We start from the raw sequence: 55,632 nt of genomic DNA on the forward strand, positions 1-55,632 counted from the left end.
TTCCTCATCGCCAGCGCCGTCTTCCGCGACGGGCTCACGGGCGTCTTCACCTTCGGCGGCGTCCTCGCGCAGGGGACCTTCGGCTTCACCGCGGGCGAGGTCATCCTCTTCGCGATCGCCGCGAACGTGGTGGCCGGAGTCGCGACCATCTCGGTGGGAGCGCTCGACGACCGCCTCGGCCCCAAGGCCGTGATCGTCGCCTCCCTCGTCGGCCTCGTGATCTGCGGGACCGCGATCTTCGTGCTGCACGACGGCGGCCCGACGATGTTCTGGATCTTCGGGCTCCTGCTCTGCCTGTTCGTCGGTCCCGCGCAGTCGGCGAGCCGCAGCTACCTGGCCCGCCTGATCCCCGAGGGCCGGGAGGGCGAGATCTTCGGCCTCTACGCGACGACCGGACGCGCGGCGTCGTTCCTGGCCCCCGCGGCCTTCGCGGCCTTCGTGTCGATCGCGTCCGTCGCCTCCGGTGGGGACGAGGCCGACGTGCAGTACTGGGGAATCCTCGGACTCGTGCTCGTGCTCGCCGTCGGGCTCGTGCTGCTGCTCCCGGTCCCGCGCCCGCCGTCGGCGGCCGTGCCTGCCGCGCCGTCGGAGCGCGACGCCGCGCCGCTCGCCTAGAGTGTCGGAGCCGCCGCCGCGGCGAGAGGACGACCGGCCCGGCCGGACGACGGAGGAGGACGCGATGGCGCGAGGCGAGACGGCACCCCGGGGCCCCGAGCGGCACACCCGCACCTCCGACGCCGCAGTCGACTCGCCGTCGACGAGCCCCGCCTCCGAGTGGCCGATCGCGGCCGAGGCGCCGCCGGTCGCCGAGCGCCCCGCGACGATCCGCGTCAAGAAGAAGCGCAGGGCCTCGAGCACGGTCCGCGCGCGCCGCCTCGCGAAGCGCGCCGGCTCCGCGGCCCTCGTCGTGGCGCTGCTGGCGGGCCTCGCCGTCGTCGTCGTCCTGATCCTCGCCCCGCACCACCTGTTCTGACGCGGCGGCCGGCGCTCAGGTCGCGAGCCAGAAGACGATCAGCAGCAGGGTGACCAGGAAGCCGGTCAGGAAGTTCAGCGCGAGGAAGCGCTTCCAGCCCGCGTTCGCACGCTCGGCCTCGGCATCGGTCAGCGATCGGTACGGCCAGATGCTGACCGCGTAGGGGATCGCGAGGAGCGCGGCGAGCGTGCCCGGCCACGGCAGCAGGAGCAGGAGCAGCCCGCTCGCGACATAGGCGCCGATCGCGAAGCGGGTGGTGGTCCTCGCGCCGATGACGGTGGCGATCGAGCCGATGCCGCCGGCCCGGTCGGCCAGGATGTCCTGCACCGCGCCGAACGCGTGGCTGGCGATCCCCCAGAGGAAGAACGCGACGAGCAGCGCCACCAGGCCGGGAGTGACGACCGTGCCGGCCAGCGCGATGCCGTACACGGCGGGGCTGACGAAGTGCGTGGCCGAGGTCAGCGAGTCGACGAACGGGCGCTCCTTGAAGCGCAGCCCGGGCGCGCTGTAGGCGATCACCGCGAAGACGCTGATCGCCAGCACCAGCCAGGACACCGGCGAGCCGAGCAGCACCAGCGCGATCAGGAACGGCACGTTGGTGACCACCGCCGCGATCAGCGTCGCGCGGTGCTCGCCGCGGTCGAGGACCGCTCCCTCCACTCCGCCCTTGCGCGGATTGCGGAGGTCGGACTCGTAGTCGAACACGTCGTTGATCCCGTACATCGCGAGGTTGTAGGGGATCAGGAAGTACAGCGTGCCGAGCACGAAGGCGAGGTCGATCTCGCGCGTGGTCAGCAGGTAGGCGGCGGCGAACGGGTAGGCGGTGTTCACCCAGCTCAGCGGGCGGCTCGAGACGAAGAGCGCGCGCAGCCGCTTCACGACGCGCTCCGTCGCCGCGCGGGGAGGAGGGTCCAGAGCGCGGGCAGCAGCAGCGCGGCCGCGATCGCGTAGGCGAAGTCCTCGATGGGGGCCACTCCGATCCGGATGCCGGAGATCAGCTCGTCGTCGTAGGCGACCAGGAGCCCCACCCCGATCATCACGTTGTCGAAGACCGCGGTCATCACCAGCAGCACGGCGAGCGTGCCCAGCAGCGCGGCGGGGCGGAGGCGGCGCCGGGCGATCACGAGGACGACCAGCACGACCGCGAGGAACACGGCGTTGAGGAGGAGGTACGTCATGCGCGCACCTCCGCCCGCTCCGCCGCGCGGTTCGCGAGGAATCCGTGCACGTCCATGGTCAGGTAGCAGAGCAGCGTGAGGAAGAGGACCTCCTCGACCGGCAGCTCCGGGGCGAGCTGGATCCCGGTCATGTAGGGCGTCTCGCCGCGGAAGAACACCCCGAGGCCGATCCCGACCAGGTCCCAGACGAGGAAGAACGCGACGCCGACGGGCAGCACGACGGCCGCCCGGCGCGCATCCGCCCAGAAGAACAGGCGGAAGCGCCTGTCGAGCACGACCATCCCGGTGATCGAGACGGCGAGCGCCAGCAGGTAGAGGACCCCCACCGGCTACTCCCCCGCGACCGCGAGCGACTCGGCGGGCGGCGCCTGGGCCACGACCGGCGCCACCGGCGCCGACGGCGCGAGGCGCACCGGCAGGGGCTCGGTCGAGACGTCGCCACGGACGCGCTTGAGCATCACCTCGGCGCTGATCAGGCACATCGGCAGGCCGATGCCCGGGATCGTGGAGCTCCCGGCGAAGAGCAGGCCGTCGACGTGCCTGCTGATGTTGCCGGCCCGGAAGAAGGCGCTCTGCGCGAGCACGTGCGAGGGGCCGAGCATCGAGCCGCGCCATGCTCCGAGGTCGCTCTCGAAGTCGGCCGGGCCGATGGTGCGGCGGACCACGATGCGCTCGGCGAGATCGGTCGCCCCGGTCCAGGTCGCGATCTGCTCGATGACCGCGTCGGCGATGGCCTCGACGCGGTGATCGCCCGCGCCGTCGACTCCGCCGTGCCCGATCGAGGTGTCGGCCGGGATCGGCACGAGGACGAAGAGGTTCTCGTGCCCGTCCGGCGCGACGGAGGGGTCGGTCGCGCTCGGGCGGCAGACGTAGATCGACGCGGGGTCGGGAACCGACGGGTTCTCCCCGAAGATGCGCTCGAAGTTGTCGCGCCAGTCCTCCGTGAAGAGGAGGGTGTGGTGCTCGAGCTGCGGCAGCTCGCCGCGCACGCCGAGCAGCACCAGCACGGCGCTCGGACCGGGCTCGCGGTTCTCCCAGTACGACGGCGGGTAGGTGCGCAGCTCGTCGGGCAGCAGCGACTGCTCGGTCGTGAAGAGGTCGGAGGCGTTCACGACGAGGTCGGCTGCGACGCGCTCGGTCCCCTCCGGCCCCTCGAACTCGACTCCGACGACCTCGGCACCGCGACGGCTGCCGCGGGGCGCCCGCGCGGTGAGGATCCGAGTCGCGGGAGAGGAGGTGCGGATGCGCACGCCCGCCTCCTCGGCCACGTCCCGCACCGCGTCGATGAGCGTGGTGATGCCGCCCATCGGGTAGAGCACGCCGTCCGCCAGATCGAGGTGGCTCATCAGGTGGTACATGCTCGGTGCGGTGAACGGCGAGGAGCCGAGGAACACGGCCGGGTAGCCGAGGATCTGGCGGAGGCGGTTGTCGGTGACGGTCTTGCCGGCGAGGGTGTCCAGCGGCGTCAGGAGCAGGCGGCCGAGCGTGCTCGTGCGGCTGAGCACGTCGCGGCGCAGCAGCGGCAGGAACGACGAGAAGCTCGTGTAGAGGAAGCGGCGCTTGGCGACCTCGTAGGTGTCCCGGGCCGAGTCGAGGTAGGACCGGAGCCGCTCGCCCGCGCCGGGCTCGATGCTCTCGAACAGGGCCAGGTTCGACTCGAGGTCGGCGAGCACGTCGATCGGCTCGTCGATCCCCTCGCTGTAGACCCGGTAGCCGGGGTCGAGCGTGACGAGGTCGAGGCGCTCGGCGGCGCTCGTGCCCATCAGGCGGAAGAAGTGGTCGAACACCTCGGGCATCAGGTACCAGGAGGGTCCGGTGTCGAAGCGGAAGCCGTCCTTCTCCCACGAGCCGGCGCGGCCGCCGACGACGTCCTTCGCCTCGAGCAGGGTGACGTCGAAGCCGTCGCGGGCGAGCAGGGCGGCGGAGGCGAGTCCGCCGATCCCGCCGCCGATCACCACCGCGCGGTGCGGTCCGGTCTGCGAGCGGGCGGCCCTGGCCGGCCCCTGGCCCAGCCGGGGGGCGAGGGTCGAGGTCGCCGCGCGGACCGCGAGCGCCGCCTTCGTCGCCGTCGGCACGCTGACGCGGGCGCGGAGGAGCTCCTCGGCGGGCGTGTCGCGGATGCGGTCGGCCAGCGCCTGGAAGAGGGAGTGCGCGAGCCGCACGGCCCGGCGGCTCGAGCGGGGCAGCTCGGGCACGATCGCACCGGCCGCGTCGAGGTCGGCGTCGAGGTCGGCGAGGAGGATCGCCTTGTCCTGCTCGGAGAAGTTCCGCGGGTCGATGCCCGGGAAGTAGCTCCGGCCGAGCCCGTCGACGTCGGCCGCCAGATCGCGGAGGAAGTTGACCTTCTGGAACGCGGACCCGAGACGGCGGGCACCGGCGACGAGCCGCTCGCGCTGCGCGTCCGGGACGAGTCCCGCGTCGGGCGCCGCGAGGAACACCTGCAGGCACATCAGCCCGACGACCTCGGCCGAGCCGTAGACGTAGGCCTCGAACGACTCGGCGGTGTGCTCGGTCTCGCGGAGGTCGGCGCGCATGGAGGCGAAGAAGGGGGCGGTGAGCTCGGTGCCGATCCCGGTGGCCCTCGCGGTCGTCGCGAAGGCGTGGATGACGAGATTGGCGCTGTAGCCGCTCGCGAGCGCCCGCTCCGTCTCGGCCTCGAAGGAGTCCAGCGCCTCCTCGACGGCGGCGCGGTCGAGCCGGGCCTCCTCGGCGACGCCGTCGACGATCTCGTCGGCGACGCGCACCAGCGCGTAGACGTCCTCGACGCGCTCGCGCACACCAGGGCCGAGGAGCCGCGTGGCGAGCCCGAACGAGGTCGAGTAGCGGCGGATCACCTGCGCCGACGCCTCGTGGGCGACGCGGTCGTACAGTTCGCTCTGCCGGCTCATCGTGCCACCGTACGGGGGGAGTCCGCGCGGAGCGGCATCGAGGCGGCGGTCCGCGCGTGGCGGGCTCGAGCGGCGGTCATCGGGTGCGTCCCACGACGCTGGCGACGAGCGGGCGGACCTCGGCGCGGAACGCCTCCGGGACCGCGGGCACCGACAGCGCCTGCCAGGCGCGGCTCGCGAAGTCGCCGGCGAGGTTCTCGGCGTAGCTGCGCGCACCGCACTCCTCGAGGATCCCCCGCACGCGCTCGGCGGTCTCGTTGCCCAGGTGCTCGTCGCCGATGAGGTGCTCGATCTCGGGCCAGCACTCCGTCCCCGCCGCGTGGGCGATCAGGACCGTGCGCTTGCCCTCGCGGAGGTCGCCGAGCGTGGTCTTGCCGGTCTGCCCCTCCTCGCCGAAGACCCCGAGCAGGTCGTCGACGATCTGGTAGGCGATGCCGATGCAGCGGCCGAACTCCCCCAGCGCCGCGACGACCTCGTCATCGGCACCGGCCAGGATCGCGCCGGCCTGCAGCGGCGCCTCGAACGAGTAGACCGCCGTCTTCAGGCGCTCCATCTCGAGCACCTCGTCGACCGAGGGCATGCCGGGCATCAGCGAGAAGTCGACGTCGGCCAGCTCGCCCGCGGCGGAGGCGAAGACCGCCTCGTCGAGCAGGGTGAGCAGGCGGGCGCGGACGCCGTCGTCGGCGCCGACGCCCTCGACGAGGCGGTGGGCGCCGGTGAGCGCGAGATCGCCGGCGATGACGGCGACGGAGGTGCCGCGGTGCTCGGCGATCGGGATGGAGAGCCCGGCCGTGGTGGCCTCGTCGCGGTAGCTGCCCGAGACGTTGGGCCCGCCCCGCCGGACGAAGTCGCGGTCGATCACGTCGTCGTGGACGATCAGGGCGGTGTGGAGGAGCTCGAACGCGGCACCGAGGTGGGCCGCCGCCTCCGGGTCGCGGCCGCCGAGGCCCTCGTAGGCCGAGATCACCATCAGGGGGCGGAAGCGCTTGCCGCCGCGGGTGTTGGCCTCGAGCGTCTGCCAGAGGGTCAGGTAGCGCGGACCGAGCCGGCCCGCCCTGGCGCGCGCGAGCGAGAAGAAGCGGTCGAGCACAGCGTCGACGTGCTCCTGCCGCCGCTGGGAGAGAACTACGGAGTCTCGCGTATCCACGACCCGAGGCTAACAAACTCGCTTCTCTAGCAATAAGCCGGCTGAGTTACGGGAGCGTGCTTGACTTACCGTCATGACTTCGGGAGGAATCGCGGTGCTGACGGACCAGATCGAGCAGGTGGTGCTGCTCGACGAGACCGGCGGCGCCATCGGCGTCGCCGACAAGGCGACCGTCCACGACACCGCCACTCCGCTCCACCTCGCGTTCTCGTGCCACGTCTTCGCTCCGGACGGGGCACTGCTGGTGACCCGCCGCGCGCTCGAGAAGCGGACCTGGCCGGGCGTGTGGACGAACTCGTTCTGCGGGCACCCCGCCCCGGGCGAGCGCATCGAGGACGCCGTCGTGCGCCGGGCCGAGCGCGAGCTCGGAGCGCGGCTCGAGACCCTCGAGGTCGCCCTTCCGGACTTCCGCTACCGCGCGGTCGACGCCTCCGGAGTCGTCGAGAACGAGATCTGCCCCGTCTACACGGCGACGCTGTCGAGCCGCGAGGCGCTGGACCCGCAGGCCGACGAGGTCATGGACTACGAGTGGGTCGACCCCGAGGCGACGCTCGCCGCGATCCACGCGGCTCCCTGGGCGTTCTCGCCCTGGCTGGTGCTGCAGCTGCCGCGCCTGCTCGGCTGAGCCGCCCGGCTCCGCGGACCCTCAGTCGGAGTAGACGTCGGTGCGGTGGAAGCCGAGCGACGACCGCGAGGCGGTCGGGCCGCGCTGACCCTGGTAGCGCGAGCTGTACTCCGCGGAGCCGTACGGCTTCTCGGCGGGCGAGCTGAGCCGGAAGAAGCACATCTGCCCGATCTTCATGCCCGGCCAGAGCATGATCGGCAGCGTCGCGACATTGCTCAGTTCGAGCGTCACGTGCCCGGTGAAGCCGGGGTCGATGAAGCCCGCCGTCGAGTGCGTGAGGAGCCCGAGCCTCCCGAGCGAGCTCTTGCCCTCGAGGCGCGCGGCGATGTCGTCCGGCAGGGACACCTCCTCGTAGGTCGAGCCGAGCACGAACTCGCCGGGGTGCAGGATGAACGCCTCGCCCGCGCGGGTCTCGACCAGCCGGGTCAGCTCGGGCTGGTCCTCGGCCGGATCGATGTACGGATAGCGGTGGTTGTCGAACAGCCGGAAGAACCGATCCAGGCGCACATCGACGGACGACGGCTGGATCATCGCCGGGTCGTGCGGCGCCAGCCCCACGCGCCCTGAGGTCAGTTCGGACTTGATGTCGCGGTCGGAGAGCAGCACGAGGCGATCCTAGCCGCGAGGGCGTTCGGCACCTCCGGCGCGCCTTGCTACGATGGCCGAGTGCGCCTGCGACGGCGCCGCGCGAGTGTAGTTCAATGGTAGAACTTCTGCTTCCCAAGCAGATGGCGCGGGTTCGATTCCCGTCACTCGCTCCACGAACAGGGCCCTCTTCGGCCCGACACGCCGGGCGGATCGGCGCCGAGACGCGGATCCCGGGCCTCCACGGTGCAGGCTGGAGGCGTGAGCGAGCTGGTCCAGATCCCGTCGCCGGGCGTCGCCCTCGAGTACGGGCGCCCCGGACGTCCGGTGGTCGTGGTGCTGCACGACGTGTACGGCCGGCTCCCGTGGCTGGAGCCGTTCGCCGAGGCCGTCGCGAAGCACGGCTACCACGTGCTCCTCCCCGACCTCTACGACGGCTGGGCGACGCTCGCCCCCGAGGACGCCCGCGACCTGGCCGCCATGGCCGCGCAGGACCGCGCCCTCGCCTCCGTCGCCGACGCGGTGCGCGCGGGAGCGGCGGCGGGTGCCGAGCGCAGCGCGATCATCGGCTTCGGCTTCGGCGGTCGCCTCGGGCTGCTCGCCGCGGCCACCGGTCTCGTCGACGCGGTCGTCGCCTACTACGCGACCCTCGGGCACGAGGAGCACACCCTCGTCCCGTGCCCCACGCTCCTGCACTACGCCCAGCTCGACGAGTGGCCGGAGGGGGACGACCCGGAGTCGTTCGTCGGCAGGCTCAAGGAGGCGGGCACCCCCGTCACCGCGCACACCTACCCCGACGCGGCGCGGCACTTCGCGAACGGCAACCTGCGCGACGCGGTCAGCCCCGCCTCCGCGGCGCTCGCCTACGCGCGGACCCTGTCGTTCCTGAATCCGCAGCTGATCGACTACTGACCGCTCAGCCGTCGACGTCGTGCAGGTGGTGCACGACGTCGTGCAGGTAGTAGCGCGACATCGTCGCGACGGTGAACACGGCTCCGTCGCTGCGGCGGCCGGGGCGGGCCCACTGCTCGCCCGTCACGCCCTCGAAGGCGGCCGCGATCTGCTCGGCCTCCTCGACCAGCTCGTGCCCGACAGCCGCCGGCTCCTGCTCGGAGTAGCGGTCCTCGACGGCGGTGACGTCCTGGTCCCAGTTGGGGAACAGCGGGTCGTCGCCGTCGAGCATCAGCCCGAGGCGCCGGCGGTAGATGCGGTGGACGTCGCGCACGTGCGCCGCGTACTCGAGCGGCGACCACGTCTCGTCGTCGGGGCGCCCGGCGGCGCCGTCGCGCTCGAGGACGTACGGCCAGGCGGCCGCGTTCTCGCGGATGAGGTGCGGGACATCGACGGGGTCGACGAGCGAGGCGTCGAAGCCGCACTCGAGGCAGGGGCGCTCGGCCGCCCACGTCCAGTCCTTGGTGTCGGGAACGATCGGCATGGCTCCAGGGTAGGACGGCCCGGCGGGAGGCGACGGCACGGGACGGCCACGCACCGCGTCGCGCCTGCCACGTCTCAGCAGCGCGGGTAGCCGGTGAGGACGGCGTTGCGCTCGCTGTCGACCGTCCAGGGCAGACCGGGAGCACCCTCGGCGCCGGGCTGGGCGACGGCGATCGCCGCGAGTCCGCGGGCGACGTTCGCCGCGAAGTCGGCGCCCGGCGTGGAGCTGTTCAAGGAGACGGCGACGGTGAGCCCGGAGACGGGATCGGAGTACGCGGCGGTGACGAAGCCCGGCGCGACTCCGGAGAAGCCGCGCAGCGGACCGGCCTGATGACCGCCGAGCCCCGCGAGCAGCCAGTCGGGGCGACCCTGACCCTGCGGAACGGGGTCGGCCCACACGGCGTCGCCCGCGGGGTCGGAGGCGAGACCCGCGGCGAGGCGACGGAGGTCCTCGAGGTCGGTGATCGCGCCGCCCGCGGCACCGAGAGCGGAGGGTGAGGCGGCGCTCACGTCGCGGCGGACCTCGCACTGCACGGCTCCGTCGGCCGCGAGACCGGCCGAGTAGCCGCGCGGGGCGGGTGCCGGCAGATCGACGACTCCCGCCGAGGGGAGGCTCGTGCTGCGGAGTCCGTAGCGCGGCACGACGAAGTCCTGGTAGAGCGTGGCGACGCTGCGCCCCGTCGCCTCCGAGACGACGAGCCCCGCGAGCAGCGGACCGGTGGCGGAGTCGGACCAGGAGGCGCCGGGAGCGGCGATCGCGGAGCGGACCTGGGCGGCCGACAGGAGCTCGATCGTCGGCCACTCGCGGATCGGGTTCTGGATGACGGTCGGCCAGAGCACCGTCCGGAAGTCGGCGAGACCCGAGGTGTGCGCGCAGAGCTGGCGGAGGGTCAGCCCCTCGATGCCGGGGAGCGAGGTCAGCGAGTCGGCCACGTCGGCGTCGAGGTCGACGCGGCCCTCCTCGGCCAGCGCGACGACGACGTCGCAGGTCATCGCCTCCGTGCCCCCGGTGCCGAGCCGCACCCGGGCGTCGGTGGTGAGCGGAGTCGGGTCGCCGTCGCCGACGACCCCGATCGCGGTCTCCCAGCCACCCGCCCACGGCGACCAGACGCCGGCGACGGCCCCGGTCGCGCCGGCCGCGGCCTGCGCCTCGCCGAGGAAGCCGGAGAGCGCGGTCGCGAGCTCGTCGGAGACCGGTCCGTCGGGGGCGTCGGGGACGGAGGAGACGGTGCCGCCCGTGCAGGCGGCGAGCGCCAGGACCAGGGCGGGGACGAGGAGCGCCCCGAGTCGCCTGCCGGCCTTCGCGGACACGGCCTTCGATCGCACGGCCTTCGCGGACACGGCCTTCGAGTACACAGCCATGCCTTCGAATCCCCCCGGACGCCCTCTGGAACGCCCTCCACTGTACGGGCGCGGCTCGATCGCCCGGGTGCTCGGCGCGAGGCGTGATGCATTCGTGTCCGGACCGTGACGCGGATCGCGCGATCGCCAAACCGGTGGGGCGGGGGCTCCGAAGAGAGGATGTGCGGCGCGAAGCCGCCGATGCGAAAGAGGAGCGAGACCATGACCCGATCACCCAACCGTCTGATCGCCTCCGTCTTCGGCGCCGTCTACGTCGTCGTCGGACTGCTCGGCTTCGTCGTCACCGGCGGCGTGCAGTTCCTGGCCACGGACGGCGGACTGCTCCTCGGCATCTTCGAGGTGAACCCGCTCCACAACGTGGCGCACCTGCTGATCGGCGGTGCCCTGCTGATCGCCGGTCTCTCGACGGCATCGGCCGCGAAGACCGTGAACACCACGGTCGGAGGCGTCTACCTGCTCCTCGGGATCGTCGGCTTCTTCCTCGTCAACACCGGCCTGAACGTGCTCGCGCTGAACACGGCCGACCACTTCCTCCACCTCGCCAGCGCGCTGGTGCTCCTCGGAGCGGGCCTCGGGCTCGAGAAGAGCCGGGGAGCCCGCGCCGCGACCGCATGACCCGGGCGGTCCGCCGCCCCCACACACTCCGTCCGCCGTGGGCCCGCCGTTTTCCGCGGCGGACGGACCAGACGGCCCCGGACGACACGATGCGGTGTGTCGATCCGGGGCCTCCCTCTGCACTCCCTCCCGCAGCGCACCTCCTGCAGCCTCTGAAGACCGGAGCCGTGACATGACCACCGTCGCCCGCTGCAACGCCGCCTTCGCCGCTCTCGGCGCAGGGCTCGTGCACGTGTCCTCGGCCGCCGGCCGGGAGGACGCGGCCGTCGTCCCCTTCGCGCTTCTCGGCGCGGTCGAGCTCGCCTGGGCCGTCGCGGTGCTGGCGCTCGGCCGGTTCCCGCTGCCGCGCACCACGCTCGCGATCGCGGCCGCCTCGACCGCCGGCCTCGTCCTCGCGGTCGCGACCGGGCTCCTCCGGGATCCGCTGCCGACCCTGGCAGCGGGGCTCCTGCAGCTCGCCGCCGCGATGGTCGTCGCCTGGACTCTGCGGTCGCCCCGCCGCTCGGAGCGCGCTCTACCGGCCTCTCGCGCCGTGATCGGCCTGCTCGCCGGCGCTCTGACGGTCTCGGCCCTCGCGACTCCGGCGCTCGCGGCCACCTCGGGCGGCAGCGGGGACATGGGCGGGATGATGAGCGTGGTCGACAGCGGCCACGGACACTGAGATCACCCTGGCACCCACCGGTCGCCTCGGCTAAGGTTAGGCCAACCTAAGTAGCTGAGGGAGGCCGCCGTGTCGAACGTGATCCCGTTCTCGCAGGCCCTCCGCGAGCGGATCGGCCAGTCGGGAGCCGACGATGAGGGCGCGGCGTTCATGACCGCGCTGATGACCGGCTCCGGGAGCCGCGACGACTACATCGCGCTGATCTCGCAGCACTACTTCGTCTACGAGGCGCTCGAGGCGGTCGCCGACACGATGGCCGACGATCCGGTCGCCGCCGTGTTCCTCTCGCCGCAGCTGACCCGCCTCCCGGCGATCGAGGAGGACCTGCGCTTCCTCGTCGGCGAGGACTGGCGCGAACGGATCGCTCCGCTGCCCTCGACCGCGGCCTACGTCGAGCGGATCCGCACCGTGGCGAACGGCTGGAGCGGCGGCTTCATCGCGCACCACTACACCCGGTACCTCGGCGATCTGTCGGGCTGCTCCATCGTCCGCGCGCTGCTGCAGCGCCGCTTCGGCTTCGAGACCAACGGCGTCGGCTTCTTCCTCTACGGAGAGATCGCGGCGCCGTCCGCCTTCCGCGCCGTCTACCGCGAGCAGCTCGATGCGGCGGGCTGGGACGACGCGGAGCGCGATCGCGTGATCGCCGAGGTCGCGGAGGCGTACCGGCTCACCACGGAGCTGTTCCGCGAGCTCGCCCGCTCGCGCGTCGCGGCCTGAGCGCCTGCGCCCGGAGTCTCAGCCCGCGTCGGCGGTCGGCGCGGTGTCGGCGGTCGGCGCGGTGTCGGCGACCGCCGCGGGCTCGGCCCGGCGCTCGGACATGAAGCGCAGCACGTCCTTGTCGACGATGATGTCGCTCGGCCGGAGCGGCCGCGTGAGGTACAGGCCCTCGAGGCTCGTGATGCGGCTGAGCGCGACGTAGGTCTGACCCGGCGCGAAGGCGCGCTGACCGAGATCGACGACCGCGGCGTCGTAGGTCTTGCCCTGCGACTTGTGGATCGTCACCGCCCAGGCGAGGCGCAGCGGGAACTGCGCGAACTCGGCGACGATCTCGCGGGTGAGCTTCTTCGTGGCCGCCGAGTACGAGTAGCGGTAGCGCTCCCAGGTGGCGGGCTCGACCTCGTGCACCTCGCCGTCGACCTCGACCCACACCGTGCCGGCGACCTTGGTCACCCGGCCGATGGTGCCGTTGACCCAGCGCTGCTCGGCGTCGTTGCGGAGGAACATCACGTGCGCGCCGATCTTGAGCTCGAGGCTCTGATCGGCGGGGTACGAGCGGCCGCCGAAGTCGCCGCTGATCTCGGCCGTGGCGGTCTTCAGCGGACCCTTGAGCCGGGCCAGCGCCGTCTGGTTGATGCGGTTGACCGTGTCGTTGCGGGTCGCGAGCGTGATCGCGTCGTTGCCCGGCGGAGTGCGGGCCCCCGACGCGTTCAGCACGTCGGCGATCTCCTTCGTCACCATCCCGAACCGGACCGCGTTCAGCATCCACTTGAAGCGCTCGTCGCTCTGCCGGTGGATGCGGCCGAGCTCGATGATCCGCAGCGGGGCCTCCTGCCAGACCAGCGCGTCGAAGAACCAGAGCGAGCGGTAGCGGTCGGCGAAGTACGCGCGCTCCTCCGGATCGCCGGGGACGGGAGCGAGCTGGAACGGGTCGCCGAAGAGGACGACCTGGACGCCTCCGAACGGCTCGGAGCGGCGCTGCCGCGCCTGGCGGAGGCTGCGGTCGATGCCGTCGAGCAGATCGGCGTTCACCATCGAGATCTCGTCGATGACGAGAGTGTCGATCGTGTTCAGGAGCTTGCGCAGCTCGGGCGTCTGATCGAGATCGGAGTCGGCGATCACCCCGATCGGCAGCCGGAAGAGCGAGTGGATGGTCTGTCCGCCCACGTTGAGCGCGGCGACGCCGGTCGGCGCGCAGATGACGATCTGCTTCTCGGTGTTCCAGCTCAGGTGGTTCAGCAGCGTCGACTTGCCGGTGCCCGCGCGACCGGTGACGAAGAGGTGCTCACGGGTGTTCTCGATGAGGTCGAACACCCGCTGCTGCTCGTCGGACAGGGTCGGCTGGGTCACCGGTCCACTGTACCCGCGGCCTGCGGGGCACGACCGGTGCGGCTGCGGGACGCCGCCTCCGGAGACCCTGTGGAGGAGCCCCGGCTCAGGAGCGCTTCTCGAGCGCCGCCAGGCGGTCGTTGTAGGCCGAGAGCTCGGCGTCGTCCGTGCGGTCGGCCTGGCGGTCGCGGCGCTTGGTCTCGCGCTCGTCGGAGCGGCTCCACATCATCGCGACGACGATCGCGAGGGCGAGCGTCGGGATCTCGCCGATGCTCCAGGCGATGCCGCCGGCCGCCTGCTGGTCGGCCAGCGCATCCGTGCCCCAGCCCATCGCGCCGTACCAGTCGGCGAGCAGGAGGCCGGTGCCGGTCATCAGGGCGAGGCCGAAGAACGCGTGGAACGCCATCGTGCCCAGCAGCAGCAGGAGGCGCATCGGGTACGGCACGCGGTGGACGCTCGGGTCGACCCCGATCAGCACGCTCACGAAGAGGTAGCCCGTGATCAGGAAGTGCACGATCATCCACTCGTGCCCGATGTGGTCGGTCGTCGCCCAGCGGAACAGCGGCGAGTAGTAGAAGCCCCACAGCGAGCCGACGAACAGCAGCGCGGCGACGATCGGGTGCGAGATCACGGTCGCGAAGCGCGAGTGCACGGCGAGGAGGACCCACTCGCGCGGGCCGCGGGAGCCGTCGGTCCTGCGCTTCGCCGCGCGCGCGATGAGCGTCACGGGAGCGGCGGGGACGAGCAGGAGCGGCACGGCCATGGTGAGGACCATGTGCGAGAGCATGTGCGCGCTGAACAGGTACTTCTCGTAGGCGTTGACGCCGCCGTTGGTGATGTAGGCGAGCAGGAGCATGCCTGCGATCCACAGGACCGTGCGGTGCAGCGGCCAGCGATCGCCCCGGCGGTGCAGCCGGACGACGCCCGCGACGTAGAACGCGATGCCGAAGCCGCAGACGAGCAGCCAGACGAGATCGATGTTCCAGAGAGTGAGGAAGTTCAGTGCGCTCGCGGGCGGCGGCAGCGGCTCGCCCGTCAGCAGCTCCGCGGGAGTGGGGTTCTCGAGCTGCGTCGCGGCGATCTGGTCGACGGGCGTCGCGGTGCGGGCGAGGGCCGCGGCGACTCCGGAGGCGATGCCCATGAACGCGAGCTCGGCGCCGACCAGCCACCAGAAGCTCCGGCCGCCGGCACCGCCCGAGGTGCGCATCCGAGCGAGGAGGACGCGGCGCTGCAGCACGCCGAAGAGGCCGAGGGCGATGAGGACGGCGACCTTGACGAGGACGAGCACGCCGTAGCCCGTCAGCAGGTTGTCGAGCGTGGCGAGCCGGAGCTCGGCGCTGATGTAGCCGGAGGCGGCGACCACGACGAAGCTGACCAGCGCGAGGCTCGAGTAGCGCTCGATCACGGGCAGGAGGCGCCCGCCGTCGAGGAGCGGCCGCAGCACGATGATCGTGACGAGGCCGCCGAGCCAGACCGCGGCGAACACGAGGTGCAGCCCGAGCGCGGTGACGGCGGCGTCGTGCCCGCTCGCTCCGGCGGCGTGGCCCTGCTGCGCCATCGGCAGGAGGGTGAGGAGCGCGACCGCCGTCACGAAGACGAGTGCGGTGCGGTTGCGCACGGCGAAGCAGAGCACGGTGACGACCGCCGCCAGCAGCGTCGTGACGAGCCACGCCTGGCCGACGGGGATGCTGCCGATGAAGTAGCTGAGCTTGGTGCCGAAGTCGCGGTCGAGGCTCAGCGGCGTCTGCGTGACGTTGAGGAAGGTGAAGAAGCCGGTGACGGCGGCCGCGGCGGCGAAGAACGCGGCACTCGCGGCGGCGACGTCGAGCGCGACGGTGAACTCGGTGCGCGGCTCCGGAGCGGCGGTGGTCTCGGTCTCGCTGACCGGGGCTCCCGCTCCGACCAGGGCCCTCGTCCTCGTGCGGGTGAGCGCGCGGGGGCTGAGGGCGAAGAGGGTGAGCACGAGCGCGCCGATCATGCCGGCGGCGCCGAGGTTGACGGCCAGCTTCGCGAGCGGGAGGCCGTAGCGGACGACGGGGCCCGGATCGTTCAGCAGCGGTGCGTCGGCGCCCCGGCCGAACGCCAGCGCCGCCAGCAGCGCGACGAGGGCGGCGGCGATGAGGAGCAGCGCCGGCCCGAGCATCCGGACGGTTCGATTCACCCGGCAAGCCTACGTTCTCGCGCCTGATGGGGAGCCGCGACGACGAACGACGACGGCCCCGGCGAGTGCCGGGGCCGTCGTTCGTCGGCCGCGCGAGGCGACCGGGCCGCGACTACTTGGCGGCGGCCTTGAGCTTGGTGCCCGCGGAGACCTTGACCGAGTGGCCGGCGGCGATCTGGATGGTCTCACCGGTCTGCGGGTTGCGGCCGGTGCGCGCGGCGCGGGACGTGCGCTCGACGGCGATCCAGCCGGGGATGGTCACCTTCACGTCGTTGGAGACGGAGTCGGCGAGGGTGGTGAAGAGCGAGTCGAGGACGCCGTTGACGGCGGCCTGGCTCTGGCCGGAGTCCGCGGCGATCTTCGCGACGAGCTCGGTGCGGTTGAGCGACTTGTCAGCCATTGGAGTGTCCTCCCAGGACGTTCGCGCTGTTGAGAACAGCTGGTTGTTGTGGATCGTCCTCGGCCGGGGACGGACTCCCTCAACCGGTCGGACCGTCCGTAACCTACCAGCCCGATCCTCGAATGCCCGTGAATCGCGCCCCTGGAAGCCCGGAAACACGGCGATCCGCACCCGCGGGGACCCATGCGCCTCCACAGGACGCTCTTCGCGGACCCCTCCACCGAACGCCGTTCGCCCGGCCCACGGGACCCGGCCGCTCCTCAGGATCGGGGCATGTCGATCCTCTCCCCCGCCCCCGTCGCCGTCCCTCCGTCCCCTCGAGCCGCCCGGCCGCCGACCCCGGGCCGGTGGCCGCGGGAACCGGGGCTCCCGGCCCTCGCCCTCGGTCTCCTCACCCTGACCTCGGCGGTGCACCCGCTGTGGGCGCTCCCGTCCGTCGGCGTCGGAGTGGTCGGCGCGGTCCTGGCGGTGGCTGCGCTGCTGCAGCGCGGCGAGCGCCGGCAGGGGGCGCTCGGGCTCGCCAGCGCGCTTCTCGGGCTCGCGATCGCCTCCGTCACGGTGCCGGCGGCGCTCGGAGGCGCGGTCGCGATGCTGACGTGGTTCGCGGCTCTGCGACCCGGAGGAGCCTGACGTGTCCGGCGACGGGTCAGGCGGCGTCGCTACAGTATCGGCGGCGCGCGCCAGAGCACGCCGGAGAGGCGGCCTCGATGACGCAGGCGACGAACGACTGGATCTCGACGGCGATCTGGTGGCAGGTGTACCCGCTCGGCTTCACCGGAGCGGAGGCCACAGCGGCCGAGGGCCCCGGAGCGGGCGGCGAGCCGCGGCACCGGCTCCGCGCGATCCTCCCCTGGCTCGACGACCTGCTGGCCCTGGGCTGCAACGGACTCCTGCTCGGCCCGGTCTTCTCCTCGATGACGCACGGCTACGACACGGTCGACCACTTCACCGTCGACCCGCGCCTCGGCGACGACCACGACCTCGACGAGCTCATCGCGGCCTGCCGGGAGCGCGGGATCCGCGTGCTCTTCGACGGTGTCTTCAACCACGTGGGCCGCGACCACCCGTGGTGGCGGGAGGCCGTCGCCGCGGGTCCGGGCTCCGCTGCCGCCGCCCGGTTCTCGCGCGGGTCGTCGGCGCGCGAGGTCGACGGCCTCTCCGTGGACGTGTTCGAGGGGCACGAGGCTCTCGTCGAGCTCGACACCGCGAATCCGGAGGTCGCCGAGTACGTGTCCTCGGTGATGGCGCACTGGCTCGAGCGCGGGATCGACGGATGGCGGCTCGACGCGGCCTACGCCGTCGAGCCGTCGGCCTGGCGCGCGGCGATCGATCCGCTGCGCGAGCGCTTCCCCGCTGCGTGGTTCGTCGGCGAGGTCATCCACGGCGACTACTCGGAGTACGTCCGCGAATCGGGTCTGGACTCCGTCACCCAGTACGAGCTGTGGAAGTCGGTGCGCTCCTCGATCGAGCAGGGCAACCTCTTCGAGCTCGACTGGACGCTCCAGCGGCACGGCGGGTTCCTCGACGTGTTCCTCCCGCTCACCTTCATCGGCAACCACGACGTGACGCGGCTCGCGAGTGCGATCACCGATCCGCGGCACCACGGGCACGCGACGGCGATCCTCGGGTTCGTCGGCGGAGTGCCGAGCGTGTACTCGGGCGACGAGCGCGGACTGGAGGGAGTGAAGGAGGAGCGCGCGGGCGGCGACGACGCGATCCGTCCCGAGTTCCCGGCCGACCCGGGCGAGTGGCCGCGGGGCGACGCGTACCGGACGCACCAGGAGGTCATCGCGTTCCGGCGGCGGCACCCGTGGCTCGCCGAGTCGCGGACGCGGACCGTCGATCTCTCGAACACCGCCGCACTGCTGGTCGCGGACGGGCCGAGCGGCGAGACGGCGCGCCTCGCCCTCAACCTCGGCGACGAGCAGGTGACGGTCGGCGGGATCACCGTCGCCCCTCACTCGTGGGTGCTGCCGGACTGACGCGACGGCGAGCGGTCGCCTACGCTCGGGGCAGGCGTCCCGCACCGCGCCCGCTCCCCCCGGCGGACTGCGCTCGGGCGGGCGGTCAGGAGTGGACATGTCGGCGAGTCAGCAGGACAGGGCGACCGGGATCGACGAGGCGCTCGCCTCCCCCGCGGACCCGGCGGGCGACCCCGGGCCGGGCGAGCGCAGCGGGCTCTCGAGCCGCATCGCGGAGGAGATCCTCAGCGGTGCCGACGACTTCGGCGCGGAGGACTTCGGGGCGGAGCCGTCCGGGGCCGCGGAGTCCGGAGCGGCCTCGGACGGCGACGACGCGGCCGTCGGAGCTCCGCCGGCCGCCGGGGCGGCGCCGGCCGGCCTCCGCGCCGTCGAGATCGACGACCCCGCGCGGGCCGTCGGCGACGACCCGGAGAACCCGATCCACGGCTCGATGGCGGCGGAGTTCGAGGCGCGCTGACCCGGCACCGCGCAGGTCAGTCGGAGCGGGTGCCCGGCGCGAGCCCGCCGTCGACGAGCGCCGCGCCGAGGAACCGCAGCAGGCCGAGCAGCAGCAGCTCCTTCGACTCCGATCGGCGGTACTCGTGGCCCTCGCCCTCGAGCCGGAGGTATTCGACCGGGCGCCCGAGATCCTCCAGCGCCCGCACGATCTGCTCCGCCTCGCCGACCGGCACGTTCGTGTCGAGCTCGCCGTGGACGACGAGGAGCGGCACGTCGATCGCCGACGCGCTCCCCAGCGGCGAGAGCCGCTCCAGCAGCTCGACGTCGTGCTCGGGGTGGCCGTACTTAGTGACGGCGGCGGAGGCGATCCACGGCTCGGTGTCGCGGTAGAAGGTCCGGAGGTCCGACATGCCGCAGATGTCGACTCCCGCGGCGAACACCCCGGGCGAGAAGGCGAGCGAGGCCAGCGTCAGGTAGCCGCCGTACGAGCGGCCGGTCACGGCGATCCGACCGCGATCGGCGATCCCGGCGTCGACCAGGAAATCGGCGGCCGCGAGCACGTCGTCGAACGCGTCGGAGCGCTTCTCGACGTCGTCGGCGTGCACGAAGTCGCGGCCGAAGCCCGAGGATCCGCGGACGTTCGGAGCGAAGACCGTGATCCCCGACGCCGCGACGGCCTGGTGCTGCGCCGCGAAGGTCGGGCGCTCCTGCGACTCCGGCCCACCGTGCAGGCTCAGCATCGCCGGGCCGCCGGCGGGCACCCCCCGCGCGCGGTAGAGCCAGCCCGAGAGGGCGAGCCCGTCGCGGCCGGTGAAGCGCTCGAGCGTCGGCACCACGAGGGGCTCGGCCGGCAGCGACGACACCTGCGTGAGACGCGACCACTCGTGGGTGGCCGTGTCCATGCGCCACAGCTCCCGGGGACGCTCCGGCCCCTCGACACCGAGGACCACGCTCCCGCCGTCGCGCGAGAGGACCGGAGTCGTGGCGACGAGGCCCGGCAGGCCGGAGACCGGGACGCGCGCGCCCGTCGTGGTGTCGAAGAGCTCGATCTCGCTCGAGCCGGCGACGTTCCAGACGAGCAGGAGCAGGCGGCCGGAGTCGTCGGCGTCGAGGCCCTCGAGCTCGGCGTCGTCGCGGGCGGCGAGCCTCCGGATGCGGCCGCGCCAGCCGTCGGGGCCCAGCGGCATGGCGACGAGCTGCCGCCGCGGGAGGTCGACGTCGGTGGCGAGGTACGCCACGATCGGGCTCTCGTTGTCGTTGAGGGCGGAGGGGCGCAGCAGCGCCACGTCGGTCGACCCCGTCCCGGAGTCGGGCAGCAGAGCGTGGTTCTCGTTGGTGAGGCGGTCGACGACGACGCAGTACTGATGGCCGCGCTGTCCGTCGCGGACGACCACGAGGCGCTCCTCGACCGAGAGGTCGAGGACGGAGATGAGGTCGCCGTCCACCAGCGGCCGGCGCTCACCGGAGACGGGATCGACGAGGAAGGAGCGCGTCGGCTGCTCGGGCTCGGCGGAGGGGACGGTGACCACGATGTGGTGCCCGCTGCGCGTCCACGGCCCGAGCTCGGCGTGGGCGTCGCGCGAACCGGCGATGCGCCGGGCGTCGGAGCCGTCGGGCCGGACGACCCAGACCTGCGTGCGGACGCCTCCGTCGGTCGCGACGAGGCACGCGAGCCACGCGGAGTCGGCCGACCACGAGACCGAGAGCACCGGATCGTCGGTGAAGCGGATGCAGTGCGCGGCGGGCGGCTCGCCGTCGGAGGCGACGTCCTGCACCCACACCTCGGGCGAGCCGCCGCGATCGCTGATGAAGGCGGTGCGGGCGGCGTCGGGAGTCATGGTGGGGCCCCAGCTGCCCCAGGCGTGCACGAGCTCGAGACCGAGCCGCTCGGCGGCGGCGAGCCGGTCGGGTGCGAGGAGGGTCATGCGACCATCCTTCTGCACTCGCCCGGGCGCGTGTTGCGCGGCGGGCGAACGGCGCGCGACGGTTCGGGTCCGGCCCGGCGCGCCGGCTCAGCCGACGCCGTGCTCCTGGAGCCACATCTCGAGGAGCGCGAGCTGCCAGAGCTCGTTCGAGCCGAGGCGGGTGCGGGTCGCGTTCGGGTCGGCCAGGAGGGAGTCGACCGTGGCCGGGTCGAAGATCGCGCGGTCGCGGGCCGACGGATCGGTGAGCGCCGCGCGGACGCGCTCGAGGTAGGGGCCCTCGAGCTGACGGATCGCGGGCACCGGGAAGTAGCCCTTCGTGCGGTCGATCACCTCGTCCGGGACGATGCCGCGCACGGCGCGCTTCAGCACGCCCTTGCCGCCGTCGGCGAGCTTCAGCTCCGGCGGGATCCGGCCGACCAGCTCGACGAACTCGTGGTCGAGGAACGGCACGCGCGCCTCCAGCCCCCACGCCATCGTCATGTTGTCGACGCGCTTCACGGGATCGTCGACGAGCATCACGGTCGTGTCGTTCCGCAGCGCCGCATCCACCGAGGTGTCGGCGCCGGGCCGGCCGAACCGCTCGGCGATGAAGGCGGTCGCCGCATCCTCCCCCCGCCACTCCGGGGTCAGCAGCGCCTGCAGCCCCGGGAAGCGACGGTCGAAGAAGACCGACGCGTACGCCTCGGCCGCCCCCTCGCGCGGCACCCCGGACAGCGGCGGGTACCAGTCGTAGCCGCCGAGCACCTCGTCGGCGCCCTGCCCCGACTGCACCACCTTGACGTGCTGCGAGACGTCCTCGCTCAGCAGGTAGAAGGCGACCGCGTCGTGCGACACCATCGGCTCGCTCATCGCGGCGATCGCCCCGTCGATGCCGGGCAGCAGGCGCGCGGAGTCGATCGCGATGCGGTGGTGGTCGGTGCCGAATCGCTCGGCCACGAGGCCGGAGTACTCGAACTCGTTCCCCGACTCCCCGCCCGCCGAGTCGAAGCCGATCGAGAAGGTCTGCAGGCCCGACTGCCCCGCCTCGGCGAGCAGGGCCACGACGAGGCTCGAGTCGATACCGCCCGAGAGCAGCACCCCGACGGGCACATCGGCGACCATGCGGCGCTCGACCGCCGTGCGGAACGACGCGATGAGCGCCTCCTGCCAGTCCCTCTCGCTCCAGTCGGCGCGCGAGGGGTCGCGCGCGAAGACGGGCTCCCAGTAGACGTGCTCGCGGCGGGTGCCGTCCGGCTCGATCACGCGCACGGTCGCGGGCGGCAGCTTCGTGACTCCGCTGAGGATGGTGCGCGGCGCCGGCACGACCGAGTGGAAGCTCAGGTAGAACATCAGCGCGGTGCGGTCGATCGAGGTGTCGGCGACCCCGCCCGCGAGCAGCGCCTGCACGGTCGAGGCGAACCGGAGGCGCTCACGCGTCTCATCGAGGTACAGCGGCTTGATGCCGAGGCGGTCCCGCGCCATCACGACGCGGCCCGAGACGTGCTCGACGATGACGAACGCGAACATCCCGAGGAAGCGGTCGACGCAGTCGACTCCCCACTCGGCGTACGCCTTGCCGATCACCTCGGTGTCGGAGTGCGAGAAGAAGCGGTGCCCCTTGCCCTGCAGCTCGGTGCGCAGCTGCTCGTAGTTGTAGATGCAGCCGTTGAACACGATCGAGAGGCCCAGCTCCGGATCGATCATCGGCTGCGAGCCGGCGGCCGAGAGGTCGATGATCGAGAGCCGCCGGTGGCCGAGCGCGACCGGGCCGCGGGCCCACAGGCCGTCGCCGTCGGGGCCGCGGTGCACCATGCACCCGGTCATCCGCTCGACCGCGGCCGCGTCGGCGCGCCGACCGTCGAACCTGATCTCACCGCCCAGTCCGCACATGCGTCAGCGCCCCACGATCCAGGTGTCCTTGGCGCCGCCGCCGCGGGAGGAGTTGACGATCATGCTGCCCTCGGCGGCGACGCGGGTCAGCGCGAGGTCGGCGAGCCGGACGTCGCCCTCGCCCGTCCCCGTCACGAAGACGAAGGCGCGGAGGTCGACGTGCCGGGGCTGCAGCTCGGTGCCCGAGAAGGAGGGCAGGGACGAGAGGCGGACGACCTCCTGCGCGACCCACGCCTCCGGTTCGGCCGCGATGGCGGCGCGCCGCTCGGCGACGCGCGAGGCCGCGGCGGACGGGCCGATCATCACGCCGCGCCCGCCGTAGCCGTCGACGGGCTTGGTCACCAGCTCGCCGACGCGCTCGAGCACGATGCGGCGCTCCGCCTCGTCCTCGGGGCGGTAGGTGGGCACCGACTCGAGCAGCGGGCGCTCGTCGAGGTAGTAGCCGATCAGCTCGGGCACTGCGCAGTAGAGCGCCTTGTCGTCGGCGATGCCGTTGCCGGGCGCGTTGGCGAGGAACACGTGGCCGGCCGCCGCCACCTCGAGCACGCGCTGGCCGATGGCGCGATCGTCGGCGAGCAGGTCGGCCAGCTCGACGTCGAGCCGGAGGTAGAGGGCGTCGACGACGCGTCCCTGCGCCCGGACGCGACCGCCCTCGACGGTGAGGTCCTCGGCCTCGAGGAGGAGGAGCCCCGCACCCTCGGCCAGCGCGCGGTGCTCGAACCACGCCGAGCTCGACGCTCCGCTCGAGAGCAGGGCGAGCACGGGCTCCGGGACGTCGGGGGCGACGCCGTGCAGGAGGGTGCGCCGCAGCTCGGCGAACGCGCTCGACGGATCGAGCAGGCCCTCGGGCCGCGGCAGCTCGGGGAGCAGATCATCGACCAGGGAGCGGATGCCCATCGCGTAGGCGAGGCCGCTCGGGTTCCGGAGGTTGTCCTCGAGCACGCGCCAGCCGCCGAACTCGTTGCGGACGAGGTCGAAGCCCATCACCGACCCGCGGACGGTGCCGGGAGGGAGGCGGGTGCCCTCCTCGCGCCAGCCGGCGGACCCGCGGAGCGTGCGGACGATGCCGTCGCGCTCGGCCCGCTTCTCGCCGTACGCGTCCTGGAGGAAGCACTCGAGCGCGCGCGCCCGCTGCTCCAGGCCCGCCGCGAGCTCGGTCCACTCGTGCGCCTGCAGGATCCGCGGCACGAGGTCGACGGGGAAGGGCCGGTCCTCGTCCTCGAGGCGGAAGGTGATGCCGGCCGCCTCGACCAGGCGGTCGCGCGAGTCGTGCAGCTCGCCGAGGCGCTCGGGGCCGAGACCGCGGAAGTGCTCGAGGATCGGCTGGTAGGCGCTCCGGGGTCGGCCGCCGGTCGCGACCGCCTCGTCGCCGGCCCGCACGCGGTAGGTGCGCAGGCTCGGCGCAGGGAGGATCGGCCCGCTCGCCGGCCCGTGGGTCTCGGCGATGACGGAGTCGACGACGGCGTCGAGGGTGCCGCGCTCGGCGTAGACCGCGCGCTGACGATCGGCGGAGTTGCCGCGCGCGATGAGCGCCTCGGCCAGCTCGCGCACCTGCTCGAGGTCGCCGAGCTCGTGGAGCGCGGGCTGGAGGCGCGCGATCATGCTGCGCAGCGCCTCCGCCGCGGGGACGGGCCGGGGGTGCTCGGTGTGATCGAGGAGCTGGCCGGCCAGACCGCCGCGCGCGGCCTGCCAGGTGGCGGCGCGCTGGATCGGCGGCGGGGTGTGCCGGAAGGGTCGGCCCGCCTCGATGTCGAGCTCGGCCGCGCGCACGAGACCGCGGAAGAGACCGGCGACCAGCACCGCGTCGTCGACGATCGGCATCGCGTCGCAGACCCGCAGCTCGAGGGTCGGCGCGTGCGAGGAGGGGCGCACGTCGAAGTAGGCCATCTTGGAGTCGGCGATGACGCCGGTCGCGATGAGGTCGTCGAGGAGGCGGTCGTACTCGGCCGCGGAGGCGAGCGGTCCGGTCGCTCCCGCGCTCGGCCAGCGCTGCCAGATGATGGTGCGGATGCTCGAGTACCCGGTGTCCTGACCGTTCCAGTACGGGCTGCTGGCGCTCGCCGAGAGCAGCACCGGCAGGTCGCGGGCGATCCGCTGCGCGATCTGGATCGCGAGCTCGCGGTCCGAGACGCCGACGTGGATCTGGGTGCCGCAGATGAGCTGCTCGTCCACGAGCATCCGGTACTGCTCCTGCATCCGCCCGTAGCGGCCGGTGCTGGTGAGCTCGAAGTCCTTGTGCTCCGATCGCGGGGCGGTGCCGACGGCGGCGATTCCGATGCCGTCGGGAGCCGCCGCATCGATGACCGCCTTGCGGAGGGCGATGAGCTGCTCCCGGAGCCCGTCGAGCGAGTCGACGACCGGGGTGTTCGTCTCGACCGTCGTGCGCTGCAGCTCGGCCGAGAAGTTCTCTCTCGGCAACCGCGCGAGCACCTGGGGGGCGTGCGCGGAGAGCTGCTTCGTCTCGAGGTCGATCAGGTGGAGCTCTTCCTCCGCGCCGAGTGTGAGTTCTGCGCGCATGCGCCCACCGTACGACGCCCATGTTTCGGGCAGCTACGGGGTTGCCTGCGCCGGAGCAGGGTGGGTGCGCTCAGCGGGCGGTGCGCCGGCGCAGCTCGATGTCGATCTGCGAGGAGTCGAGCGCGGCGAGCACCGACTCGAGCACGTCGGCGTCGAAGGTGCCGTCGTCGCGGGCGTCGAGCAGGGCCGAGCGCTGCGCCTCGATGACCGCGAGGCGGTGCCGCCCGGCCGACTCGAACGCCTCCGTGCCCCGCTCCTCCGGCACCGGCGGCGGGGCGTCGACGGCCTCGGCGCTGGTCTTCAGGAGCGCGAGGATCCGGATGCGCTCCTCGGCCCGCGCTCTCGCGACGGCCTCCTCGTCGACCTCCGGGGCGATCAGGCGCAGGAGTGGACCGATGGTGCCGCCCTGCACGACCAGCGAGAGAGTCGCCACGGCGAAGGCGATCAGCACGAGGACGGAGCGCTGCGGAGTGTCCTCGGGCAGGGTCTGCGCAGCGGCGACGGTGACCGCTCCGCGCATCCCTGCCCAGACCACCGCGGTGCCCTCGCGCCAGCCGAGCGGCGCGCGGACGAAGTACTCCATGTCGGCGAGGATGCGCCGGAGCCGCACGGAGAAGCGGTCGAGGTCGCGCTCGGAGCGCTTCCGTCCGCGCTGCGAGTCGAGCGTCTCCTGCCGGCCCTCCGGTGTGGCCAGCTTCTCCTGCAGGCCCTCGACCCGCGGCCGCATCCGCTCGCGCAGCGTCGATCTGCTGGCCAGGACGCGCAGGAGCGGCGCCACGTAGACCGCGCGGACGAGGACGGTGAGCAGGAGCGCTCCGATCGCGACGAGGACCGCCGGCCAGACTCCGGCGTGATCCTCCTCGACACTCGTGACGATGGCCCGGATCTGCAGCCCCATCGTCAGGAACACGGCGCCCTCGAGCACCAGCTCGACCGTCCGCCAGTTCTGCGAGTCCGAGAGGCGGTTCTGCGGCGAGAGCTCCCGGGGCGCGCGGATGCCCGTGACGACTCCGGCGACCACCGCGGCGACCAGACCGGAGGCGCCCAGCAGCTCGGCCGGAACCGACGCCAGGAACGGCACGGTGAACGACAGGATCGTGTTGACGGTCGGGTCGGAGACGCGCTGCCGCACCACGAGGTTCAGCCAGCCGACGAGCGCGCCGATCGCGACGGCGATGGCGACCGAGTAGGCGAAGGAGCCGACCGCTCCCCAGAACGAGAAGCCCGCCGCCGCGGCGACGATCGCGGTGCGCAGCAGCACGAGGGCGGTCGCGTCGTTGAGCAGGCTCTCGCCGTCGAGCATCGCCACGACGCGGCGCGAGACGGTCGTGCCCTTGACGATCGAGGTCGCCACGGCGTCGGTCGGGCTGACGATCGCGCCGAGGGCGACGCCCCAGGCGAATCCGAGATCGGGGACGGCGAGGAGGAAGAACACGCCCAGCACGAGCGAGGTGCCGACCACGAGCAGCACCGACAGGCCGCTGATGGCGCCGAACTCGCGGCGGAAGTTCATCGCGGGCATCGACACCGCGCTCGAGTACAGCAGTGGCGGGAGCACCCCCTGCAGGATCCACTCGGGCTCGATGTCTATCGTTCCGACGCCGGGGAGGAGGCTCGCGCCCACTCCGATCGCCACGAGGACGAGGGGCGACGCGATGCCGAGCCGGGGGCCGACGAGCGTCGCGGCCGCGATCACGACGAGCGCGGTCACGATCACGACGAGGAGCTGGGTCACGGGACGAGCCCGAGCCCCGCGACCACCTCGGCGCCGGCGAGCCGGGCGAGCACCGCCCCCGGGAGCACGATCTTCGACCGGCGGACCCCGCTGCCGATCACGACGGCGGGCCGCTCGAGCACGCGCTCGTCGATCAGGAGGCGCCACCCGCCGGGCAGGCCGATCGGGGTGATGCCGCCGTACTCCATCCCCGACTCGTCGACCGCCCGCTCCATCGGGAGGAAGGACGCCTTGCGGACGTCGAGCAGCCGGCGGACGGCTCCGTTCACATCGGCGCGGGAGTCGGCCAGGACGACGCACGCGGCGATCCGCTCCTGACCGGTGCGCGATCCGGCGACGACCACGCAGTTGGCGAGGTCGCGGTCCTCGAGCCCGTAGCGCTCCTTCGTGACGGCCGTGTCGGAGTCGGCGGCGTCGATCTCGACGACCTCCAGCTCGTCGAGCAGGCCGTCGCGCTCGGCACCGGCGAGGACGGCCTCGGCGAGCAGGTCGAGGCGCTCCGACGCGGGGGCGGTGGTCAGCGAGCCGAGGGTCATGCGGTGCTCCGTTCGTCCGGGGTACCGCCCATCGTGGCGCACCCGGGCGCGACTCAGGAGGCGTCGCCGGCCGGAGCGGGCCCGAGGCGGCCGGCGCGCACGTCGTCGAGGAAGTCGGGGCGGAGGACGAGGCGCTCGATCTCGTGCGCGCCCGAGGTCCAGCCGTCGCCGAGCGGGTTCTGCGGATCGAGGAGGACGTGACCGGGAGTGGCCGCCCTCCCGAGCGCGGCGGCGACCGCGCGGTCGGTGTCGTAGAGCGCGTGCTCGACGAGCGGGGCGAAGACCTCGTGCGCGGCGAACGCCTCCGGGGTGCCGAGGAAGACCGGCACGAGCTCCTCCCCCTCGCGCAGCCCGTTGGGCCACCAGCGGAAGCGAGCGACCAGCTCGTGGCACGAGTGGCAGTTCGGCGAGAAGAAGACGAGGTGGGTGGGCGGCTGGGCGAACTCGGCCAGGAGGATGCGCTGCCCCGCGAAGGTGCGGAGCTCGAGGCCGGCGGTCGGGTCGACCCGGGCGGACCCCGCCGGAGCGGCGACGGCGGGCGCGGGGACGGCCGGAGCGGCGACGGCGGACGCGGGCCCGGCGGTCGCGCACCAGCACGAGGACGACCGCGATGAGCGCGGCGGCGAGACCCGAGGCGGCGGTCGCCGCCGGCACGGGGCCGAGCAGCGCGGCGGCGGCCGGACCGGCGAGCCCCGCGAGCGCGAGGGCGAGGAGCAGGGCGTTCCGCGCGACCGTCCGGCCGCTCATCCGCGACTCGCCGAGGCCGCCGAAGCACTCGCAGTCGACCGGCTCCGGTGCCCGGGAGGCGCGCATCGCGACGACCAGGAACACGGCGAAGACGAGGGCGGCGGCCGCGAGGGCGACGCGGTGGGCGGGAGCGGGCGCCAGCACGACCGCCGCGCCGAGGAGGATCTCGCCGAACGGGAGGGCACGGGCGAACAGCGGGCTCCGAGTGAGGAGCGCCGGCAGCCCGAGGACGACGAGGCTGTCGCGGAAGGCCGCGGCCCGGCCGAGCTTCAGTGCGCCGCTGACCACGAGGACCGCGCCCGCGCCCCAGCCGGCGAGCGCCGCCACTGCTTCGAGCATGCTTCTCCCTCCGCCCCGCCACCGCCGGTGAGCACCGTAGCCCAGGGCCGCGCGGCGCTTCTCGCCGCGGCGGCAAACGACGGCGGTCAGGCGCTCAGGAGGCGGTGAGGTAGACCTTCCGGAGCGTCTCGGTGACGATCCAGCGCGTGCGCGCACCCTCGGCGAGGCGGACGATCACGCCGGGCTCGAGCGGGACGACGACGTCGTCGATCTCGATGCGGCCACGACCCGAGACCACGACGAACACCTCCTCGGCCTCGATGTCGCGGGCCTCGCCCGCCGCCATCTCCCACACCCCGATCTCGAGGCCGCCGAGGGTCGCGAGCGGCTGCAGCGCGGTCGCCGGGGCGCCCTCGCCCGCATCGAACGGCTCGAGGGCGACGTCGGCGATCCGGACGGCGGTGTGGTGGGCGAGGTGCGGCACGTCTGCTTCCTTCCAGCGGGTCAGGAGTCGAAGCCGAGCCCGAGGGCGTCGAGCGACTTCAGGAGGAGGTTGCGCCGGCCGCCGTCGTGGTCGGCGCGGTCGAGCGACCAGCGGGTCGCCTGGATGCCGATCGAGGCGAGCGGCTCGGGCGGGAAGGGCAGCGGCCGGCTGCGCACCATCTCGAGCTCGGTCCGCTCGGTGCGCTCGCCCGCGAGCAGGTCGAGCATCACATCGGCGGCGAAGGCCGTCGTCCCGACTCCGAGCCCCGTGTAGCCCGCGGCGTAGGCGACCCGGCCGCCGAGCGCCGTGCCGTAGAAGGCGGCGAACTGCGTGCTGGTGTCGATCACCCCGGCCCAGCGGTGGCTGAAGCGCAGGCCCTCGAGCTGCGGGAAGGTGGTGAGGAAGTGCGAGGCCAGCGCCCGGTAGGTCTCGGGGCGGTCCTCGTAGCCGGAGCGGATGCGTCCGCCCGGGTGGTAGACGGCGTCGTAGCCGCCCCAGAGGATGCGGTCGTCGGCGGTGCGACGGTAGTAGTGGAACTGGTTGGCGACGTCGCTCAGCCCCTCGCGCCCCTCCCAGCCGATCGCGGCGAGCTGAGCCGCGTCGAGCGGCTCGGTCATCAGGACGTAGTCGTAGACGGGGACCGTCATCAGGCGGGTCCGCGCGAGGAGCGACGGGAACGCGCTGGTGCCGAGGATCACCTGCGCGGCGGTCACGGCGCCGCCTCCGGTGCGCACCCGCACGCGGTCGCCGGCGCGCTCGAGGCCGAGGACGCGGCTGTCCTCGTGGATCTCGACGCCGAGCTCCTCGGCCACCCGCGCGAGTTCGCGGGCGAGCCTGCCGGGATGCACGAGCGCGCAGTGCTCGGCGGGCGCGGACAGGCCGGCGAGGAACGTGGGCGAGTCGACCACTCCGCGGACCTCGGTCTCGTCGAGGAACCGCCCGCCCGCGACGCCGTCGCCCTCGGCGAGCCACTCGACCTGGTGCTCCTCGACCGCGACGGCGAGGGAGCCGGTGCGCTCGAAGTCGCAGTCCATGCCGTAGCGGGCGATCGTCTCCTGGATGCGGTCGAGGTTCTCGACCCCGAGGCGCTCGAGGGTGTCGTACTCGGCGGGCCAGCGGGCGAGCCCGTTCTCCCGGCCGTGGGTCAGGCTCGACTCGACGAAGCCGCCGTTGCGCCCGGAGGCGGCCCAGCCGATCGAGCGCGCCTCGAGCAGGACCACGCGCCGCCCCGGGTCGCGCTCCTTGGCGCGCAGGGCGCTCCAGAGTCCGGAGTAGCCGCCGCCGACGATCACGAGATCGGCGGTCGCCGACCCCGTGAGCGGCGCGCGGGGTGCCGGGGCGTCCTCGAGCCAGAAGACGCCGCGCCGCGAGCCGGCGAGGGAGGCGTCCACGACGGAGGGCGCCGGGGCATGACGTTCGAAAACCGTTGTCCTTGTGGGCATAGTGCCTCTATTAGGTCATCGATCGGCGCTCCAGGCAACCGGATCCGTCGAATCGGCGCGGGCGGCCCGAGGCGCTCACCGGCGCCCCAGACCGGTGTCGCCCCTCCGCTCTACACTGCGGAGGGGATCGGAGGGGTCATGAGACGACGCGCAGAGGGCGAGCGGGCCGTCGCGAGCGCGGCGCCTCCTCCGGCGCCGGCCGAGCCGGACGTCACCCCCGGTATGCGCATCGCCGCCGCGTGGAGCTGGCGGTTCCTCGCCGTCGCCGCGGTGCTCTACCTCGTCGTCCGGCTGGTGTCGCTGATCCCGGTCGTCGTCGTCCCCGTGCTGATCGCCCTCCTGCTCACTGCGCTCCTGACGCCGCTGCGCGATCGCCTCGAGCGGCTCCGCTGGCCGCGCTGGCTCTCGGTGCTCGTCTCGATCCTCGCGATGCTGCTCGCCCTCCTCGGGCTGATCGGCCTCGTCGTGGTGCAGTCGCGCTCGGGCTTCAGCGGCATCGGGCAGCGGCTGCTCGACTCGGTCGACGACGTCGAGGCGTGGCTGCAGGGCCCACCGCTCTCGTTCACCGACGTGCAGCTCGGCGACTGGGCGCAGGAGGCGGTGTCGTGGGCCGACATGCAGGCGGCGACCATCGCCTCCGGAGCACTCGCGGTCGGCTCGCAGGTCGTCGAGGTCTTCGCCGGCGCCCTGCTCACCCTGTTCTCGCTGATCTTCCTGCTGCTCGACGGGCGGCGGATCTGGGAGTGGATCCTCCGACTGCTGCCGCGGCGCGCCCGCCCGCCGCTCGAGCGGGGCGGCGCCGCCGGCTGGCGGACGCTCAGCCAGTTCGTGCGAGCGCAGCTCGGAGTCGCGGCGATCAACGCGATCGGCATCGGCATCGGCGCCCTCGCGCTGCAGCTGCCGCTCGTCGTGCCGATCGCCATCGTCGTGTTCCTCGGGTCGTTCGTGCCGATCCTCGGAGCGATCGTCACCGGAGCGCTCGCCGCGCTGGTGGCGCTGCTGTTCAGCGGTCCCGTCGCCGCGCTCGTGATGATCGGGGTGGTCGTGCTCGTGCACCTGCTCGAGGGGCACGTGCTGCAGCCGCTCATCCTCGGGACGGCGGTGAAGGTGCATCCGCTCGCCGTCGTGCTCGCCGTGGCGACCGGGCTCGAGGTGGGCGGACTCGCCGGGGCGCTGTTCGCGGTCCCGGTGATCGCGACGCTGAACGCGGCGATCACGGCGATGCGGGCTCCGTGAGCGCCTTCGACCCGGGTGCGCTGCCGGGGTCGGTGGTGCTGCCGGCGCTCGCCTGCCCGGTCTGCGGCGAGCCGCTCGCGCCCGACGCGCTCCCCCGGCCGTCGATGCTGCGCTGCCCCCGCGGACACAGCGCCGACATCGCGCGGCAGGGCTACGCGTCGCTGCTGCGCGGACGGCACGCGACCTCGGGCGACACGGCGGCGATGGTGCAGGCGCGATCCGATCTGCTCGGCTCGGGTCACTACGGGCCGATCCAGGCGGCGGTGGCGGAGGCGGTGCCCCCGGAGTCGGCGCTGGTCGTCGATCTCGGCTGCGGCACCGGGGCGTACCTCGCGGCCGTGCTCGACGCGCACCCCGGGGCGTGCGGGCTCGGGCTCGACCTCTCGGCGGCCGCGGCGCGACGGGCCGCTCGAGCGCACCCGCGGGCCGCGATCGCGACCGCGGATCTCTGGCAGCCCCTCCCCCTCGCCGACGCGAGCGCCGACGCGCTGCTCACCGTCTTCGCGCCGCGGAACGCGCCCGAGATGCTGCGGGTGCTGCGACCCGGAGGGATCGCCGTCGTCGTCACGCCGCGCGAGCGGCACCTCCACGAGATCCGCACCGACCTCGGGATGCTCGGCATCGACGCGGGCAAGGCCGAGCGGCTCGACGAGCAGCTGGCGGGGTTCGCGCTCGCGGGCCGGCGCGAGCTCGACTACCGGGTGACCATGACGCGGGACGAGCTGCGGGCGGAGGTGCTGATGGGGCCGAGCGCGCACCACGTCGACGCCGCCGCGCTCGAGGCGGCCCTGGCGGGGCGCCGGGAGGCGACCGCGGTGACGGTCGCGGTGACGGTGTCGGTCTACGCGCGGTAGGGCGTGCGAGTGCACTGCCCGCTGCCCGGGATCAGTAGCTCTCGCGGTGGCGCTCCTGGGCGACGACGGCCTCGCGGTCGGCGAGACGGCGGAGGCCGGCGAGGGGCTGCGCCATCCGGTGGTTGCCGCGGAGGACGGGCTCGACGCGGTCGAGGAACGCCCAGTAGCCGGCGGTGACCGGGCAGGCGTCCTCGCCGAGCCGCACCTTCGGGTTGAAGCGGCAGCCGCCGCAGTAGTCGGACATCTTGTTGATGTACGCGCCGCCCGAGGCGTAGGGCTTGGTCGCGACGATGCCGCCGTCGGCGTGCTGCGACATGCCGATCACGTTCGCCGGCATGACCCACTCCGTCCCGTCGACGAACACGTCGACGAACCAGTCGTTGAGCTCCACCGGATCCCAGCCGCGCTGCAGCCCCCAGTTGCCGAGCACCATCAGCCTCTGGATGTGGTGTGCCCAGCCGTGCCGGTTCACGTCGTCGAGGGTCTCGTGGAGGCAGTTCGCCTCGATGCCCGACGGGTCGAGATCGAGCAGCGCCTCCGGGAGCGGTGTCTTCGCGCCCAGCGCGGTGCTGCGCTCGCGGTAGTCGGGGCCGAGGTGCCAGTAGAGGTGCCAGACGTAGTCGCGCCAGCCCATCACCTGCCGGACGAAGCCCTCCACGCCCGAGAGCGGAGCGCCTCCCGAGGCGTACTCGGCCTCGGCCGCGTCGACGACCGTCCGCGGGTCGAGCAGGCCCAGGTTGAGCGGGGCGCTCAGCAGCGAGTGCGCCATGGTCCAGTCGCCCGAGAGCATCGCGTCCTCGTAGGTGCCGAAGTCGCCCAGGCGCGACGACACGAAGTCGGCGAGCGCCGCCTCCGCCTCCGCGGGTGTCGCGGCGAAGCGGCGCGGGCCGTCGGCACCGACGAGCCGGATCGCACCCTCGCGCTCCCAGCGCGCGAGATCGGCGCGCACCTCCTCGTCGATGTCGTCCTCCTCCGGCCACCACGGATCGGGCAGGCCGAGCCGCGAGGCGCCCTTCGGCGGCGGATTGCGGTTGTCGTGGTCGTAGTTCCACCTGCCGCCCTCCGGCTGGTCGCCGCGCATCAGGACCCCCGTGCGCTCGCGGCTCCAGCGGTAGAAGTCCTCGAGCAGGAGGCGGGAGCCGGCGCGGGAGAGCGCCCACTCGCGGAAGTCCTCCTCCTCCGTCACGAAACCCCGGCTGGGCAGCACGCTCATGCCGAGACGGCGGGCCAGACGGCGGCCGCCCCGTGTCGGCGGATCGATCACCTCGAGATCGTCGCGGCCCGCGAGCCCCTCGGCGAACGTCTCGGCGCGGACGTACTCGACCCGGTCGCCGAGCTCGCGCCCGCGGTGCCGCAGCGCCGAGAGCAGCAGCTGCGCCTTCGCCCGGTGCATCGGCCGCCGCCCGAAGGCCGAGCGGGCCTCGACCAGCAGCATCGGGCCGCCGTCGTCGAAGAGGGGGCCGAGCTGTCCGATGACACTCCAGCGGGTTCGGGTCGGTGCGCTCATCCGGGTCACGCTAGGCGGCCGAGCAGATCGTCACCAGGAGTTGCGGAGCACGGATGTGCAGCCGCAACACCTTGCACCGGCCGCCCGGATGCAGAATCGTCAGACCAGCAGAACCCCTGAAGGGGCGCCCCCGATCGGGGAGCGCGCCGCTCCGCAACGAAGCGAGGACCCCCATGGCACACGACGACGAGACCCCCGAGACCGACAGCGCCGCCCGCCGCGGCCGCCACCTCGCTGACGGGACCACCGACACCACCCACACGACCGAGACTCCCGACGGCGAGTACACCTCGACCGACGGCGTCTCGCACACCGCGAGCGAGGAGCAGGGCAGCTACATCGACACCTCCGCGCACGAGGAGGACAGCTCGGTGAAGGGCAGCTACGTCGACACCGACACGGCGGGCGCCGACTCCGACGTGGAGGGCGAGTACACCGACCGCGACGAGTGATCCCCTACGCGCCCGCCCGCCTCGGGCGGGTGCGCAGGAGGCGGTAGGCCGCTCCGATCGCGAAGACGGCGACACCTCCGAGGATCGAGCCGATCGGCAGCGTGGCCACGAGGACCACGCAGCCGATCGCCCCGGCGACCGGCACGGAGCGCGGGTAGCGGCGGAACGGCGGCTCCTGCCGGAGCGCCGAGAGATTCGCGACCAGGTAGTAGAGCAGGACCCCGAACGACGAGAAGCCGATCGCCGAGCGCAGGTCGACGGTGAGCACCAGCGCGATGACGACGACGCCCAGAGCGACCTCGGCGCGGCGCGGGACGCTGCGCACCGGATCGACGTGCGCGAGAGGTCTCGGGAGGTCGCCCTCGCGCGCCATCGCGAGAGCGGTGCGCCCGATCCCCGCGATCAGCGCGAGCAGGGCGCCGAGGCTCGCCGCCGCGGCGCCCGCGCGCACGACCGGCGCGACCCACGGCCAGGCCGCCGTCGCCTCCACGAGCGGTTCGGTCGACTCCGCCAGCCCCTCGGGGCCGAGCGCGATGAGCAGCGCCGAGCCGATCACCGCGTAGACCAGCACCGCGAGCGCGAGCGCGCCGAGGATCGCCCGCGGGATGGTGCGGGACGGATCGCGCACCTCCTCCCCCATCGTCGCGAGGCGGGCGTAGCCGGCGAACGCGAAGAAGAGCAGACCGGCCGACTGCAGCACGCCGTAGGCGTCGAACGCCACCGGCTGCGCGAGCGCCGGGGTCGCGCCGCCCGCGACGGACGCGGCGACCGCGATCGCGAGCACCACCAGGACGATCGACACGATGATCCGCGTCGCGAGCGCGGTCCGCGTGACTCCGAGCGCGTTCACCCCGACCAGGGCGGCGACGGCGAGCGCCGCGAGCGGCCGCTCCCACCCCGGAGGCGCCGCGTAGGCCGCGAAGGTCAGCGCCATCGCTGCGCAGCTGGCCGTCTTGCCGACGACGAAGCCCCAGCCGGCGAGGAATCCGGGCCACTCGCCGAGGTGCTCGCGGCCGTAGACATAGGTGCCGCCCGAGCGGGGGTGCTGCGCGGCGAGCTGCGCCGAGGAGGAGGCGTTGGCCCCGGCGACGAGCGCCGCGAGCGCCAGGCCGACGAGCAGCCACGGGCCCGCCGCGGCGGCCGCCGGGGCGAAAGCGGAGAAGAGCCCGGCACCCAGCATCGAGCCGAGCCCGATGAAGACGGCGTCGCCGGTGCCGAGGCGGCGCTGCAGATCGGTCATGCCCCGTTCCTAGCGCACTCGCGCGAACAGCGGGGGTCCGCGGCTTCAGGCGGGCTTCAGCGGGAGCGCCGCTAGCCTGGGCCGAGCCGCGCGGGGCGCGCGGGCCGAGCCTCGGGAGGCCGCCATCCGCATCCTGGTCGTCGACGACGAGATCAACCTGCTGCGCGCGCTCGAGACCGGGCTCGAGGCCGAGGGCTTCGCCGTCGACACCGCGACGACCGGCACCGACGCGCTCTGGCTCGCGAGCGAGGCCGACTACTCCGCGATCGTGCTCGACCTGATGCTGCCCGACGTCAGCGGGTTCCGGGTGTGCGAGCGGCTCCGCGCCGCCGAGGACTGGACGCCGATCCTGATGCTGACCGCGAAGGACGGCGACCTCGACCAGGTCGAGGCTCTCGACACCGGCGCCGACGACTACCTCACCAAGCCGTTCTCGTTCCCCGTGCTCGTGGCACGGCTGCGCGCGCTGATCCGCCGCGGCGCCGCCGAGCGCCCGACCGTGCAGGTCGTGGGCGACCTCGTGCTCGACCCGGCCGCGCGGCGCGTCGAGCGGGGCGGGGTGGCGATCGCGCTCACCGCGCGGGAGTTCAGCGTGCTCGAGTACCTGGTCTCCCGCGCCGGCGACGTCGTCTCGAAGCGGGACGTGCTCGGAGCCGTCTGGGACTTCGACTTCGACGGCGACCCCAACATCGTCGAGGTCTACATCCGGACCCTCCGCAACAAGATCGACCGGCCGTTCGGCGTCGACACCATCCGCACGCAGCGCGGCGCGGGCTACTCGCTGGTGGCGCCGTGAGGAGGCGGTCGCTGCGCACCAGGATCGTGCTCGCGGCCACCGCCGTGGTCGCCCTCGCGGCGGTGCTCGGCGGGGTGGCGTTCGTGCTCGTGCTCTCGTCCGTGCTCGCGACGAGCGCGGCGACGTCGGCCGAGGCCGAGGCGGAGCGGATCGGCGCGCTCGTCGAGAGCGGCGGCGCCGACGCGGTGCGCTCGTCGGAGGGCGTGGTGCAGCTGGTGGTCGACGGGCGGGTGGTGGCGGCCGGCCAGGACGCCGACGACCTGCCACCGCTCGCGACCGAGGAGGTGGACGAGCCGTTCACCGCCACCCCCGAGGACGAGGACCCGGTCGTCGTGGCCACGCAGGAGCTCGACGACGGCTCTCTCGTGGTCGTCGGCGTCCCCGACGAGGGCCGGGCGGAGGCGATCGCGACGACGAGCGCGCTTCTGGCGGTGGCGGTCCCGCTGCTCGTGCTCTTCGTCGCCGTCGTCTGCGCGGTGGTCGTCGGGCGGGCGCTGCGCCCCGTGGACCGGATGCGCGCGGAGGCCGACGCGGTCACCGCCTCCGCCCTCGACCGCCGCGTGGCCGAGCCCGGATCGGGCGACGAGATCGACCGCCTGGCGCAGACGCTCAACCGGATGCTCGAGCGGCTCGAGAGCGCGCAGTCGCGGCAGCGGAGGTTCGTGTCGGACGCGTCGCACGAGCTGCGGTCGCCGGTGGCGGCGCTGCGCCAGACCGCGGAGGTGGCGCTCGCGCACCCGGACAGGCTCGACTCCGCTCGGCTCGCCGCCACGGTGGCCGAGGAGTCGGTGCGGATGGGCGGGCTGATCGAGGGGCTGCTGCTGCTCGCGCGCGCCGACGAGGCGCGGCTGGCCGTGGTCGCCGCACCGGTCGACCTCGACGACCTGGCGCTCGGCGAGGTGCGGCGGCTGCGCGACTCCGGGGTCGCGATCGACGCGGGCGGCGTCTCGCCGGTGCAGGCGGTGGCCGACGAGGCGCTGCTCGGGCGGGCGCTGCGGAACCTGATCGACAACGCCGTGCGGCACCGGCACTCGCGGCTGGCGGTGGCGACGCGCGCCGAGGGGTCCTGGGCGGTGCTCGCGGTGGACGACGACGGGCCGGGGATCCCCGCCGAGGAGCGCGCGCGGGTGCTGGAGCGGTTCGTGCGGCTCGACGAGGGGCGGGCGCGCGACGCCGGAGGATCGGGGCTGGGGCTCGCGATCGTGGCCGAGATCGCGGCGGCGCACGGCGGCTCGGTCGAGGTCGGCACATCTCCGCTCGGGGGCGCGCGGGTGACGCTGCGGGTGCCGCGCGAACGCTGACCAGACGCGCGGCTGCACGTTCGGCTCGTCGAATCGAGTTCGGCTCGCGATATTCGGCCGATTCTGCGAGCCGAACGGATTCCGCGAGCCGAAGGTGGCGGTGGGCAGCTCCGGCTCGTCGAATCGCGCTCGGCTCGTGGAATCAGCCGGAATCTGCGAGCCGAACGGGTCTCCGCGAGCCGGAGGTGGGTGGACGGGCAGTTTCGGCTCGTCGAATCGGTTTCGGCTCGCGAGGACGTGCCGATTCTGCGAGCCGAACGGATCTCCGCGAGCCGGAGGTGCGCGCGGCGCTTCAGGGGGGCTTCAGCGGAGGCGGGCGAGAGTGGGCGCGGCGTCGACGAGCGGCGCCGGAGACGGAGCGGATCATGCAGAAGAAGACGAAGATCATCGCGGGGATCGCCGGAGTGATCGTGCTGGTCGGCGCGGGCACGGGGATCGCCTACGCGGCGACGGACGGCTTCGAGGGATCGGACCGGCTGACCGGCTCCGACCTGGACCGCGCGAGCGAGGCCGCGATCGCCGAGATCGGCGGCGGCACCGTGACCTCGGCCGAGCGCGACGACGACGGCGGCACCGGCTACGAGCTCGAGCTGCGCGGCGACGACGGGATCGAGTACGACGTGCGGCTCGACGACTCCTTCGGCGTGATCGTCGTCGACGCGGACGACGACCGTGCGGCGGGGAGCACCTCGACCGATGCGGCCGGCTCGCCGGCGGTCGACCCGGACGACCTGGTGGGCGACGAGCTCGCTCGCGCCGGCGAGGCCGCGCTCGCGGCGGTCGGCGGCGGCACCGTGACGGAGGCGGAGCGCAGCGACGACGCCGACCACGCCTACGACGTCGAGGTGACCCGCGAGGACGGGACCGACGTGGACGTCGACCTCGACGCCTCCTTCGCGGTCATCGCCACCCGCGACTGACTCGCGGGCGCGGCGACGGGATCAGCCCCTGCCGCCTCCGTTGCCGTTCCCGTTCCCGTTGTTGCCGTTCCCGTTGCCGTTTCCGCTGTTGCCGTTGCCGTTGTTCCCGTTGCTGGTGCCGCTGTTCCCCGGGCTGACCGCTGCGGGCGCCGTCTCGGCGGGCGCCGGCTCCTCCTCGACGGGTGCCGGCTCCTCCGGACTCGGCTCGGGCTCCTCGGGCGTCTCGACGGGAGCGGGAGACTCCTCCTCGGGCTCCTCCTCGACGGGCGTCTCCTCGGCCGGGGCCTCCTCGACCGGGGTCTCCTCGACGGGGGTCTCCTCCTCGGGCGAGGGATCCTCGGACGGAGTCTCGACAGGAGCGGGCGCCTCGGCGACCAGGGCGGCGAGGTCGGCGCGCACGGTGTCGACCTCGATCTGGATCGCGGCGGCGCGATCGGCGGTCACTCCGTCGGCCGCGAGGGCCGCGTCGAGCGCCGCCTGCAGCGCGTCGAGCTGGGTGAGGGCACCGGCGTAGTCGTCGGCCGATGCACGCTCGGCCACCGCCACGACCGCGTCGTCGAGCGTCTGCGCAGTGGAGTCGTCGATGGCGGGGTCGGAGGCGGAGCAGCCGGACAGCACGAGGGCGGCGGCCAGCACGATCCCGGCGCGGAGGCGGCTCACGAGCGGATGCTCTCGCGCAGGCGCTGCAGATGGTCGCCGAGATCGCCGTCGACGGCGGGCAGCGGGGTCTGCTGGTCGCCTCCGAGCCACACGACCGCGAGCCCGACCGCGATCGCGACCAGCGCGAGCATCAGGACCAGGAGCCACGGGTTCGGACCGCGGCGGCGCTGGACCGACCGGGTCGGGGCGGACACCGCCGCCGGTGCCGGCGCGGGACCGGCCGCCGGCTGCACCGCGGTCGCCGCGGGGAGCAGCTCGGTCGCGGGGATCGCCTCCGTGGCCCGTGTCGCCTCGGTGAGCAGCTCGGTCGCCGCCATCCGCTCGGTCGGCGGGCCGACCGGCTCCCGCGCGACGTCCGGGACGATGATCGCGGTCGGCGGACCGTCGCGTCGCGGATCGATCAGCTTGCGCGCCGACTCGGCGACCTCGATCGCGGTCGGGCGCTCCTCCGGCTCGCGGTGGGTCATCGCGTTCAGGAGCGCGGTCCAGCCGCCGCCGAGCGACTCCGAGACCTCGGGGTCGCGGAGCAGCCGCGCCATCGTGACCTCGATGGCCGAGCCCGTGAACGGGCGGCGCCCGGTCAGCGACTCGAGCAGCACCAGGCCGAGGGAGTAGATGTCGCTCGCCGAGGTCAGCGGATCGCCGTGCGCCTGCTCGGGGCTGAGGTAGGCGGCGGTGCCGATCAGCGTGCCGGGCGAGGTGATGCGGGTCGCGTCGATCAGGTACGCGATGCCGAAGTCGGCGAGCTTGGGCCGGAACTCGCGGCTCGTGAGCGGGCTCGGGACGAGGAGGACGTTCGACGGCTTGACGTCGCGGTGCACGACTCCGGCCGCGTGGACGGTGTGCAGGGCCTCGCCGAGATCGGCGGCCATCGACGCGACGTCGTTGGGCGCGACCGGGCCCGAGGCGAGACGCTCGGCCAGACTCGGCCCCTCGGCGAGCTCCATCACCATGTAGGCCTGGCCGCCGGTGTCGTCGCCGCCGTCGTCGGCGTCGTAGAGGGTGACGAGCGCGGGGTGGTTGAGCGCGGCGAGGAGGCGGATCTCGGAGGACTTGCGCTGCAGATCCTGTGCGTCGTCGATGCCCGGCGCGAACATCTTGAGCGCGACCGAGCGGCCGAGGATCTCGTCGCGAGCGCGGTAGACGGTCGCCATGCCGCCCTTGCCGATCAGCTCCTCGATCGTGTAGCGATCGCCGACGGTGGTGCCGACCACACGGGTCTCGCCCGTTCGATGGGATGCCACGGTTCCTCCTCGCGCGGGTGCGGACGTCTGGCGCGCCCCCGGCGTGCGATGTCCGACCCAGGGTAGTACGTCCTCCGTTCGGGGTGCAGTGCTCGGGTGGGGGCTGGCGGAGCTGTCAAGCGGGTGCCCGGGGTCGGGACCGCCCGTAGCGTGGAAGGCTCCGACGAAGGGTGACGACTAATGGACGACGCAGACCAGGGTTCGACGATCGGCGCTCCCGACGGGGCGGCCCCCGCCACCTCGACGAGCAGCGAGCAGGTGCAGAAGGACCGCGCCGAGTCTCCGGGCAGCGAGCGCGAGACCGAGGCCAGGCAGGACCAGGATCCGACGACGAGCCGGACCGAGACGTCGGGCTCGGCCGACGTCACCACGGTGCCCGGAACCGGCGGACCAGACGACGTGGGCACCGTCGAGGTCGACCCCGACGAGGTGTCGTTGAACGGCCGCCCCTTCCCCGGGCACGCCGGCACCAAGTAGGGCGTCCGCCGAGGGGGCTCGTTCCTACGGGGCGAGCGGCGTCAGCAGCGACGGGTCGTGCCGGTCGACCGTGCGGGAGTTGTTGACCCGGCGGTCGACGGGGTACGCGGTGATCGTGGCGGCGACGGCGACCGAGACCCGGTCGAGGGTCGCGAGCATCTCCTCCGTCGACGCGAGCGGGGCGGGGTTCAGCCACTCGTCGCGGACGTCCGGCGTGAGGAAGACCGGCATCCGGTCGTGCACGTCGCCCGACGCGTCGCGCGCCTCGCGGGTGATGATCGTGAACGAGACCTGCCACTCGTCGCCCGTCTTGCGCGCCGTGTAGAGGCCGGCCGCCGCGAGAATCGGCTCGTCGCCGTGGAGGAAGAACGGCTGCTTGCCGTCCTCCCGCGCCTCCCACTCGTAGTAGCCGCGCATCGGCACGATCGCCCGCTGCTTGGCGAAGGCCCCGCGGAAGAGGCCGTTCGACGCGACCGTCTCGAGGCGGGCGTTGATCGGCGACGGGCCCTTCCCCTTCGACCACGAGGGCGTGAAGCCCCACGAGGCGAGCTCGATCTCGCGCTCGACCGCATCGTCGTGCAGGCGCTCGCGCACGATCGGCGCCGAGTCGGTGGGAGCGACGCTGAAGTCGGGCGCCCAGTCGGCGGCCCTGCCGCCCGCCGCGACGAACTCGCGGATCAGCTCATCGGTCTCGGAGTCCATCGCGAAGCGTCCGCACATGCGGCACACCCTACGCCGGAGCGGGCTCCCGGACAGCCCGGCGGCGGCGCAGGGTGGCGACGGCGAGGCCGGTGACCATCACCGCGCCTCCGATCAGCTCGCCCGCGGAGGGGGCCTCGCCGAGGAGCAGCCATGCCGAGAGCACGCCCACCACGGGGACCAGCAGGGTGAACGGCACGACCGAGGCGGCCGGGTACCGGGCGAGCAGCGAGTTCCAGATGCCGTAGCCGATCAGGGAGGCGAACACCGCGGTGTACAGCGTGCTCAGCACGGCCATCAGCGAGAGCCCCTGCAGGGCGCTCGCGATCGCCGGACCGCCGTCGACGACGAGCGAGAGCAGCAGCGCCGGCACCGGCACGACCAGCGCCGACCAGACCACGAGCGAGAGCCCGGAGGCGCCCTTCGCGCGGCGGGTCAGCACGTTGCCGATCGCCCACGAGAGCGCCCCGCCGAGGCAGACGACGAACGGCAGCCACGGAGCGACCGCCCCGTGCGAGACGGCGACGACGACGAGTCCCGCCACTCCGACTCCCACGCCCACGAGCTGCCGGGGCGTCGGCCGCTCGCGCAGCACGACGGCGGCGATCAGCACCGTGAACACGATCTGCGCCTGGACGACGAGGGAGGCGAGACCGGCGGGCATCCCGAGGGCGAGCGCGAGGTAGAGCAGCGCGAACTGGCCGAAGCTCATGAACGCGCCGATCATCGCGACGGTCCGCCACGGCGCCTCGGGACGCTCGACGAAGAACACCGCGGGGATCGCGACCACCGCGAACCGCAGCGCGAGGAACAGCAGCGGCGGCACATCCGCGAGGCCGACGTCGATGACGACGAAGTTCAGCCCCCAGAGCACGACGACGAGGAGGGCGAGGAGGCTGTGCCGGCGGGTCATGCGTCGAGCCTCGCGCAGGCGACCCGACAGCACCAGCTCAGGCTCCTACCGCCGACCCGGTAGCGTTGCTGCATGATCGAGCCGTCGGCCCTGCGCGCCCTGATCGCGGTGCGCGACTGCGGCACGATCGCGGCGGCCGCGCAGGCCCTGGGCTTCACTCCGTCCGCCGTCTCGCAGCAGCTCAAGCGGCTCGAGCGCCAGTCGGGCGCACCGGTCGCCGAGCGGTCGGGGCGCACCGTGTTCCTCACCGAGCACGGCCGCTCGCTGGCGGGTCGCGGCGAACGGCTGCTGGCCGAGCTCGAGGCGCTCGAGCACCTCGGAGCGACCCCCGCGGAGGACGTCACCGGCACGCTGCGGATCGTCGCGTTCTCGACCGCGATGCGGGGGCTGCTGGTGCCGGCGCTGGCCGGGATCCGCCGGCGCGCACCGCGCCTCCGGCTGACCCTCGACGAGCTCGACCCGTGGGAGGCGTCGGGCCGGCTCGAACGCGGCGCCGCCGAACTCGCGATCCTGCACGACTGGCCGGGGCTGTCGCTCGACCTGCCGCCGTCGATCGAGACCGAGACGCTCCTGGAGGATCGGGCCGACGTGCTGCTGCACCGCTCGCATCCGCTCGCCGGCCTCGCCGAGATCGCGCCGAGCCGGCTCGCCGACGAGACCTGGGTGAGCATCCCCGCGGGCGCGATCTGCCACGCGTGGCTGCTGCGCACCTTCGCCGGCACCGGGCGCCAGCCCGACATCGCCTACTACGACGAGGACTTCAGCACCCACATCTCGCTCGTCGAGGCGGGGGCGGCGGTCGCCCTGGTGCCGCGGCTGGGTCGCGAGCCGCTCCCGGAGGCGGTGGTCGCCGTCCCCGCCGTCGACCCGGTCTCGCGGCGGGTCGTCAGCGCGGCCTGGCGGCGCTCGAGCCGCGCGAACCCGGCGCTCACCCTCGTGCTCGACGCCCTGCGGGCGCCGGGCTGACCTGCGCCGTCAGCGGGTGGCCACCAGCAGGGCGTGGCCGTCGGTCGTCGAGACGCGGACGGTGGCGTAGCCGTCGGACCAGTCGACCTCGAGCTCGCGGCCCTCGGGCTGCAGGTGCACCGCGCTCGGGCGGGCGGGGAGGCGGAGCGAGACCGGCACGTCGACCAGCGGGAACGCGTCCTCGACGACGTCGAGCCCGAGCTGGCCGGGGCCGTGCGCTGCCGTCGCGGTGGCCACGCGGGCGGCGACGAAGCTCAGCAGGTGCACCACGACCGCCTCCTCCGTCTCGACCACGGTGGTCTCGAGGTGCACCGGCCCGCCCGCGCGCACGAGCGGCTCGGGCAGCAGCCGGTCGAGCACCGCCCGCACGAGGTCGCGGAACGCCGGCGCGCCGTGGGCGCCGAAGGTCTCGAACGCCGCCGTCGACGACACGGCGACGGATCCGCTCACCGCGAGCGCCGACCAGGGCGAGACCTCGCGCCGCGGCGGGGTGTACTCGTGGCCGCTGAAGTGGTCCCAGGTGCGCTCGAAGAGCGGCTCGACCACATCGACCAGCGACTCCGCGGGCGCCTCGGCCCGCATCCGGAGCGACGGCTCGTACTGCACGTGGTCGAAGCCGTGCGTGCCGGCAACGCCGTCGCGCGGCCGGAGGAACACGTGGCTGAACGGCGACGGACCCTCGAGGCCGAGCCCCGGGATCTCGAGCGACTCGAGCCCCGCTGTCCCCGAGCGGGCGCCGCGGCTGACGAACACCGCTCCCCCGCCGGCGATCCGCTCGCGCAGCACGGCGGCGAGCGCCTCGTCGATCAGGGTGGTCTCGGGCACGACGACGAGCGCGGCGCTGCCGAGGTCGGCTCCGGGCGGCACGAGCACGAACTGCTGGCGCAGCTGCTGCAGCGCGCGGACGACGCCGAAGCCGGAGGCTCCCGGGTCGTCGCCCAGCGCGGGATCGACGATCACCGCGATGTCGGCCTGCGGCACGCCTCCGCGCACGAACGGCTCGGACGCCAGGATGTGCGAGTAGACCGAGCCGATGAGCTCGTAGGTCACCGGGTTGAGCGCCCCCGAGGGGTGCAGGAGGTCGCCGACTCCGCCGGTCATGCCCTGCGCGAGGATCTGCGAGCACTCGTACAGCAGCGCGGCGCGCGGCTTGAGGCCGCCGTTGTCGCCCCAGCTCTTGTAGAAGCGGCCGGTGTGGCTGAGCGTGGGCTTGTCGAGCGGGCGCACGAAGCGCGAGACGTAGGGGAAGTAGCTGTAGCCCCAGCCACCGGAGGGCAGCGCCTCGATCTCGATGTGCCGGACGAAGCCCGACTCCTCGGCGAGCGCGGTCTTGGGACGGCTGTTGAACCAGACGCCCGAGGCGACGTCGGTGGCGAGGTGCGGCTCGACCAGGTCGCGGAAGCGGCCCATGTAGGCGTGGGCGACGCGGCGCGCGTACTCCGCGCGGTCGCCGGCGTCGGCCGGGTCGAGGCCGTCCTCGGCCATGCCCTCCTTCGCCCAGACGGAGGAGCTCGGCTGGTCCCAGCACATGTCGAGGAACAGGCCGTCCAGCGGCGCGAACCGGTCGATGACCGCCTGCACCTGCTCGACGAGGAAGTCCTGGAAAGGGCTCGACATGTCGAGGATCTGCCAGCCCGCCTCGTAGGGCAGACCGGCACCGAACTTCACCTGCCGCCCCGTCTCGTCGAGGGCGATCCACTCCGGGTGCAGGTCGGCGGCGTACTCGTCGCACTGCACGCTGAGGTAGATCGGGGCGCGGATGCCCACCGCGTGCAGCGCGTCGACCTGCTGAGCGAGCAGGTCGAGGTCGCCGGCGAGGCCCGGGTGCCGCTCGGGGCGCCCGGTGTCGGAGTCGGAGCCGTCGGCGGTGCCGAAGTAGAGGCGTCCGTGGTGGCACTTGGCGAAGACGGTGACGCTGTCGACGCCGGCCTCGACGAAGGTGCGGGCGAAGGCGTCCGGGTCGAAGGCGGCTCCGACGCCCTCCACATCGGGGCCGGTGTGGAAGTCGAGGTGCACCGTGCGGTGCGGGAACGGGTCGAGAGCAGGGGTGGCGGTCATGGCAGGTCCTTCGGTGTCGAGGATGGTCGGTGGCCGGCGCGGGGTCACCGCGGGCGGACGCGCAGGGTCGTGACTCCGCCGTCGACCGACAGCGAGGTGCCGGTCGTGGATCCGGAGGCGGGACTGGAGAGGTAGGCGACGGCGAGCGCCACCTCCTGGGGCGACACCATCCGGCCGGTGGCCTGCCGGGCGTCGAGGGCGCGGCGCTCGGCGACCGGGTCGTCGAAGCGCTCGAGCATCCGGGCGACGAACGGGGTGTCGACCGTGCCGGGGCTGACGCAGTTGACGCGGACGCCCTCGCGCACGTGATCGGTCGCCATCGCGAGGGTCAGCCCCCACACCGCGCCCTTGCTGGCCGAGTAGAGGGCGCGCTGCGGCAGGCCGTTGAAGGCCGCGATCGAGCAGAGGTTGACGATCGAGGCCGCCGAGGAGCGGCGCAGCAGCGGCAGGGCGGCGGCGCTGACCCGCGCGATGCCGATCACGTTCACCTCGAGCACGCGCCGCCACTCGTCCGAGTCGTTCTGCTCGACCGTGCCGACCGCGCTGATGCCCGCGTTGTTGACCAGGACGTCGAGCGCTCCCGTCGTCCGGGTGATCTCGTCGAAGGCCGCGGTGACGGCGGAGTCGTCGGCGACGTCGCAGCGGATCCCGGTGAGCCCCGCGGGCAGGTCGTCGACGGCGCGGTCGAGCACGATCACCCTCGCTCCCCGCCGCGCGAGCTCGAGGGCGGTGGCCAGCCCGATCCCGGAGGCGCCGCCCGTCACGGCCGCGACGAGACCGGCGAACTCGTCGGCGCTCACGCCGTCGCCTGCTCGAACGCGTGCCGCGCGACTCCGAGGCCGTCGATCGACAGCTCGACGACGGCTCCCGCCCGCAGGTAGGGAGTGCCGGGGAGCCCGAGAGCGACTCCGGCCGGGGTGCCGGTGTTGATGAGGTCGCCGGGGTGCAGCACCATGAACCGGCTGAGGTACCAGATCAGGTGCGCGACCGGGAAGACCATCGAGGCGGTCGTGCCGTCCTGCCGCGCGACTCCATCGACGGACAGACGCAGCCGCAGGTCCTGCGGATCGGGCACGGACGCGGCGGGGAGGATCCACGGACCGAGCGGGTTGAACGTCTCGCAGCTCTTGCCCTTGTCCCACTGGCCGCCGCGCTCGAGCTGGAACTCGCGCTCGGAGACGTCGTGCGACAGCACGTAGCCGGCGACGTGGGCGAGGGCGTCGTCGGGCGAGTCGAGGTAGCGGGCGGTCCGCCCGATCACGACGCCGAGTTCGACCTCCCAGTCGGTCTTCGTCGAGCCGACGGGGATGAGCACCGGATCGGAGGGGCCGCCGATCGTCGACGGGTCCTTCATGAAGACGACCGGCTCGGCGGGCAGCTCGGCACCCGTCTCGGCCGCGTGGTCGCGGTAGTTGAGGCCGATGCAGACGATCTTGCCGGGCGCCGCCAGCGGAGCGCCGACCCGGAGGTCCGCCGCCCCCTCGAGCGGGGAGAGCCGGCCCGCGGCGTGCGCGGCGAGCGCGTCGTCGAGGGTCCTCTCGCGCAGGGCCGCGGGCGAGACGTCGGAGAGGACCGGCCGGAGGTCGAAGGCGACGCCTCCGACGGACAGCACGGGCACCTCCGCGCCCCGCGGTCCGAGTCTCTGGACGACGGCGTGCTCGGGCGTGGTCGGGGGATGGTTCACGAGGGCTCCTCGATCGGTGGTGCGGCGCGGATGCGCCGTTACAGTGGCGGGATGGACGACGGGGGTGCGATGGACGACAGCGGCGCGACCGACGAGAGCGCGACGGACCGCGGACCGGTCGAGCCCGGAAGCACCGCTCCTGCACGCCGGAGCGACACGCGACCGCCGTCCTCGCGGTCGCAGACCGACGTGGTGGTCGACGAGATCAAGGCGATGATCATCAGCGGCGAGCTGAAGCCCGGGTCGCGGCTGCCGATCGAGAAGGACCTCGCCGCGCTGCTGGGCGTCTCGCGGAGCCCCCTGCGCGAGGGCGTGCGGGCGCTCGCGATGATGGGCGTGCTCGAGAGCCGGCAGGGCGACGGCACGTACGTGACCTCGCTCGACGCCTCGCTGCTGCTCGCTCCGCTGGGCTTCCTCGTCGATCTGCAGGCACCCGACGAGGCGGCGAACCTCGCGTCGGTGCGCCGGCTGCTCGAGGTGGAGGCCGCCGCGCGGGCGACCCTGCGGATCACTCCGGAGCAGATCAGCGAGGCCGAGGAGCTGCTCGAGTCGATCGCCGGCATCGTCGACGCCCCCGTCGAGGGGCACCACGGCGAGATCATGGACGTCGACATCCGGTTCCACCGCCTGATCGCCCGCGCGGCCGGCAACTCCGCGCTCGAGGCCCTGATCGAGGCCTTCGCGAGCCGCACCGTGCGGGCCCGCACCTGGCGCAGCCTCACCGAGCAGGGCGTCGTGCCCCGCACCCACCGCGAGCACCACGACATCGTGCGCGCGCTCGCCTCCGGCGACCCCGACCGCGCGCGGCTCGCGATGTCGGTGCACCTGATCGAGGTCGAGGACTTCATGGCCGCCCACCCCGAGGCCCGCTGAGGCGACGGGACGAGCGGCACTCCGGCTCCCGTCACTGCAGGAACAGCTCGACGACCGGCACCGCGACGTCGGGCCGGACCACCGGCAGCGTGAGCGTGAGCGTCCCGGGAGCCTGACCGCCGACGCCCGTGGTGAGCGGCTTGACGTCGGGCGCGATCTCGCGGAACGGGATCTCGGAGGCGTCGTTCAGCAGCTGCGCGTACGCCACGCGTCCGGCGAGCCCCGGCAGGTGCACGTGCTCGAACGGCCACGCGAACAGGTGCAGGTAGAGCCGGTCGCCGCGCTGGGTGTACCGGGCATCGACCGGCGGCGTGAACTCCGCCGCGCCGGCTCCGCGGATCGACCGCGCATGCAGGTGCATCCACTCGCCGAACGCCGAGAGGGTGCCCAGCGCCACCGGGTCGAGCTCGCCGCGGCCGTTCGGGCCGACGTTGAGCAGCATGTTGCCGTTCTTCGAGACGCCGTCGATCAGCATCCGGATCATCAGCTCGGGTGCCTTGTGGTTGTGGTTGTCGCGGAAGTAGCCCCAGCTGCCGTTGATCGTCTGGCACGCCTCCCACGCCACCGGCACCCCGTCGACCTCCATCGGCCTGTCGGGCTGGTACTGCTCGGGAGTGACGATGTCGCCGGGGATCTCGAGCCGGTCGTTCACGACGATCCCGGGCTGCAGCTCGCGGGTCAGCGCCATGAGCTCCTGCGACCCCCAGTCGTCGGCGCCCTTGCCGCCCCAGACGGGGTGGTGGTGGTCGTTCGCGTACGAGAAGTCGTAGAAGAGGTAGTCGATGCGGCCGTAGTCGGTGAGCAGCTCGCGGATCTGGCCGTGCAGGTACTCGCGGTACCGCGCCATGTCGCGCCCCTCGTCGAGCGCGGCGATCTCCTCGGCGGTGTCGTCGCGCCGCGGGTGGCGGCCGTCGATGGTGAAGTCGGGGTGATGCCAGTCGAGCAGCGAGTGGTAGAAGCCGACCCGGAGGCCCTCGGCGCGGACCGCGTCGACGAACTCGCGGACGAGGTCGCGGGCGGCGGGCGTGTGCACCGCCGTGTAGTCGGTGAGCTTCGAGTCCCAGAGGCAGAAGCCCTCGTGGTGCTTGGTGGTGAGGACCACGTAGCGCATCCCGGCCTCGCGGGCGGCGCGCGCCCAGGCCCTCGGGTCGTAGAGGTCGGGGTCGAAGTAGGCGGCGTAGCGCTCGTACTCGGCCGTCGGCGTCTTCTCGTAGTTCATCACCCACTCGTGCCGGGCGGGCAGGGCGTACAGGCCCCAGTGCACGAACATGCCGAAGCGGTCGTGGGTGAACCAGGGGGCGGGGGCAGACGTCATCGTCGGAGGTCCTTTCAGAAGGAGGGAAGGCGGGAGGTCACTTGCCGCCGAGGCCGCTCGAGAGCGCGATGCCCTTCACGAGGTAGCGCTGCAGCAGGATCGCGAGCCCGGCGGTCGGGATCATCGAGATGGTCGAGGCGGCCATGATCAGCTGCCACTGCTTGCCGCCCTGGCCGAGGAAGTTGTTCAGGCCGAGGGGCACGGTGGCGTAGGAGGGGTCGTTGATCACGATCAGCGGCCACAGGAAGCTGTTCCAGTAGTTGATGAAGGTGAAGACGACGAGCACGGCGATGGTCGGCTTGACGACCGGAACGATGATGCCGAGCAGGATGCGCAGGTGCGACGCTCCGTCGAGCTTGCCCGCCTCCTCCAGCTCCATGGGCACCGAGAGCATCGCCTGGCGCAGGAGGAACGAGCCGAACGCGGTGAACGCCCACGGCACGATGAGCGCCTGGTACGAGTCGACCCAGCCCAGCTGCGTCATGAAGAGGAACATCGGGATGACCACGACCTCCTGCGGCACCATCAGCGTGCCGAGGAAGACGAAGAAGATCCCGTCGCGGCCGCGGAACCGCAGGCGCGAGAAGGCGTAGGCCGAGAGCACGCTCGTCACGACGACGAGCAGGGTGCCGAGCACCGAGACGATCGCGCCGTTGAGCATGTAGGTGCCGAACGGCACGTAGCTCCACACGTCGGCGTAGTTCTGCCAGCGGATCTCGCTGCCGAGCAGCGACGGAGGCGAGGCGAAGACCTCGGCGCCGGGCTTGAGCGAGGTGGACACCATCCAGATCAGCGGCACCATGAACAGCAGCACGAAGATCGTCAGCAGCACCTGCGAGACGATGTCGGTGCGCCGGCGCCGGCGGTTGATCGCCGACAGCGACATCGCCTCGGAGCGGGCCCTCTCGCCGGCCGAGCGGGTCGCCGTGCGGCCGCGGGGGGCGGCGGCGACCGAGAGCGCGCGGTCACTCATAGTGCACCAGCTTCTTCTGGGCCAGGAACATCAGGCCGGTGATCGCCAGGATCATGACGAAGAGGATGACTCCGACCGCCGAGGCGAGCCCGAGGTTGAAGTACTGGAAGCCCGTCCGGTAGAGGTACATCACCATCGTGGTGGTCGAGCTGTCCGGCCCGCCGTTGGTCAGCACGAAGGGCTGCGCGAACACCTGGAACGAGGTGATCAGGGTCATCGTCGCCGCGAAGAAGATCGAGGGCGACATCAGCGGCATCTTGATGCTGAAGAAGCGCCGGAACGCCCCCGCGCCGTCGATGGACGCGCTGTCCATCAGGCTCTCGGGCACCGCCTGGAGCGAGGAGGAGAAGATCAGCAGGTTGTAGCCGAAGCCCTGCCAGAGCGACATCAGCACGACGCAGAGCATCGCGGTCGAGGTGGAGCCGAGGAAGTTCGGTGCGGAGACGCCGAAGACGCTCTGCCAGATGTTGTCGACCAGCCCGCTCGGGATGAGCATGATCTGCCAGACGGCCGCGTTGGCCACCATCGGCGTCACCACCGGGATGAACAGCAGCACCCGGTAGACGTTCCCCCCGCGGATCCGCGGGGAGATCCACGCCGCGATCGCCATCGACAGCGCGAGGTTCAGCGGCACGTAGACCACGACGAACAGCAGTGTGTTGGCGATCGTCTTGAGGAAAGCGGGGTCGCGGGTGAGCAGCTGGACGAAGTTGTCGATCCCGGTGAAGGTCGGCGAGCCCGCGAGCGGCCAGACGGTGAAGGCCACGGCGATCGAGGCGAGGATCGGCAGCGCGGTGAACACCGCGAAGCCGCCGAGGCTCGGCGCGAGGAACGCCGCCGCGGCCGGTCCGTCACCGCGTCTCCTGCGGCGGGGAGCCGGGGCGGGGCCCGGTTCGGGGATCGTCGCACCCCGGGGCGGGGAGGTGGCGAGTGTCATGGCGCTCCTTCGCGTCGTAGCTCGAGGGGATCGGTGCAGGGCTGAGGGTCCGGGCGGCGGTGCCGCGCGCGGGTGCGGGGGCGCATTCTCGGCGCCCCCGCACCCGGCCGGATCAGCCGGCGCTGCCGCTGCTGCTCTGCACGCTCTCGAGGAACGACGTCGGGTCGGTCTGGCCGTTGATCACCGAGATCGAGCCCTGCGAGAAGCTCAGTCCGTCCTGCGTCCACGTCGGCGTGGAGAGGTACGGGACTCCCGTCTCGAGTGCCGCCTCCAGGGTGGGCTGGGCACCCTCGACCGCCGAGGAGTACCAGGTCGACTGCTCCGAGGTGCGGGCCGGGAACGCCCGGCCCTCGGTGCCGAGGTAGGCCTGGGCGTCGGTGCCCGTGATGATCGCCAGCGCCTTCGCGGCGACCTCGGGAGTGCTGCACTTGGTGGTGATGCCGAATCCGGAGCCGCCGATCGCGGTGGCCGCGCCCTCGTCACCGGTGGGGACCGTGACGATGCCGACGTCGAACTTGGCCTGGTCCTTCGCGTTGATCATGTCCCAGGGGCCGGTCACGTACATCGCGGCGTTGCCGGCGAGGAACTGCGACCCGTCGCTGGAGTCGGTGGCCAGCTGGGCGGCGACGCCCTGCTCGCTGACGAGGCTCGCGTACCAGGCCATCGTCTTCTCCTGGCCGGCGCTGGTGAGGTTCAGCTTCCCGTCCTCGGTCGCCGCCTGGTCGCCTCCGATGGTCGGGCCCCACTGGTTCATCGCGTCGATCTGGTTCGTGGTCGCGAAGCCGTACTTGCCGTCCTTGGTCAGCGCCTTGGCGGCCGTCTCGAACTCGGCGACCGTCCAGCCGTCCTTCGGGTTCTCCAGACCGGCCGCGGCGAACGCGTCCCTGTTGTAGAACACGACGTAGGGGCCGAGGTCGTAGGGGATGGCGAGCTGCTCGCCGCCCGCCTGCAGCGCCGAGATGATCGACGAGTCGAAGTCACCGGTGTCGATGCCCGCGGCGTCGAGCTGGTCGCCGAGGGGGATGAAGTAGTTCGCGAACTGCTGCACCCGTGCCATCTGGAGACCCGCGATGCAGGGAGCGTCGCTGCCCGCCAGCGTTGTCGGGAGCTTGGTCCAGTAGTCGGCCCAGGCCGCTGTGGTCAGCTTCACCGTGATCGTCGGGTCCTGCTCGTGGACCATGTCGGCCAGCTTCTGCCAGGCCGCCGTCTCGACCTCGGAGCCGGCCCAGACCGACCAGTTGATGGTGGTGTTGCCGTCGGCGTCGGTTCCCGAGGACCCTGCCGAGCTGCATCCCGAGAGCGAGAGCGCGAGGGCCGCGGCGATGGCCGCGAACCGGAGATGCCTACGTGTCACTGTTCCTCCTCATTGAGGTGTCCCCACGGCGGCGCTGCGGTGCGGAGCCTGCGGGACGATGGTCATTGATCGAAATGGATCAGATGATTCCTCAGTCTGCGAGCGTCTCCTGCCGCTGTCAAGCGATTTAAGGCGCTATACGGTGCCCGTTCATCACGATTGATAGTATCTATCCAGCAAACGCACGCCAGCTCACGATCGAGGGACGATGATGACCACTTTCGACACCGCACTGCACCGCACCCGCCTCGCCGAGGTCGCGCGAGTGATCGAGGAGGGGCCGCTGGAGGCGTCGTGGGACGCGCTCGCGACCACTCCCCCCGACTGGTACGTCGACGGCAAGTTCGGGATCTTCCTCCACTGGGGGCCCTACGCGGTGCCCGCTTTCGGGTCCGAGTGGTACCCGCGGAACATGTACCTCGAGGGCACTCCCGAGTTCGAGCACCACCGCGCGACCTACGGCGACCAGTCGGAGTTCGGCTACAAGGACTTCATCCCCTCCTTCACGGCCGACGCCTTCGACCCGGAGGAGTGGGCGCGCCTGTTCCGCCGGGCCGGAGCGCAGTTCGTCGTCCCGGTCGCCGAGCACCACGACGGCTTCCCGATGTACGAGTGCTCGTTCACCCGCTGGAAGGCGACGGAGATGGGGCCGCGCCGCGACGTGGTCGGCGAGCTCGCCTCGGCGGTCCGCGCCCAGTCGATGGTCTTCGGCGCCTCGTCGCACCGGGCCGAGCACTGGTTCTTCTTCAACGGAGGCACCGCCTTCGACAGCGACGTCACGCAGACCGCGAGCCTCGACCTCTACGGGCCTGCCCAGCGCGAGGAGTCGCAGCCGAGCAAGGAGTTCCTCGAGGACTGGCTGGTGCGCACGACCGAGCTGGTCGACTCCTACCGGCCGCAGCTGATCTGGTTCGACTGGTGGATCGAGCAGCCCGCCTTCGAGCCGTACCTCCGGACCTTCCTCGCCTACTACTACACGCGCGCGCTCGAGTGGGACCGCCCTGTCGCCGTCAACTACAAGTACGAGGCCCTGCCCGCCGGCACCGCCGTGTTCGACGTCGAGCGCGGCCAGCTCGCCGAGACGCGCGCCGACTTCTGGCAGACCGATACCTCGGTCTCGAAGAACTCGTGGAGCTACGTCGAGGGCCACGACTACAAGCGCACCGACGACCTCATCGCCGACCTCGTCGACATCGTCAGCAAGAACGGCGCGCTGCTGCTCAACATCGGCCCGAAGGCCGACGGCACCATCCCGGCGGCCGAGGTCGAGATGCTCGAGACGATCGGCGCGTGGCTCTCCCGCAACGGCGAGGCGGTCTACGGCTCCCGCCCGTGGCTGATCGCCGGCGAGGGCCCCACGAAGGTGTCGGAGGGGGCCTTCACCGACACGCACCGCTCCCCGTTCACGGCGGAGGACATCCGCTTCACCGCGTCGCGCGGGCACGTCTACGCGACGGTTCTCGCCCCGGTCGGCGCGACGGTGTCGATCGCGTCGCTCGGATCCTCCTCGGGCCCGCTGCCCCGCGAGATCGAGGACGTGGCCCTGCTCGGGCACGCCGACCCGGTCGTCTGGCGGCGGGAGGCCGGCGCGCTCGTGATCGAGGTGCCCGGGAGCGCGGTGGGCACCCTGGCGTCGTTCCGCGTCACTCCGCGGGTCGAGGCCGTGCGGCCTCGCCGGATCGACATCATCGGGCTCGGCGACTGAGGGCGCCGCTCCGCGGCCGAGCCGGATCCGCCCGATGCCGGAGCCGACCACGACCGCGCTCAGCGCGGCGGAGCCGCGGAACTCGGCGGCGACGCGGCGGAGGAGGGCGAGGGGATCCGAGGTCGCGCGCACACGCTCGCATAGACTTCGATCTATGGATGTCGGTGGATCGACCAGTGCTCTGAGGCTGCTCGCCGACCCGACGCGCGCGCGGATCGCGTCGATGATCCTCGGCAGCGCGGACGGTCGGCAGCTCGTCGGGAAGATGGCCGACGCCCTCGAACTGCGACAGCCCACCGTCAGCCATCACGTCCGCGTGCTCGTCGACGAGGGGATCCTCGCGCGCGAGCCGCAGGGTCGGAACGTCTGGTACTCGATCGTGCCGGAGCAGCTGGACCGCGTGTCCGAGTACCTCCGGGATGCTCCGGTGCCGGCGCGCGTCGAGGCCGACGTCCTCGACCGGATCATCGCCGACCTCGCCGTCCGCTTCGCCGGCACCTTCTCGCGCGAGACCGTCGAGCGGTACGTCCGCGAGAGCCACGAGCTGCTCATCGACCGCGGCCACGTGACCCGGCACCTCACCTCGCTGACGTCGCGGTTCGCGACCGACCGCCTCACCGCCCTCGACGCTTCCGCCGCGGGACGCTCGGGCGTCCCGGACGTGCTGTTCGTGTGCGTGCAGAACGCGGGACGGTCCCAGCTCGCCGCCGCGATCCTCCGCCACCTCGCCGGCGACCGGGTGCGGGTGCGCACGGCCGGCTCGGAGCCCGCCGACGCCGTGCGCTCGGTGATCGTGACCGCGCTGGACGAGATCGGCGTGCCGATCGGGGGCGAGTACCCGAAGCCGCTCACCGACGAGGTGGTCCGCGCCTCCGATGTCGTGATCACGATGGGCTGCGGCGACGCGTGCCCGATCTACCCGGGCCGCAGGTACCTGGACTGGGACCTCGCGGATCCTGTCGGCCTGCCGCTGGCGCAGGTGCGGGTGATCCGCGACGACATCGACGGCCGCGTCCGCGCGCTCCTCGCGTCGCTCGAGGCGACGGCGGCGTGATCCTCCCGGACCCCTCTGGCACAACCGATAGATAGACGTCTATGGTTTGAGTGTTCGAGGAAGGAACACTCATGACCGAGAAGCCCACCGTCCTGTTCGTCTGCATTCACAACGCCGGCCGCTCCCAGATGGCCGCCGGCTACCTGCGCGCCCTCTCGGGAGGCGCTGTCGAGGTGCTCTCCGGAGGCTCCGAGCCGGGCGATCAGATCAACCCGATGGCGATCGCCGCGATGGCGGAGGAGGGCATCGACATCTCGCAGGCCGTCCCGACGCTGATGACCACCGAGCAGGTGCGCGAGTCGGACGCCGTCATCACCATGGGCTGCGGCGACGTCTGCCCGGTCTTCCCGGGCAAGCGCTACGAGGACTGGGCCCTCACCGACCC

54 protein-coding genes and 1 tRNA gene (2 of these 55 cut by a window edge) are annotated in these 55,632 nt (G+C 72.9%); 23 read left to right on the top strand and 32 right to left on the bottom strand.

What is annotated here, in order from left to right; translation table 11 throughout:
- Nucleotides 1-615, top strand: the final stretch of a protein-coding gene (locus GSU68_RS14830) for an MFS transporter (protein ID WP_159909449.1). The gene continues 738 nt to the left of window position 1, outside the view; only the last 615 of its 1,353 coding nucleotides appear in the window; its start codon lies beyond the left edge, outside the window; it ends in the stop codon at nucleotides 613-615.
- Between the two features lie 64 nt (nucleotides 616-679).
- Entirely contained in the window at nucleotides 680-973 is a 294-nt protein-coding gene (locus tag GSU68_RS14835) for a hypothetical protein (RefSeq protein ID WP_159909450.1), read from the top strand.
- A gap of 15 nt (nucleotides 974-988) precedes the next feature.
- Here the strand turns inward: GSU68_RS14835 and GSU68_RS14840 are convergent, their stop codons facing one another.
- The 5 genes from GSU68_RS14840 to GSU68_RS14860 form a co-directional block, all read right to left on the bottom strand.
- Complete coding sequence (locus GSU68_RS14840) at nucleotides 989-1,852, bottom strand: prenyltransferase (RefSeq protein WP_167305285.1); 864 nt, start codon at nucleotides 1,850-1,852, stop codon at nucleotides 989-991.
- Nucleotides 1,849-2,151, bottom strand: a complete 303-nt coding sequence (locus GSU68_RS14845; RefSeq protein WP_159909451.1) for a lycopene cyclase domain-containing protein — start codon at nucleotides 2,149-2,151, stop codon at nucleotides 1,849-1,851. The genes GSU68_RS14840 and GSU68_RS14845 overlap by 4 nt, the downstream gene beginning before the upstream one ends.
- Complete coding sequence (locus GSU68_RS14850) at nucleotides 2,148-2,477, bottom strand: lycopene cyclase domain-containing protein (RefSeq protein WP_159909452.1); 330 nt, start codon at nucleotides 2,475-2,477, stop codon at nucleotides 2,148-2,150. Before GSU68_RS14850 ends, GSU68_RS14845 begins: the two co-directional genes overlap by 4 nt.
- Nucleotides 2,478-2,480: 3 nt before the next feature.
- Nucleotides 2,481-5,039, bottom strand: a complete 2,559-nt coding sequence (gene crtI, locus GSU68_RS14855; protein WP_159909453.1) for a phytoene desaturase family protein — start codon at nucleotides 5,037-5,039, stop codon at nucleotides 2,481-2,483.
- A gap of 76 nt (nucleotides 5,040-5,115) precedes the next feature.
- A complete protein-coding gene (locus GSU68_RS14860) occupies nucleotides 5,116-6,186 on the bottom strand; it encodes a polyprenyl synthetase family protein (protein ID WP_159909454.1) in 1,071 nt (356 codons plus the stop codon).
- Nucleotides 6,187-6,259: 73 nt separating this feature from the next.
- On the opposite strand from GSU68_RS14860, the gene idi reads away from it, so the two are divergent.
- Nucleotides 6,260-6,811 (top strand): isopentenyl-diphosphate Delta-isomerase, encoded by a 552-nt coding sequence (gene idi / locus GSU68_RS14865; RefSeq protein WP_208544583.1) that lies wholly within the window; start codon nucleotides 6,260-6,262, stop codon nucleotides 6,809-6,811.
- 21 nt (nucleotides 6,812-6,832) lie between these two features.
- Here idi and dcd read toward each other — a convergent pair whose 3' ends face one another.
- Entirely contained in the window at nucleotides 6,833-7,417 is a 585-nt protein-coding gene (dcd, locus tag GSU68_RS14870; RefSeq protein WP_159909455.1) for a dCTP deaminase, read from the bottom strand.
- 81 nt (nucleotides 7,418-7,498) lie between these two features.
- Between dcd and GSU68_RS14875 the strand changes: the two genes are divergently transcribed.
- Both GSU68_RS14875 and GSU68_RS14880 read left to right on the top strand, forming a co-directional pair.
- A tRNA-Gly gene (locus GSU68_RS14875) sits at nucleotides 7,499-7,572 on the top strand.
- 85 nt (nucleotides 7,573-7,657) lie between these two features.
- Nucleotides 7,658-8,308: a dienelactone hydrolase family protein gene (locus GSU68_RS14880; protein ID WP_159909456.1), complete on the top strand. Its 651-nt coding sequence runs from the start codon at nucleotides 7,658-7,660 to the stop codon at nucleotides 8,306-8,308.
- A 4-nt stretch (nucleotides 8,309-8,312) separates the two neighbouring features.
- On the opposite strand, the gene GSU68_RS14885 is transcribed toward GSU68_RS14880, so the two are convergent.
- Both GSU68_RS14885 and GSU68_RS14890 read right to left on the bottom strand, forming a co-directional pair.
- Entirely contained in the window at nucleotides 8,313-8,831 is a 519-nt protein-coding gene (locus GSU68_RS14885; RefSeq protein WP_159909457.1) for a DinB family protein, read from the bottom strand.
- Between the two features lie 74 nt (nucleotides 8,832-8,905).
- Complete coding sequence (locus GSU68_RS14890; protein WP_159909458.1) at nucleotides 8,906-10,192, bottom strand: serine hydrolase domain-containing protein; 1,287 nt, start codon at nucleotides 10,190-10,192, stop codon at nucleotides 8,906-8,908.
- A 201-nt stretch (nucleotides 10,193-10,393) separates the two neighbouring features.
- On the opposite strand from GSU68_RS14890, the gene GSU68_RS14895 reads away from it, so the two are divergent.
- The 3 genes from GSU68_RS14895 (at nucleotide 10,394) to GSU68_RS14905 (ending at nucleotide 12,185) form a co-directional block, all read left to right on the top strand.
- A complete protein-coding gene (locus GSU68_RS14895) occupies nucleotides 10,394-10,807 on the top strand; it encodes a DUF4383 domain-containing protein (RefSeq protein WP_159909459.1) in 414 nt (137 codons plus the stop codon).
- 172 nt (nucleotides 10,808-10,979) lie between these two features.
- Entirely contained in the window at nucleotides 10,980-11,468 is a 489-nt protein-coding gene (locus GSU68_RS14900) for a hypothetical protein (protein ID WP_159909460.1), read from the top strand.
- Between the two features lie 69 nt (nucleotides 11,469-11,537).
- On the top strand, nucleotides 11,538-12,185 hold the full coding sequence (locus GSU68_RS14905; RefSeq protein WP_159909461.1) for a biliverdin-producing heme oxygenase: 648 nt from the start codon (nucleotides 11,538-11,540) through the stop codon (nucleotides 12,183-12,185).
- An 18-nt stretch (nucleotides 12,186-12,203) separates the two neighbouring features.
- Here GSU68_RS14905 and GSU68_RS14910 read toward each other — a convergent pair whose 3' ends face one another.
- The 3 genes from GSU68_RS14910 to GSU68_RS14920 all read right to left on the bottom strand — a co-directional run bounded on the left by GSU68_RS14910 (nucleotide 12,204) and on the right by GSU68_RS14920 (nucleotide 16,075).
- Nucleotides 12,204-13,535, bottom strand: coding sequence for a DEAD/DEAH box helicase (locus GSU68_RS14910; protein WP_159909462.1), 1,332 nt, complete (start codon nucleotides 13,533-13,535; stop codon nucleotides 12,204-12,206).
- 85 nt (nucleotides 13,536-13,620) lie between these two features.
- Complete coding sequence (locus GSU68_RS14915) at nucleotides 13,621-15,675, bottom strand: cytochrome c oxidase assembly protein (protein WP_244259296.1); 2,055 nt, start codon at nucleotides 15,673-15,675, stop codon at nucleotides 13,621-13,623.
- Nucleotides 15,676-15,787: 112 nt separating this feature from the next.
- On the bottom strand, nucleotides 15,788-16,075 hold the full coding sequence (locus tag GSU68_RS14920) for an HU family DNA-binding protein (RefSeq protein ID WP_056037903.1): 288 nt from the start codon (nucleotides 16,073-16,075) through the stop codon (nucleotides 15,788-15,790).
- Nucleotides 16,076-16,348: 273 nt separating this feature from the next.
- Between GSU68_RS14920 and GSU68_RS14925 the strand changes: the two genes are divergently transcribed.
- From GSU68_RS14925 to GSU68_RS14935, 3 genes are all read left to right on the top strand, one after another.
- Nucleotides 16,349-16,705: a hypothetical protein gene (locus GSU68_RS14925; RefSeq protein ID WP_159909463.1), complete on the top strand. Its 357-nt coding sequence runs from the start codon at nucleotides 16,349-16,351 to the stop codon at nucleotides 16,703-16,705.
- Between the two features lie 77 nt (nucleotides 16,706-16,782).
- Complete coding sequence (locus tag GSU68_RS14930) at nucleotides 16,783-18,057, top strand: alpha-amylase family glycosyl hydrolase (protein ID WP_159909464.1); 1,275 nt, start codon at nucleotides 16,783-16,785, stop codon at nucleotides 18,055-18,057.
- A gap of 97 nt (nucleotides 18,058-18,154) precedes the next feature.
- Nucleotides 18,155-18,514 (top strand): hypothetical protein, encoded by a 360-nt coding sequence (locus GSU68_RS14935; protein WP_159909465.1) that lies wholly within the window; start codon nucleotides 18,155-18,157, stop codon nucleotides 18,512-18,514.
- Nucleotides 18,515-18,530: 16 nt separating this feature from the next.
- On the opposite strand, the gene GSU68_RS14940 is transcribed toward GSU68_RS14935, so the two are convergent.
- The 8 genes from GSU68_RS14940 to GSU68_RS14970 all read right to left on the bottom strand — a co-directional run bounded on the left by GSU68_RS14940 (nucleotide 18,531) and on the right by GSU68_RS14970 (nucleotide 30,029).
- A complete protein-coding gene (locus GSU68_RS14940) occupies nucleotides 18,531-20,420 on the bottom strand; it encodes a S9 family peptidase (RefSeq protein ID WP_159909466.1) in 1,890 nt (629 codons plus the stop codon).
- Nucleotides 20,421-20,507: 87 nt separating this feature from the next.
- Nucleotides 20,508-22,289, bottom strand: coding sequence for an N-acetylglutaminylglutamine amidotransferase (locus GSU68_RS14945; RefSeq protein ID WP_159909467.1), 1,782 nt, complete (start codon nucleotides 22,287-22,289; stop codon nucleotides 20,508-20,510).
- 3 nt (nucleotides 22,290-22,292) lie between these two features.
- Complete coding sequence (locus GSU68_RS14950) at nucleotides 22,293-24,806, bottom strand: glutamate--cysteine ligase (RefSeq protein ID WP_159909468.1); 2,514 nt, start codon at nucleotides 24,804-24,806, stop codon at nucleotides 22,293-22,295.
- A gap of 70 nt (nucleotides 24,807-24,876) precedes the next feature.
- Nucleotides 24,877-26,541: a cation:proton antiporter gene (locus GSU68_RS14955; RefSeq protein WP_159909469.1), complete on the bottom strand. Its 1,665-nt coding sequence runs from the start codon at nucleotides 26,539-26,541 to the stop codon at nucleotides 24,877-24,879.
- Complete coding sequence (locus GSU68_RS19900) at nucleotides 26,538-27,077, bottom strand: YbaK/EbsC family protein (RefSeq protein WP_244259297.1); 540 nt, start codon at nucleotides 27,075-27,077, stop codon at nucleotides 26,538-26,540. Before GSU68_RS19900 ends, GSU68_RS14955 begins: the two co-directional genes overlap by 4 nt.
- A gap of 53 nt (nucleotides 27,078-27,130) precedes the next feature.
- Nucleotides 27,131-27,406 (bottom strand): hypothetical protein, encoded by a 276-nt coding sequence (locus GSU68_RS19905; protein WP_244259298.1) that lies wholly within the window; start codon nucleotides 27,404-27,406, stop codon nucleotides 27,131-27,133.
- 851 nt (nucleotides 27,407-28,257) lie between these two features.
- On the bottom strand, nucleotides 28,258-28,587 hold the full coding sequence (locus GSU68_RS19910) for a cupin domain-containing protein (protein ID WP_159909471.1): 330 nt from the start codon (nucleotides 28,585-28,587) through the stop codon (nucleotides 28,258-28,260).
- A 20-nt stretch (nucleotides 28,588-28,607) separates the two neighbouring features.
- Complete coding sequence (locus GSU68_RS14970; RefSeq protein WP_159909472.1) at nucleotides 28,608-30,029, bottom strand: FAD-dependent oxidoreductase; 1,422 nt, start codon at nucleotides 30,027-30,029, stop codon at nucleotides 28,608-28,610.
- Between the two features lie 138 nt (nucleotides 30,030-30,167).
- Here GSU68_RS14970 and GSU68_RS14975 point away from each other — a divergent pair, with 138 nt between their 5' ends.
- Both GSU68_RS14975 and GSU68_RS14980 read left to right on the top strand, forming a co-directional pair.
- Nucleotides 30,168-31,265, top strand: coding sequence for an AI-2E family transporter (locus tag GSU68_RS14975; protein WP_159909473.1), 1,098 nt, complete (start codon nucleotides 30,168-30,170; stop codon nucleotides 31,263-31,265).
- Nucleotides 31,262-32,119: a methyltransferase domain-containing protein gene (locus GSU68_RS14980; protein ID WP_208544584.1), complete on the top strand. Its 858-nt coding sequence runs from the start codon at nucleotides 31,262-31,264 to the stop codon at nucleotides 32,117-32,119. The genes GSU68_RS14975 and GSU68_RS14980 overlap by 4 nt, the downstream gene beginning before the upstream one ends.
- A 31-nt stretch (nucleotides 32,120-32,150) precedes the next feature.
- Here the strand turns inward: GSU68_RS14980 and GSU68_RS14985 are convergent, their stop codons facing one another.
- Nucleotides 32,151-33,626, bottom strand: a complete 1,476-nt coding sequence (locus tag GSU68_RS14985; protein ID WP_159909474.1) for a cryptochrome/photolyase family protein — start codon at nucleotides 33,624-33,626, stop codon at nucleotides 32,151-32,153.
- Between the two features lie 173 nt (nucleotides 33,627-33,799).
- Here GSU68_RS14985 and GSU68_RS14990 point away from each other — a divergent pair, with 173 nt between their 5' ends.
- Nucleotides 33,800-34,078 carry a hypothetical protein gene (locus GSU68_RS14990; protein ID WP_159909475.1) on the top strand — a complete coding sequence of 93 codons (279 nt, stop codon included), beginning with the start codon at nucleotides 33,800-33,802 and terminating at the stop codon, nucleotides 34,076-34,078.
- A gap of 4 nt (nucleotides 34,079-34,082) precedes the next feature.
- Here the strand turns inward: GSU68_RS14990 and GSU68_RS14995 are convergent, their stop codons facing one another.
- Nucleotides 34,083-35,318 (bottom strand): APC family permease, encoded by a 1,236-nt coding sequence (locus GSU68_RS14995; RefSeq protein ID WP_159909476.1) that lies wholly within the window; start codon nucleotides 35,316-35,318, stop codon nucleotides 34,083-34,085.
- A gap of 124 nt (nucleotides 35,319-35,442) precedes the next feature.
- On the opposite strand from GSU68_RS14995, the gene GSU68_RS15000 reads away from it, so the two are divergent.
- From GSU68_RS15000 to GSU68_RS15010, 3 genes are all read left to right on the top strand, one after another.
- Complete coding sequence (locus GSU68_RS15000; RefSeq protein ID WP_159910327.1) at nucleotides 35,443-36,114, top strand: response regulator transcription factor; 672 nt, start codon at nucleotides 35,443-35,445, stop codon at nucleotides 36,112-36,114.
- A complete protein-coding gene (locus tag GSU68_RS15005; protein WP_159909477.1) occupies nucleotides 36,111-37,415 on the top strand; it encodes an ATP-binding protein in 1,305 nt (434 codons plus the stop codon). The genes GSU68_RS15000 and GSU68_RS15005 overlap by 4 nt, the downstream gene beginning before the upstream one ends.
- A gap of 365 nt (nucleotides 37,416-37,780) precedes the next feature.
- On the top strand, nucleotides 37,781-38,335 hold the full coding sequence (locus tag GSU68_RS15010) for a PepSY domain-containing protein (RefSeq protein WP_159909478.1): 555 nt from the start codon (nucleotides 37,781-37,783) through the stop codon (nucleotides 38,333-38,335).
- 21 nt (nucleotides 38,336-38,356) lie between these two features.
- Here GSU68_RS15010 and GSU68_RS15015 read toward each other — a convergent pair whose 3' ends face one another.
- Together GSU68_RS15015 and GSU68_RS15020 are read right to left on the bottom strand one after the other, a co-directional pair.
- The gene (locus GSU68_RS15015; RefSeq protein ID WP_159909479.1) at nucleotides 38,357-38,995 is read right to left on the bottom strand and encodes a hypothetical protein; all 639 of its coding nucleotides are present in this window, start codon (nucleotides 38,993-38,995) and stop codon (nucleotides 38,357-38,359) included.
- Entirely contained in the window at nucleotides 38,992-40,239 is a 1,248-nt protein-coding gene (locus GSU68_RS15020; RefSeq protein WP_159909480.1) for a serine/threonine-protein kinase, read from the bottom strand. The genes GSU68_RS15015 and GSU68_RS15020 overlap by 4 nt, the downstream gene beginning before the upstream one ends.
- A gap of 180 nt (nucleotides 40,240-40,419) precedes the next feature.
- Between GSU68_RS15020 and GSU68_RS15025 the strand changes: the two genes are divergently transcribed.
- Nucleotides 40,420-40,716, top strand: a complete 297-nt coding sequence (locus GSU68_RS15025) for a hypothetical protein (protein ID WP_159909481.1) — start codon at nucleotides 40,420-40,422, stop codon at nucleotides 40,714-40,716.
- Nucleotides 40,717-40,740: 24 nt separating this feature from the next.
- On the opposite strand, the gene GSU68_RS15030 is transcribed toward GSU68_RS15025, so the two are convergent.
- Both GSU68_RS15030 and GSU68_RS15035 read right to left on the bottom strand, forming a co-directional pair.
- A complete protein-coding gene (locus GSU68_RS15030; protein WP_159909482.1) occupies nucleotides 40,741-41,436 on the bottom strand; it encodes an SOS response-associated peptidase in 696 nt (231 codons plus the stop codon).
- Between the two features lie 10 nt (nucleotides 41,437-41,446).
- Nucleotides 41,447-42,328 (bottom strand): EamA family transporter, encoded by an 882-nt coding sequence (locus GSU68_RS15035; RefSeq protein WP_159909483.1) that lies wholly within the window; start codon nucleotides 42,326-42,328, stop codon nucleotides 41,447-41,449.
- 72 nt (nucleotides 42,329-42,400) lie between these two features.
- Between GSU68_RS15035 and GSU68_RS15040 the strand changes: the two genes are divergently transcribed.
- Nucleotides 42,401-43,294, top strand: coding sequence for a LysR family transcriptional regulator (locus GSU68_RS15040; protein WP_159909484.1), 894 nt, complete (start codon nucleotides 42,401-42,403; stop codon nucleotides 43,292-43,294).
- 9 nt (nucleotides 43,295-43,303) lie between these two features.
- Here GSU68_RS15040 and GSU68_RS15045 read toward each other — a convergent pair whose 3' ends face one another.
- Genes GSU68_RS15045 through GSU68_RS15055 form a run of 3 tightly spaced genes read right to left on the bottom strand, consistent with a single transcriptional unit; the run spans nucleotide 43,304 to nucleotide 47,036 of the window.
- Nucleotides 43,304-45,352, bottom strand: a complete 2,049-nt coding sequence (locus GSU68_RS15045) for an alpha-amylase family protein (RefSeq protein WP_159909485.1) — start codon at nucleotides 45,350-45,352, stop codon at nucleotides 43,304-43,306.
- 44 nt (nucleotides 45,353-45,396) lie between these two features.
- Nucleotides 45,397-46,152, bottom strand: a complete 756-nt coding sequence (locus tag GSU68_RS15050; protein WP_159909486.1) for an SDR family oxidoreductase — start codon at nucleotides 46,150-46,152, stop codon at nucleotides 45,397-45,399.
- Nucleotides 46,149-47,036: a fumarylacetoacetate hydrolase family protein gene (locus tag GSU68_RS15055; RefSeq protein WP_159909487.1), complete on the bottom strand. Its 888-nt coding sequence runs from the start codon at nucleotides 47,034-47,036 to the stop codon at nucleotides 46,149-46,151. The genes GSU68_RS15050 and GSU68_RS15055 overlap by 4 nt, the downstream gene beginning before the upstream one ends.
- Nucleotides 47,037-47,087: 51 nt before the next feature.
- On the opposite strand from GSU68_RS15055, the gene GSU68_RS15060 reads away from it, so the two are divergent.
- On the top strand, nucleotides 47,088-47,909 hold the full coding sequence (locus GSU68_RS15060; protein ID WP_244259299.1) for a FadR/GntR family transcriptional regulator: 822 nt from the start codon (nucleotides 47,088-47,090) through the stop codon (nucleotides 47,907-47,909).
- Nucleotides 47,910-47,940: 31 nt separating this feature from the next.
- On the opposite strand, the gene GSU68_RS15065 is transcribed toward GSU68_RS15060, so the two are convergent.
- The 4 genes from GSU68_RS15065 to GSU68_RS15080 all read right to left on the bottom strand — a co-directional run bounded on the left by GSU68_RS15065 (nucleotide 47,941) and on the right by GSU68_RS15080 (nucleotide 52,488).
- Entirely contained in the window at nucleotides 47,941-49,224 is a 1,284-nt protein-coding gene (locus GSU68_RS15065) for an alpha-L-fucosidase (protein WP_159909488.1), read from the bottom strand.
- A gap of 37 nt (nucleotides 49,225-49,261) precedes the next feature.
- The gene (locus tag GSU68_RS15070; RefSeq protein ID WP_159909489.1) at nucleotides 49,262-50,197 is read right to left on the bottom strand and encodes a carbohydrate ABC transporter permease; all 936 of its coding nucleotides are present in this window, start codon (nucleotides 50,195-50,197) and stop codon (nucleotides 49,262-49,264) included.
- Nucleotides 50,190-51,134: a sugar ABC transporter permease gene (locus tag GSU68_RS15075; protein WP_159909490.1), complete on the bottom strand. Its 945-nt coding sequence runs from the start codon at nucleotides 51,132-51,134 to the stop codon at nucleotides 50,190-50,192. The genes GSU68_RS15070 and GSU68_RS15075 overlap by 8 nt, the downstream gene beginning before the upstream one ends.
- 112 nt (nucleotides 51,135-51,246) lie before the next feature.
- Nucleotides 51,247-52,488: a sugar ABC transporter substrate-binding protein gene (locus GSU68_RS15080; RefSeq protein WP_159909491.1), complete on the bottom strand. Its 1,242-nt coding sequence runs from the start codon at nucleotides 52,486-52,488 to the stop codon at nucleotides 51,247-51,249.
- Nucleotides 52,489-52,696: 208 nt separating this feature from the next.
- On the opposite strand from GSU68_RS15080, the gene GSU68_RS15085 reads away from it, so the two are divergent.
- From GSU68_RS15085 to GSU68_RS15095, 3 genes are all read left to right on the top strand, one after another.
- Nucleotides 52,697-54,193: an alpha-L-fucosidase gene (locus tag GSU68_RS15085; RefSeq protein ID WP_167305286.1), complete on the top strand. Its 1,497-nt coding sequence runs from the start codon at nucleotides 52,697-52,699 to the stop codon at nucleotides 54,191-54,193.
- Between the two features lie 154 nt (nucleotides 54,194-54,347).
- Nucleotides 54,348-55,247: a metalloregulator ArsR/SmtB family transcription factor gene (locus GSU68_RS15090; RefSeq protein ID WP_159909492.1), complete on the top strand. Its 900-nt coding sequence runs from the start codon at nucleotides 54,348-54,350 to the stop codon at nucleotides 55,245-55,247.
- 71 nt (nucleotides 55,248-55,318) lie between these two features.
- Nucleotides 55,319-55,632 carry the 5' portion of an arsenate reductase ArsC gene (locus GSU68_RS15095; protein WP_159909493.1) on the top strand. 97 nt of this gene lie beyond the right edge of the window, so the window shows 314 of its 411 coding nt (coding positions 1-314); the start codon lies at nucleotides 55,319-55,321; its stop codon lies beyond the right edge, outside the window.

It is taken from the genome of Rathayibacter sp. VKM Ac-2759 (assembly GCF_009834225.1).
Lineage (GTDB): Bacteria > Actinomycetota > Actinomycetes > Actinomycetales > Microbacteriaceae > Rathayibacter.

Bases quoted from the DNA above. Each gene is read 5' to 3' on its own strand.
- GSU68_RS14835 (WP_159909450.1), top strand. From the start codon at position 680: ATGGCGCGAGGCGAGACGGCACCCCGGGGCCCCGAGCGGCACACCCGC.
- GSU68_RS14845 (WP_159909451.1), bottom strand. From the start codon at position 2,151: ATGACGTACCTCCTCCTCAACGCCGTGTTCCTCGCGGTCGTGCTGGTC.
- crtI (WP_159909453.1), bottom strand. From the start codon at position 5,039: ATGAGCCGGCAGAGCGAACTGTACGACCGCGTCGCCCACGAGGCGTCG.
- idi (WP_208544583.1), top strand. From the start codon at position 6,260: ATGACTTCGGGAGGAATCGCGGTGCTGACGGACCAGATCGAGCAGGTG.
- GSU68_RS14885 (WP_159909457.1), bottom strand. From the start codon at position 8,831: ATGCCGATCGTTCCCGACACCAAGGACTGGACGTGGGCGGCCGAGCGC.
- GSU68_RS14890 (WP_159909458.1), bottom strand. From the start codon at position 10,192: ATGGCTGTGTACTCGAAGGCCGTGTCCGCGAAGGCCGTGCGATCGAAG.
- GSU68_RS14895 (WP_159909459.1), top strand. From the start codon at position 10,394: ATGACCCGATCACCCAACCGTCTGATCGCCTCCGTCTTCGGCGCCGTC.
- GSU68_RS14900 (WP_159909460.1), top strand. From the start codon at position 10,980: ATGACCACCGTCGCCCGCTGCAACGCCGCCTTCGCCGCTCTCGGCGCA.
- GSU68_RS14920 (WP_056037903.1), bottom strand. From the start codon at position 16,075: ATGGCTGACAAGTCGCTCAACCGCACCGAGCTCGTCGCGAAGATCGCC.
- GSU68_RS14925 (WP_159909463.1), top strand. From the start codon at position 16,349: ATGTCGATCCTCTCCCCCGCCCCCGTCGCCGTCCCTCCGTCCCCTCGA.
- GSU68_RS14930 (WP_159909464.1), top strand. From the start codon at position 16,783: ATGACGCAGGCGACGAACGACTGGATCTCGACGGCGATCTGGTGGCAG.
- GSU68_RS14935 (WP_159909465.1), top strand. From the start codon at position 18,155: ATGTCGGCGAGTCAGCAGGACAGGGCGACCGGGATCGACGAGGCGCTC.
- GSU68_RS14940 (WP_159909466.1), bottom strand. From the start codon at position 20,420: ATGACCCTCCTCGCACCCGACCGGCTCGCCGCCGCCGAGCGGCTCGGT.
- GSU68_RS14945 (WP_159909467.1), bottom strand. From the start codon at position 22,289: ATGTGCGGACTGGGCGGTGAGATCAGGTTCGACGGTCGGCGCGCCGAC.
- GSU68_RS14950 (WP_159909468.1), bottom strand. From the start codon at position 24,806: ATGCGCGCAGAACTCACACTCGGCGCGGAGGAAGAGCTCCACCTGATC.
- GSU68_RS19900 (WP_244259297.1), bottom strand. From the start codon at position 27,077: ATGACCCTCGGCTCGCTGACCACCGCCCCCGCGTCGGAGCGCCTCGAC.
- GSU68_RS14970 (WP_159909472.1), bottom strand. From the start codon at position 30,029: ATGCCCACAAGGACAACGGTTTTCGAACGTCATGCCCCGGCGCCCTCC.
- GSU68_RS14975 (WP_159909473.1), top strand. From the start codon at position 30,168: ATGAGACGACGCGCAGAGGGCGAGCGGGCCGTCGCGAGCGCGGCGCCT.
- GSU68_RS14985 (WP_159909474.1), bottom strand. From the start codon at position 33,626: ATGAGCGCACCGACCCGAACCCGCTGGAGTGTCATCGGACAGCTCGGC.
- GSU68_RS14990 (WP_159909475.1), top strand. From the start codon at position 33,800: ATGGCACACGACGACGAGACCCCCGAGACCGACAGCGCCGCCCGCCGC.
- GSU68_RS14995 (WP_159909476.1), bottom strand. From the start codon at position 35,318: ATGACCGATCTGCAGCGCCGCCTCGGCACCGGCGACGCCGTCTTCATC.
- GSU68_RS15010 (WP_159909478.1), top strand. From the start codon at position 37,781: ATGCAGAAGAAGACGAAGATCATCGCGGGGATCGCCGGAGTGATCGTG.
- GSU68_RS15025 (WP_159909481.1), top strand. From the start codon at position 40,420: ATGGACGACGCAGACCAGGGTTCGACGATCGGCGCTCCCGACGGGGCG.
- GSU68_RS15030 (WP_159909482.1), bottom strand. From the start codon at position 41,436: ATGTGCGGACGCTTCGCGATGGACTCCGAGACCGATGAGCTGATCCGC.
- GSU68_RS15035 (WP_159909483.1), bottom strand. From the start codon at position 42,328: ATGACCCGCCGGCACAGCCTCCTCGCCCTCCTCGTCGTCGTGCTCTGG.
- GSU68_RS15040 (WP_159909484.1), top strand. From the start codon at position 42,401: ATGATCGAGCCGTCGGCCCTGCGCGCCCTGATCGCGGTGCGCGACTGC.
- GSU68_RS15045 (WP_159909485.1), bottom strand. From the start codon at position 45,352: ATGACCGCCACCCCTGCTCTCGACCCGTTCCCGCACCGCACGGTGCAC.
- GSU68_RS15060 (WP_244259299.1), top strand. From the start codon at position 47,088: ATGGACGACGGGGGTGCGATGGACGACAGCGGCGCGACCGACGAGAGC.
- GSU68_RS15065 (WP_159909488.1), bottom strand. From the start codon at position 49,224: ATGACGTCTGCCCCCGCCCCCTGGTTCACCCACGACCGCTTCGGCATG.
- GSU68_RS15070 (WP_159909489.1), bottom strand. From the start codon at position 50,197: ATGAGTGACCGCGCGCTCTCGGTCGCCGCCGCCCCCCGCGGCCGCACG.
- GSU68_RS15075 (WP_159909490.1), bottom strand. From the start codon at position 51,134: ATGACACTCGCCACCTCCCCGCCCCGGGGTGCGACGATCCCCGAACCG.
- GSU68_RS15085 (WP_167305286.1), top strand. From the start codon at position 52,697: ATGATGACCACTTTCGACACCGCACTGCACCGCACCCGCCTCGCCGAG.
- GSU68_RS15090 (WP_159909492.1), top strand. From the start codon at position 54,348: ATGGATGTCGGTGGATCGACCAGTGCTCTGAGGCTGCTCGCCGACCCG.